This window comes from Microbacterium esteraromaticum (assembly GCF_017303215.1).
Taxonomy (GTDB): domain Bacteria; phylum Actinomycetota; class Actinomycetes; order Actinomycetales; family Microbacteriaceae; genus Microbacterium; species Microbacterium esteraromaticum_C.
Genome location: NZ_JAEMWU010000002.1, coordinates 167,628 through 225,298 on the forward strand (window position 1 = coordinate 167,628; position 57,671 = coordinate 225,298).

The 57,671-nt window shown below is 67.8% G+C and carries 48 protein-coding genes, 2 tRNA genes and 1 other RNA gene (2 of these 51 cut by a window edge); 34 read left to right on the plus strand and 17 right to left on the minus strand.

Going from position 1 to position 57,671, the window contains the following annotated elements:
• Both JF543_RS12050 and JF543_RS12055 read left to right on the plus strand, forming a co-directional pair.
• A protein-coding gene (locus JF543_RS12050) for a carbohydrate ABC transporter permease (RefSeq protein WP_224818701.1) crosses the window boundary here: on the plus strand, window positions 1-1,061 show its 3' portion. The gene continues 79 nt to the left of window position 1, outside the view; 1,061 of the gene's 1,140 nt are visible here — the last part of the coding sequence; its start codon lies off the left edge, out of view; it ends in the stop codon at window positions 1,059-1,061.
• Complete coding sequence (locus JF543_RS12055) at window positions 1,058-2,044, plus strand: carbohydrate ABC transporter permease (RefSeq protein ID WP_425313116.1); 987 nt, start codon at window positions 1,058-1,060, stop codon at window positions 2,042-2,044. Before JF543_RS12050 ends, JF543_RS12055 begins: the two co-directional genes overlap by 4 nt.
• On the opposite strand, the gene JF543_RS12060 is transcribed toward JF543_RS12055, so the two are convergent.
• A complete protein-coding gene (locus tag JF543_RS12060) occupies window positions 2,045-2,377 on the minus strand; it encodes a cupin domain-containing protein (protein WP_206824497.1) in 333 nt (110 codons plus the stop codon).
• A 56-nt stretch (window positions 2,378-2,433) separates the two neighbouring features.
• Here JF543_RS12060 and JF543_RS12065 point away from each other — a divergent pair, with 56 nt between their 5' ends.
• The 4 genes from JF543_RS12065 to JF543_RS12080 all read left to right on the plus strand — a co-directional run bounded on the left by JF543_RS12065 (window position 2,434) and on the right by JF543_RS12080 (window position 4,802).
• Window positions 2,434-3,099: a phosphatase PAP2 family protein gene (locus JF543_RS12065; protein WP_179410114.1), complete on the plus strand. Its 666-nt coding sequence runs from the start codon at window positions 2,434-2,436 to the stop codon at window positions 3,097-3,099.
• A complete protein-coding gene (locus tag JF543_RS12070) occupies window positions 3,074-3,679 on the plus strand; it encodes a GNAT family N-acetyltransferase (RefSeq protein ID WP_206824499.1) in 606 nt (201 codons plus the stop codon). The genes JF543_RS12065 and JF543_RS12070 overlap by 26 nt, the downstream gene beginning before the upstream one ends.
• 54 nt (window positions 3,680-3,733) lie before the next feature.
• Window positions 3,734-3,818, plus strand: a tRNA-Ser gene (locus JF543_RS12075).
• Between the two features lie 84 nt (window positions 3,819-3,902).
• Window positions 3,903-4,802, plus strand: a complete 900-nt coding sequence (locus tag JF543_RS12080; protein WP_206824501.1) for a rhodanese-related sulfurtransferase — start codon at window positions 3,903-3,905, stop codon at window positions 4,800-4,802.
• Here the strand turns inward: JF543_RS12080 and JF543_RS12085 are convergent.
• The 3 genes from JF543_RS12085 to JF543_RS12095 are packed head-to-tail and all read right to left on the minus strand — an operon-like array spanning window position 4,790 to window position 9,240.
• On the minus strand, window positions 4,790-7,051 hold the full coding sequence (locus JF543_RS12085) for a transglutaminaseTgpA domain-containing protein (protein ID WP_206824502.1): 2,262 nt from the start codon (window positions 7,049-7,051) through the stop codon (window positions 4,790-4,792). The two genes, JF543_RS12080 and JF543_RS12085, sit on opposite strands and share 13 nt — an antisense overlap.
• Window positions 7,044-8,213 (minus strand): DUF58 domain-containing protein, encoded by a 1,170-nt coding sequence (locus JF543_RS12090; RefSeq protein ID WP_242519711.1) that lies wholly within the window; start codon window positions 8,211-8,213, stop codon window positions 7,044-7,046. Before JF543_RS12090 ends, JF543_RS12085 begins: the two co-directional genes overlap by 8 nt.
• 46 nt (window positions 8,214-8,259) lie before the next feature.
• Entirely contained in the window at window positions 8,260-9,240 is a 981-nt protein-coding gene (locus tag JF543_RS12095; RefSeq protein ID WP_179410119.1) for an AAA family ATPase, read from the minus strand.
• 112 nt (window positions 9,241-9,352) lie between these two features.
• Here JF543_RS12095 and ffs point away from each other — a divergent pair.
• An RNA gene (ffs, locus tag JF543_RS12100) (signal recognition particle sRNA small type) lies at window positions 9,353-9,449 on the plus strand.
• Window positions 9,450-9,463: 14 nt separating this feature from the next.
• On the opposite strand, the gene JF543_RS12105 is transcribed toward ffs, so the two are convergent.
• Genes JF543_RS12105 through JF543_RS12115 form a run of 3 tightly spaced genes read right to left on the minus strand, consistent with a single transcriptional unit; the run spans window position 9,464 to window position 11,485 of the window.
• Window positions 9,464-9,973, minus strand: coding sequence for a hypothetical protein (locus JF543_RS12105; protein WP_206824506.1), 510 nt, complete (start codon window positions 9,971-9,973; stop codon window positions 9,464-9,466).
• A 2-nt stretch (window positions 9,974-9,975) separates the two neighbouring features.
• On the minus strand, window positions 9,976-10,962 hold the full coding sequence (locus tag JF543_RS12110) for a hypothetical protein (RefSeq protein ID WP_206824508.1): 987 nt from the start codon (window positions 10,960-10,962) through the stop codon (window positions 9,976-9,978).
• The gene (locus JF543_RS12115) at window positions 10,946-11,485 is read right to left on the minus strand and encodes an RNA polymerase sigma factor (RefSeq protein ID WP_206824509.1); all 540 of its coding nucleotides are present in this window, start codon (window positions 11,483-11,485) and stop codon (window positions 10,946-10,948) included. Before JF543_RS12115 ends, JF543_RS12110 begins: the two co-directional genes overlap by 17 nt.
• Window positions 11,486-11,592: 107 nt before the next feature.
• On the opposite strand from JF543_RS12115, the gene JF543_RS12120 reads away from it, so the two are divergent.
• The 15 genes from JF543_RS12120 to JF543_RS12190 all read left to right on the plus strand — a co-directional run bounded on the left by JF543_RS12120 (window position 11,593) and on the right by JF543_RS12190 (window position 31,393).
• Complete coding sequence (locus tag JF543_RS12120) at window positions 11,593-12,192, plus strand: rhomboid family intramembrane serine protease (RefSeq protein ID WP_274367548.1); 600 nt, start codon at window positions 11,593-11,595, stop codon at window positions 12,190-12,192.
• Window positions 12,193-12,253: 61 nt separating this feature from the next.
• Window positions 12,254-12,820, plus strand: a complete 567-nt coding sequence (locus JF543_RS12125) for a hypothetical protein (protein WP_224818713.1) — start codon at window positions 12,254-12,256, stop codon at window positions 12,818-12,820.
• Window positions 12,821-12,829: 9 nt separating this feature from the next.
• Entirely contained in the window at window positions 12,830-14,935 is a 2,106-nt protein-coding gene (gene pta / locus JF543_RS12130; RefSeq protein WP_206821883.1) for a phosphate acetyltransferase, read from the plus strand.
• Window positions 14,932-16,155 (plus strand): acetate/propionate family kinase, encoded by a 1,224-nt coding sequence (locus JF543_RS12135; protein ID WP_206824511.1) that lies wholly within the window; start codon window positions 14,932-14,934, stop codon window positions 16,153-16,155. The genes pta and JF543_RS12135 overlap by 4 nt, the downstream gene beginning before the upstream one ends.
• Window positions 16,156-16,366: 211 nt before the next feature.
• Entirely contained in the window at window positions 16,367-17,134 is a 768-nt protein-coding gene (locus JF543_RS12140) for an HAD family hydrolase (protein ID WP_206824512.1), read from the plus strand.
• Window positions 17,127-19,616 (plus strand): glycoside hydrolase family 65 protein, encoded by a 2,490-nt coding sequence (locus JF543_RS12145; RefSeq protein ID WP_206824513.1) that lies wholly within the window; start codon window positions 17,127-17,129, stop codon window positions 19,614-19,616. The genes JF543_RS12140 and JF543_RS12145 overlap by 8 nt, the downstream gene beginning before the upstream one ends.
• A 173-nt stretch (window positions 19,617-19,789) precedes the next feature.
• Window positions 19,790-22,603, plus strand: a complete 2,814-nt coding sequence (locus JF543_RS12150) for a DNA polymerase III subunit gamma and tau (RefSeq protein WP_206824514.1) — start codon at window positions 19,790-19,792, stop codon at window positions 22,601-22,603.
• Window positions 22,603-23,196 carry a recombination mediator RecR gene (recR, locus tag JF543_RS12155; protein ID WP_179410128.1) on the plus strand — a complete coding sequence of 198 codons (594 nt, stop codon included), beginning with the start codon at window positions 22,603-22,605 and terminating at the stop codon, window positions 23,194-23,196. Before JF543_RS12150 ends, recR begins: the two co-directional genes overlap by 1 nt.
• The gene (locus JF543_RS12160; RefSeq protein ID WP_347401155.1) at window positions 23,193-24,101 is read left to right on the plus strand and encodes a DMT family transporter; all 909 of its coding nucleotides are present in this window, start codon (window positions 23,193-23,195) and stop codon (window positions 24,099-24,101) included. The genes recR and JF543_RS12160 overlap by 4 nt, the downstream gene beginning before the upstream one ends.
• An 89-nt stretch (window positions 24,102-24,190) precedes the next feature.
• Entirely contained in the window at window positions 24,191-25,477 is a 1,287-nt protein-coding gene (locus JF543_RS12165; protein WP_179411785.1) for an aspartate kinase, read from the plus strand.
• Window positions 25,478-25,750: 273 nt separating this feature from the next.
• A complete protein-coding gene (locus JF543_RS12170) occupies window positions 25,751-26,824 on the plus strand; it encodes an aspartate-semialdehyde dehydrogenase (RefSeq protein WP_206824518.1) in 1,074 nt (357 codons plus the stop codon).
• A gap of 171 nt (window positions 26,825-26,995) precedes the next feature.
• Window positions 26,996-28,426: a malate dehydrogenase (quinone) gene (gene mqo / locus JF543_RS12175; RefSeq protein ID WP_241263883.1), complete on the plus strand. Its 1,431-nt coding sequence runs from the start codon at window positions 26,996-26,998 to the stop codon at window positions 28,424-28,426.
• A 10-nt stretch (window positions 28,427-28,436) separates the two neighbouring features.
• Window positions 28,437-29,066 (plus strand): thymidine kinase, encoded by a 630-nt coding sequence (locus tag JF543_RS12180; RefSeq protein WP_179410131.1) that lies wholly within the window; start codon window positions 28,437-28,439, stop codon window positions 29,064-29,066.
• A gap of 301 nt (window positions 29,067-29,367) precedes the next feature.
• Window positions 29,368-30,108 (plus strand): FadR/GntR family transcriptional regulator, encoded by a 741-nt coding sequence (locus tag JF543_RS12185; RefSeq protein WP_179410132.1) that lies wholly within the window; start codon window positions 29,368-29,370, stop codon window positions 30,106-30,108.
• 25 nt (window positions 30,109-30,133) lie between these two features.
• Window positions 30,134-31,393, plus strand: a complete 1,260-nt coding sequence (locus JF543_RS12190; RefSeq protein WP_206824519.1) for an alpha-hydroxy acid oxidase — start codon at window positions 30,134-30,136, stop codon at window positions 31,391-31,393.
• A gap of 176 nt (window positions 31,394-31,569) precedes the next feature.
• Here the strand turns inward: JF543_RS12190 and JF543_RS12195 are convergent, their stop codons facing one another.
• From JF543_RS12195 to JF543_RS12210, 4 genes are all read right to left on the minus strand, one after another.
• Window positions 31,570-32,343, minus strand: coding sequence for an HAD-IIB family hydrolase (locus JF543_RS12195; RefSeq protein WP_206824520.1), 774 nt, complete (start codon window positions 32,341-32,343; stop codon window positions 31,570-31,572).
• A 102-nt stretch (window positions 32,344-32,445) separates the two neighbouring features.
• Window positions 32,446-32,519 (minus strand) — tRNA-Pro (locus tag JF543_RS12200).
• A 75-nt stretch (window positions 32,520-32,594) separates the two neighbouring features.
• On the minus strand, window positions 32,595-33,533 hold the full coding sequence (locus JF543_RS12205; RefSeq protein ID WP_206824521.1) for a metallophosphoesterase: 939 nt from the start codon (window positions 33,531-33,533) through the stop codon (window positions 32,595-32,597).
• Window positions 33,530-36,127 (minus strand): penicillin-binding protein, encoded by a 2,598-nt coding sequence (locus tag JF543_RS12210; RefSeq protein WP_206824522.1) that lies wholly within the window; start codon window positions 36,125-36,127, stop codon window positions 33,530-33,532. The genes JF543_RS12205 and JF543_RS12210 overlap by 4 nt, the downstream gene beginning before the upstream one ends.
• A gap of 83 nt (window positions 36,128-36,210) precedes the next feature.
• Between JF543_RS12210 and JF543_RS12215 the strand changes: the two genes are divergently transcribed.
• Window positions 36,211-36,435 (plus strand): DUF4177 domain-containing protein, encoded by a 225-nt coding sequence (locus tag JF543_RS12215; protein WP_179410137.1) that lies wholly within the window; start codon window positions 36,211-36,213, stop codon window positions 36,433-36,435.
• Window positions 36,432-36,890 (plus strand): RidA family protein, encoded by a 459-nt coding sequence (locus JF543_RS12220; protein WP_206821890.1) that lies wholly within the window; start codon window positions 36,432-36,434, stop codon window positions 36,888-36,890. Before JF543_RS12215 ends, JF543_RS12220 begins: the two co-directional genes overlap by 4 nt.
• Before the next feature lie 108 nt (window positions 36,891-36,998).
• Here JF543_RS12220 and acs read toward each other — a convergent pair whose 3' ends face one another.
• Window positions 36,999-38,966, minus strand: coding sequence for an acetate--CoA ligase (acs, locus tag JF543_RS12225; protein ID WP_206551524.1), 1,968 nt, complete (start codon window positions 38,964-38,966; stop codon window positions 36,999-37,001).
• Window positions 38,967-39,331: 365 nt separating this feature from the next.
• Here acs and JF543_RS12230 point away from each other — a divergent pair, with 365 nt between their 5' ends.
• The 7 genes from JF543_RS12230 to JF543_RS12260 all read left to right on the plus strand — a co-directional run bounded on the left by JF543_RS12230 (window position 39,332) and on the right by JF543_RS12260 (window position 43,871).
• Window positions 39,332-40,345, plus strand: a complete 1,014-nt coding sequence (locus JF543_RS12230; protein ID WP_206824532.1) for a TadA family conjugal transfer-associated ATPase — start codon at window positions 39,332-39,334, stop codon at window positions 40,343-40,345.
• Window positions 40,339-41,268, plus strand: a complete 930-nt coding sequence (locus tag JF543_RS12235; protein WP_347401156.1) for a type II secretion system F family protein — start codon at window positions 40,339-40,341, stop codon at window positions 41,266-41,268. Before JF543_RS12230 ends, JF543_RS12235 begins: the two co-directional genes overlap by 7 nt.
• Window positions 41,269-41,323: 55 nt before the next feature.
• Window positions 41,324-41,527, plus strand: a complete 204-nt coding sequence (locus JF543_RS12240; protein WP_179410141.1) for a DUF4244 domain-containing protein — start codon at window positions 41,324-41,326, stop codon at window positions 41,525-41,527.
• A complete protein-coding gene (locus JF543_RS12245; RefSeq protein ID WP_224818726.1) occupies window positions 41,524-41,895 on the plus strand; it encodes a TadE family type IV pilus minor pilin in 372 nt (123 codons plus the stop codon). Before JF543_RS12240 ends, JF543_RS12245 begins: the two co-directional genes overlap by 4 nt.
• Before the next feature lie 28 nt (window positions 41,896-41,923).
• A complete protein-coding gene (locus JF543_RS12250; protein ID WP_206551526.1) occupies window positions 41,924-42,253 on the plus strand; it encodes an Rv3654c family TadE-like protein in 330 nt (109 codons plus the stop codon).
• A gap of 73 nt (window positions 42,254-42,326) precedes the next feature.
• Complete coding sequence (locus JF543_RS12255) at window positions 42,327-43,082, plus strand: CPBP family intramembrane glutamic endopeptidase (RefSeq protein WP_206551538.1); 756 nt, start codon at window positions 42,327-42,329, stop codon at window positions 43,080-43,082.
• 111 nt (window positions 43,083-43,193) lie between these two features.
• Window positions 43,194-43,871 (plus strand): TIGR00266 family protein, encoded by a 678-nt coding sequence (locus JF543_RS12260; RefSeq protein WP_206824534.1) that lies wholly within the window; start codon window positions 43,194-43,196, stop codon window positions 43,869-43,871.
• Window positions 43,872-44,125: 254 nt separating this feature from the next.
• On the opposite strand, the gene JF543_RS14650 is transcribed toward JF543_RS12260, so the two are convergent.
• Window positions 44,126-45,247, minus strand: a complete 1,122-nt coding sequence (locus JF543_RS14650; protein WP_206824535.1) for a LuxR C-terminal-related transcriptional regulator — start codon at window positions 45,245-45,247, stop codon at window positions 44,126-44,128.
• Window positions 45,248-46,735: 1,488 nt separating this feature from the next.
• Between JF543_RS14650 and JF543_RS12270 the strand changes: the two genes are divergently transcribed.
• Window positions 46,736-49,285: a DUF7507 domain-containing protein gene (locus JF543_RS12270; protein ID WP_206824537.1), complete on the plus strand. Its 2,550-nt coding sequence runs from the start codon at window positions 46,736-46,738 to the stop codon at window positions 49,283-49,285.
• A gap of 293 nt (window positions 49,286-49,578) precedes the next feature.
• Complete coding sequence (locus tag JF543_RS12275) at window positions 49,579-52,041, plus strand: DUF4073 domain-containing protein (RefSeq protein WP_242519712.1); 2,463 nt, start codon at window positions 49,579-49,581, stop codon at window positions 52,039-52,041.
• Window positions 52,042-52,357: 316 nt separating this feature from the next.
• Here the strand turns inward: JF543_RS12275 and phnE are convergent, their stop codons facing one another.
• The 4 genes from phnE to JF543_RS12295 all read right to left on the minus strand — a co-directional run bounded on the left by phnE (window position 52,358) and on the right by JF543_RS12295 (window position 56,805).
• The gene (phnE, locus tag JF543_RS12280) at window positions 52,358-54,067 is read right to left on the minus strand and encodes a phosphonate ABC transporter, permease protein PhnE (RefSeq protein WP_206824539.1); all 1,710 of its coding nucleotides are present in this window, start codon (window positions 54,065-54,067) and stop codon (window positions 52,358-52,360) included.
• A gap of 50 nt (window positions 54,068-54,117) precedes the next feature.
• Entirely contained in the window at window positions 54,118-54,972 is an 855-nt protein-coding gene (gene phnC, locus JF543_RS12285; RefSeq protein ID WP_206551545.1) for a phosphonate ABC transporter ATP-binding protein, read from the minus strand.
• Between the two features lie 111 nt (window positions 54,973-55,083).
• Complete coding sequence (locus JF543_RS12290; protein ID WP_206551546.1) at window positions 55,084-56,013, minus strand: phosphate/phosphite/phosphonate ABC transporter substrate-binding protein; 930 nt, start codon at window positions 56,011-56,013, stop codon at window positions 55,084-55,086.
• A 54-nt stretch (window positions 56,014-56,067) separates the two neighbouring features.
• Window positions 56,068-56,805 carry an HAD-IA family hydrolase gene (locus JF543_RS12295; RefSeq protein ID WP_206821903.1) on the minus strand — a complete coding sequence of 246 codons (738 nt, stop codon included), beginning with the start codon at window positions 56,803-56,805 and terminating at the stop codon, window positions 56,068-56,070.
• Window positions 56,806-56,958: 153 nt separating this feature from the next.
• Between JF543_RS12295 and JF543_RS12300 the strand changes: the two genes are divergently transcribed.
• Window positions 56,959-57,671 carry the 5' portion of a GntR family transcriptional regulator gene (locus JF543_RS12300; RefSeq protein WP_347401157.1) on the plus strand. Its footprint extends 46 nt past the window's final position, so only the first 713 of its 759 coding nucleotides appear in the window; the start codon lies at window positions 56,959-56,961; the stop codon falls past the right edge of the window.

Consider the following 57,671-nt stretch of genomic DNA (forward strand, 5'->3'; position numbering starts at 1 on the left):
CGATCGTCGTGGCCGTCATTCTGTTCCTCGTCGACGTCGCGCCGCGTTCCGGGCCCTGGTACACCGCCGCGCGACTAGCGATGTGCCTGCTCGTCCCCTTCGCCGTGATGTGGTTCTTCCGCTCGTACTACTGGGCGATCGGTGTGGCAGTCGTCGTCGGGGGCGTGTTCTTCCTGCTCGACTATCGATCGCGCGCGGGGAAGGGCTACCTCATCCAACTCGTGGCGTTCATGGCGCCGGCGTTCCTGCTGCTGACGGTGGGCCTCGTGCTCCCGTCGATCCAGACGTTCGTCGCATCGTTCATGAACTCGTCGGGTAAGAGCTTCATCGGCCTCGACAACTATCTGTGGATCTTCGGTCAGCCCGACGGCATCCGCGTCGTGGTCAACACGATCGTGTGGGTGCTGGTCGTCCCGACCGTCTCGACCATCGTGGGGTTGGCGTACGCGGTGTTCATCGACCGCACGCGCGGCGAGAAGGTCTACAAGGTACTGGTCTTCATGCCGATGGCGATCTCGTTCGTCGGCGCCGGCATCATCTGGCGGTTCATGTACGAGTACCGCGGGCCGCAGTACGACCAGATCGGCCTGCTCAACCAGATCCTCGTGTGGTTCGGGGGAGAACCGCAGCAGTTCCTGCTGAACCCGCCGTGGAACACCTTCTTCTTGATCGTCGTCCTCATCTGGGTGCAGACCGGGTTCGCGATGGTCATCCTGTCAGCATCCATCAAGGGCGTGGCGACCGAGCTTCTCGAAGCCGCCGAGCTTGACGGTGCGAACGCCTGGCAGCGATTCCGATCCGTGACCGTCCCTTCCATCCGTCCCGCTCTCATCGTCGTGTTGACGACCATCTCGATCGCCTCGCTGAAGGTGTTCGACATCGTGCGCACGATGACCGCCGGAAACTACGAGACGAGCGTGCTCGCCAACGAGATGTACACCCAGTTCTCGAAATTCGAGGCAGGGCGCAGTGCAGCGCTCGCCGTCATCCTCTTCGTGCTTGTTGTGCCGATCGTCGTCTACAACGCACGTCAGATCCAGAAGCAGCGGGAGATCCGATGAGCAGCGCGATGAACCCAGGGACGGCGGCGACCCCGCAGTCCGACGTAGCGATGAGCACCCGCGCGATCACGACCGGGGGTGGGCTGAACGCCTCGGCAGGACGGGCCCGCAAGCGACTGAGCCGGCCATGGGCCTCGGCGGCATCGATCATCATCGCGGTGCTGTGGACGATCCCCACGCTCGGGTTGTTCATCTCGTCGTTCCGGCCGCGGGATCAGATTCTCACGAGCGGGTGGTGGGAGTTCTTCCTGAACCCCGAGGTCACCGGCGAGAACTACGTGGATGTGCTCTCGTCCGGTACGACGCAGCTGACGATGCTCGAGTCGTTCGTGAACTCGATCGCCATCACCATCCCCGCGACCATCGTGCCGCTGATGATCGCGTCGATGGCGGCGTACGCGTTCGCCTGGATCGACTTCAAGGGGCGCAACTTCCTGTTCATCTTCATCTTCGCGTTGCAGATCGTGCCGATCCAGATGGCGTTGGTGCCGTTGCTGAGCACGTTCTCGAGGGGATTGAACCTGTTCGGCCTGCAGGTGACACTGCCGCTGGGGGCATCCGGCGGTTACGCGCAGGTGTGGTTCGCGCACACGATGTTCGCGCTGCCGCTGGCGATCTACCTGTTGCACAACTTCATGTCCGAGATCCCGAGCGAGATCATCGAGGCGGCGCGTGTGGATGGCGCTTCGCGAGGGCAGATCTTCTTCCGTATCGTTCTGCCGCTGACGATGCCGGCGATCGCCTCGGTCGCCATCTTCCAGTTCCTCTGGGTTTGGAACGACCTGCTCGTCGCCCTCGTCTTCGCCGACGGCGGCGCCGCGCCGATCACCAAGCTGCTGGCCGAGATCACGGGTACCCGTGGAAACGACTGGCACCTGCTCACCGCCGGAGCGTTTGTCTCGATCATCGTTCCGTTGATCGTCTTCTTCGCGCTGCAACGGTACTTCGTCCGCGGCCTGCTCGCCGGCTCTACCAAGGGGTGATCAGCCGAGCAACACCAGCAGCACGTGCGAGGCGTCGACAGCCTCCAGTTCGTGCAGCATGCCGGCGGGGACCTGGATCGCGCCACCCGCGGTGAGATCGTGCTCGGCTCCGCCGACCCGGAACAGGATGCGCCCCGACACGACCTGCACCAGGATCGGCACGGGGGCACGGTGCTCCCGCATGATGGCTCGGGCATCCATGACGAGGGTGCGGATCTTGTATCCGTCCCCGTCGAGGGTGCGGTGTGGCTTTACCCGGCCGGCCTCGACCGGGTGGGCAGCGACGAAGTCGGCGGCCGAAGCCGCGAGCAGGAACGGCTGGTCTGCGCTCATGCCCCGAGGATAGCCCTCGCTCTGGTGCGGATGCCCGAACCGGGCACAATGGGGTGATGACGAGACGGGCGCTACTGATCACCGGAGGGGCGCTGCTCGCCGCAGCGATCGCGTTGGGCATCCTCGTGGTGACGGTGCCCGCCGGGGCGACGAACGCCCTGGACGAGTTCTGGAACGGCGTGGCGGCGCAGCTGCGCGAACCGTGGGTGCTGTGGGGTGCGCTGTTCATGAACCGCGTCGGCGGAGGGTGGATCGCGGTGCTGCTGGTGCCGTTGCTGATCGTGGCGTCGTTGGTCGCGGTACGACGGTGGCGATCGGCGGTGTTCGCGGCCTCGGCGTTCATCGTGAGCGCGGGGCTTACCCAGCTGCTCAAGAACCTGTTCGCGCGTGCGCGCCCTGATGACATGCTGGTCGCATCGGACTTCGGATCGTTCCCCTCGGGGCACACCGCGAATGCGGCGACCATCGCCGTCGTGCTGTGGCTGGTGTTCCCCCGTGTCTGGGTCGCGGTGGTCGGTGTGCTGTGGGTGCTCGTCATGGCGCTGTCGCGCACGATCCTCGCGGTGCACTGGATCACCGACACGATCGGGGGAGCGCTGGTCGGCGCGTCGGCGGCTCTGCTCGTGGCGGGGATGCTGTGGGGCTGGGCCTCGCTAGGCTGGTCGGGTCCGCCAGCCGCATCAGCGAGGAGCCCCCGTGCCGAAGATCCGACCCTACCGTGACGCCGACCGGGACGCCCTCTACGACATCTGCGTGAAGACCGCGGATGCCGGTGGCGATGCGACCGGGATGTTCACCGACGACCGCCTGTGGGGCGACATCTTCGCGGTGCCGTACGCGGTGCGCGACGCGGGCCTGACCTGGGTCGTCGAATCCGACGACGGGCGCACGATCGGCTACGTCGTCGCGACGGATGACACCGAGGCTTTCGAACAGTGGTTCCGCGAGGAGTGGTGGCCGACGCACATGGGCGCGTACCCGCTGTCGGGTGCGGCGGAGCCGACCCGACAGGACGGCATCATCGGCTACGCCAGTCGGCGGGCGCCGGGAACGAACGCGCACGCCGCCGAGTACCCGGCACACCTGCACATCGACCTGCTGCCAGAGACCCAGGGGATGGGGCTGGGGCGACAGCTGATCGAGACGCTGTTCACCGAGCTGAAGCGGCGCGGCGTTCCCGGTCTGCACCTGGGTATGAACGCCACAAACACGGGGGCGGGCGCGTTCTACGATCGCTTGGGCATGCATCGTCTGCAGGCCGATGCCGACACCGTCGTGTACGGGGTGCACCTGGTCGACTGAGCGGGCTGGTCCGAACCCGCCCTCGTCATCGGATAGGATGGACAGGTTGTTTCTGGTGACGTGTCCGAGCGGCCGAAGGAGCACGCTTGGAAAGCGTGTGTTGTGCAAGCAACCGAGGGTTCGAATCCCTCCGTCACCGCCGAAAAGGGCCCCGCATCTGCGGGGCCCTTTCTGCATTCGTCGGCGACGGCGGACTCTGAGCCACGCGACGTAGAATCGGCTGATGCCCACTCCGAAGATCGTGCTGTTCTACGCGTTCGCCCCGTTGGCCGATCCCGATGCGATTCGGCTGTGGCAGCGCGACCTCTGTGCGTCGTTGCAGTTGCGCGGGCGCATCCTGGTCTCGGAGCACGGCATCAATGGCACGCTCGGCGGTGACCTGCCGGCGGTGAAGAAGTGGCTGCGGCGGTTCCGCGACTATCCGGCGTTCAAGGACGCGGACATCAAGTGGAGCGAGGGCACTGGCCTCGACGCCGACGGCTTCAGCACCGATTTCCCGAAGCTCAGCGTCAAGGTGCGTGACGAGATCGTCTCGTTCGGTGCCCCCGGCGAGTTGGCGGTGGATGATCACGGCGTCGTCGGCGGTGGAGCGCGCCTGAGCCCCGAGCAGCTGCACGAGCTGATGGACGAGCGCGGCGATGAGGTGGTGTTCTTCGACGGACGCAATGCGCTGGAGGCCGACATCGGCCGGTTCCGGAACGCCGTGGTGCCCGACACCGACACGACCCGCGATTTCGTGGGGCTGCTCGAATCCGGCGCGTACGACGATCTCAAGGGCAAGCCCATCGTGACGTACTGTACCGGCGGTATTCGCTGCGAAGTGCTGTCGAGTCTGATGATCGCGCGCGGGTTTGGCGAGGTGTATCAGCTTGAGGGCGGCATCGTCCGGTACGGCGAGAAGTACGGCGACGACGGTCTGTGGGAGGGATCGCTGTACGTGTTCGACGGGCGCGGGTCGATCGATTTCTCAGACCATGCCGCGGTGATCGGCGAGTGCATCGGGTGCGGGGGTGCGACCAAGCGCACCGCGAACTGCCCCGACCTCTCGTGCCGGCGCCAGTTCGTCGTCTGCGAGAGCTGCGACGTCGTGCTCTGCGACGAGCACCGCGCTCACGCCTCCTGAACGCGTCCCCGAAGCGAAGCGGCACGGCGCCACAGCGACGCCGGCAGCAATCGTGCCGTCACGCGGCGGTGGCCGTCGACACTGCGTTCGAGTGCCGTGAGCACATCGCGCAGCGGCACGGACAGATCATCATCAGCGGATGGCTTCGGCGCATAGCTGCGGTGTTCGACAGCATCCACCAGTTGCCGCATCGCGTCGGCGTCCGCGCCGCGTTCGGCGACCACATAGCGAGCGCGGACGCGAGCCGTGTCGGCCGCGTGCAACGGTAGACCGAGGTCGGCCATCGTGTCGCGCACTTCCTGCCACGCCGCCATGGCGTCTCCTCGACGGGCCCGGCTGATGCGCAGCATCCGCGTGCCACCACGCACCAGGGCGGGCAGCAGCGCGAGCAGGAGCGCTCCGAGGGCGACCAGCACGACGGGCAGCGGATTGAGCGTCTGCAGCTGCTGATCACCGATGGACTGCTCATCGAGGCGGTCGGGTCCGCCGGTCGGCACGTCGGACGGTGCTGTCGTCGGCGCCGTGGTGGGTGTCGGTGCGTCGGGCCCGTCGCCACTCCCACCCGCGGACGTCTCCGACAGAAAAGCGGTGGGCACACCGAGTGTGGCCGTCGGCTCGAAAGGCACCCATCCGATGCCGTCGAAGTGCACCTCGGGCCACGAATGCAGCTGGTCGCTCGAGACGGAGTAGACGATGTCGTCGTCGCGTCTCTGGTCGGTCGCGGTGCCGGGCAGATATCCGACGACGATGCGCACCGGCATGTCGAGGGCCTGCGCCATGAGCGCGAAAGCGCCCGCGAAGTGCACACAGTACCCGGTGCGCTTGTCGAGGAAGGTGGCGACGGCGTCAGCACCGGTACCGTCGAATCCCTCGTCGACCGGCGCATCGAGTGAGTAGGTGAACTCGCTGCGGAACCAGTCCTGCAGGGCGATCAGACGGTCGTAGTCGGTGTCGGCCTCAGCCGTCACCGAGCGGGCCGTGTCGGCAATGACCGGTGGCAGGTTCACCGTGCGCGGGAGGGCGCGTCCGAGGTCGGATGCCGGTGCCCGGCGGATCTGCTCGAGCGTCGGCGCCGCGGTCGCCGTGCGCACCGTGTAGTCGGCGCCCGCCGCGTTCTCGGTCGCACTGATGACGGTGCGTCCCGCGGGCATCGCCTGCCAGTCGCCGTCGATGCCGGTGACGCGTTCGGGAGCATAAGGAACCGGCAGGCGGTCACTGGACACGTTGAGCACCCGGATCGAGACCCGACGTTCAGCCGTCTCGATCGCTTCGCCCCAGTCGCGCTCGCCGAAGCCCTCGCCGAGCGGTTGCAGATCGGTGCGGTCAGGTCGCCAGATCTCGCCGTCGAACCGTGACAGCGTGGCCAACCTCAGGTACGGGGGAGCGGTGCCCGAGGTGACCAGCGTCAGAGCCTCGACACTTTCGGGGCGGCGAAGATCATCGCCCAGGCGCAGGTCGGCCCGCACCGTCAACGTCGGGCCGGTGCCCGACAGCGCCGCGCCCATCGGTAGCATCGGCGTCACCAGCAGAGTCACGGCGATCGCGGTGGCACCGGCGATCGCGGCGGCCAGCGCCGAGGTGCGTCGCGGCGCGGACGCATCGTGCCGGGCACCGAAGCGCAGCATGATCAGGATCATGACAGCCTGCATCAGGAACCACGCGATGTTCAGCGAGCCGAACGAGACCAGCATCGGCAGCACCCCGATCACCGAGGTGAGCAGCACGGTGAGCAGGATCTGCCGGTGCGCCAGCAGCTGGTCGACGAGGATCGTCACGCCGGCGAAGAGCACCCCGACTGCTGTCGCGAGCCCGGCGGATGCCGCGATCGGGGCGACACCGCCGGCGATCTCATCGATCGCCTGCTGCATCCGCACGGCGATCAGCTGCCCCGAAAGTCGCGTAGGGATCAGCCCGAGAAAGGCGGTATCGCTCGCCAGCAGGGCGGTGCACGCCATGATCGTGATGGTGACCTGCACCGCAAGGGCGAGCAGATCGCGGATGCCCGCGCGCAGCCGCCGGAAGATCACACGCCCGAGCGAACCCGCGCCGCTGGCGACGATGATCGCCAGGAAGGCCACGAACGTCCACGTGCCCGGCATGATCGCCCCGGTGTACGGCCAGAGCGCGACGAGCATCGCCGCTCCCGCGAGGAATCCCGGGACGATGGGGCTGATGGGACGCAGATCGGCGGTTCCCCTGCGCTCCGTGGCGCGGGTGGCCGCGGAGTCCGCCGTCACCGAATCAAACACCGGACACCTGCGCCTGAGGGAGGGCATCCGCCCACGTCTGATCCAGCTCATCGCCGGACGTGACCGCGGCGGTGTTCCAGCCGTGCGCGGCCGCAGCGCTCAGCGCGCCGCGCTCTGCGCCGGCGGCGAACAGCAGGGGTGCTGCCGCCCCCGCGGTGCTCAAGCGGTCAGCATCCGCCACCGAGATCCGCCCCGTGATCACGACGAGCGGTCCCGGGGGAGTGCTGCCGACGATCGCGCGCAGATCGCGCGCCTCACCGCGGGGCGTCACGGTGGCGAGAGCGACCATGAGGTCTTCACGGTCGTCCTCGTGTCCGCGCAGCGCGCCGAGCAGGCCGCCCGCGCTGTCGATGACGTCGACGCTGTAGCCATCCTGCACGAACCGCAGGGCCGCCGACGCGCACAGCGTCACCGCTGTCTCGAACTCCGGACCGGGCCCATCGGCGGGTCGCTCCCAGCGTGCGGCGGAACGGTCGAGCACGACGACGGCGTCGGGACTGGCCTCTTCCTCCTCCTGGCGCACCATGAGCTCGCCGTGATGCGCCGTCGCACGCCAATGGATGCGTCGGCGGGAGTCGCCGGACGCGTACGGCCGAGGAATGAGGTTGTCGGCGCCCTGCCCGAGCCGCGTGGACCGGGTCTGAGCAGCACCGCCCGCGGCGCCCACCTTCGAGGGGAGCGACGGCAGCGCCACGACCTGAGGGACGACCGTGATCGTGCGCGTGTCACCGAACTCCTGTTCGCGCTGCGCGAGACCGAACGGGTCGACGGTGCGCAGCACCAGCGGGCCGAGGGTCGAGATGCCGCGCTGCACGCCCTCAAGCTCATAGCGCAGCAGCGCGGAGTCACCGGGATACTCGCCCTGCGCATCGCCGCGCACGGCATCCGGCAAGGTGTCGCGCCAGATACCACGGGGGACGCCCGGGGCGTACAGATCGAACCGCAGGGCGACGCGCGAGGACTCGCCCACGGTGAGCAGATCGGTCGAGATCTGCCGTGACACGGCGCCGCGGCGCCGCGGCGCGTACGCCACGAGCATCGAGACCAGCGGCAGCAGCACCAACAGCACGCCCAGGTACAGCAGCGGGCGAGCGCCAGCGACGTTGGCCGCGATCGCCAGCAGGATGCCCATGATCAGGCATCCCCATCCGCGGGCGGTCAACCTACGACGTCTCATGGTCTCTGTGGTCGAATCTGGTCTGCGTGGTTCAGACGCGTGCCCCGGCGAACGGCACGGGCACGCGCGAGACGATCTGCTTCAGGGCGCTCTCGACGGGCTGCGCCCCGGCACGGTGCACGCCACGCGCCGCGAGCAACCGGTGAGCAAACACCGGGATCACGAGGTCGGCGAGATCGTCGGGAACGACGAAGTCGCGACCATCGAGCGCGGCCGCGACCTTCGCCGCGCGCACGAGCTGCAGGGTCGCGCGCGGGCTCGCCCCCAGGTGAAGGCTCGGGTCCATGCGGGTCGCCTGTGCGAGCGCGACGGCATACTCCTCCAGCGACTCGGCGACGTGCACGCGCCGTGCCCAGGCGATCAACTGCTCCACGGTCGCCGCGTCGGTCACCGGCACGATCGCCGACAGCGGGTTGGACGTCTCACGCTGGCGCAGCATGAGAGTCTCGGACGCGGCATCCGGGTATCCCATCGAGATCCGCATCATGAACCGGTCGCGCTGGGCCTCCGGCAACGGATACGTGCCCTCCATCTCGAGCGGGTTCTGCGTCGCGACCACCAGGAACGGCTCGGGCAGACGGTGCGTGGCGCCGTCGACAGTCACCTGCTGCTCTTCCATCGCCTCCAGCAGTGCCGACTGCGTCTTGGGGGAGGCCCGGTTGATCTCGTCGGCGATGACGATGTGCGCGAACACAGCGCCGCGCTTGAACTCGAACTCCCGCCCCACCGGGTCGTACACGGCGACACCGGTGACATCGCTCGGCAACAGGTCCGGCGTGAACTGGATGCGCCGCACCGTGGCATCCACACTCGCCGCCAGCGCGCGAGCGAGCATCGTCTTTCCGACGCCCGGCACGTCCTCGATCAGCAGGTGCCCCTCAGCGAGCAGGCAGATCAGCGCGCTGCGCACGGCATCCGGCTTGCCGTCGATCACCGACGTGACCGAGGCCGTGATGCGCGCGGTCTGCTCGGCGAACTGCTCGGCGGTGATCTGCGGAACGTTCTCGTGCATGCGATGCCCTTCGTGCGCGACGGTGCGTGCCTCGATCGTAACCCGGTGTGAAGCGAGGGGTTCCCCGAGATGCCGGCGGTCAGCGCCGCGCGCAGCGTCGGGTAGACTGATCGACGGCTCTCCGCGTGACGACACCCAGGCCAACTCCCCCAGGACGGAAACGTAGCAAGGGTAACCGGGCTCTGTCGGGTGCGCGGAGGGTCTTTTCTTTTGCCGGGGGCGCTCAGCTCACGCAGCGCACGTTCGTCACACTGCCGAACACGTTCGCCGATGCGCCCGCCTTCGCCGTGGCCCGGACCGTCGTGCCGCTGCGGGCCTGGAGGTAGCCGGTCGAGCGCGCGTTGGCGATGGAGCGCACGGTGAACGCGCTGATCGAGAACGTGCCGCACGTCGACCAGCTGAGTCGGCTGCCGCTGAGGTTGCCCCCTGAGAAGGCGCACACCCTGCCGCTGGCGCAGGAACCGACCGAAGCCGTGCCGACGGCGGACGACCCGACCGCGGATGACGAGAGAGTGCGTGTCGAAACACCACTCGCCGAGGTCATCTCCAGCCCGAGCGCCGGCCACGTCGCATGGTGCGCATCCAGCAGCACGCCGCCGGGCACCGCTGCCATCACCGCGGCGATATCAGCGCTCGGCTCCGGCGGGGCATCCGTGGCGAGTGCCGCCGGTCCCGACAGTACGAGGGCGACGGCGGTGGTCAGGGCCGCGAGTATCGTGCTGCTGCGCTTCATGGTCATTGCTCCTCTTGTGAGTCCCACATCCGGTACTCGACAACGGTGCCTGCGGGTACCGTCTCATCCGCCACGGTGCGCATCGTCTCCACTCCGACGATCCGTCCCGAGTCCGACGAGAGCAGCACGGTGTCGGTCAAGCCATCGATGGTCGAAGCGATCTGCACTCCCGCAACGTCCCGGCCGAGGCGATCCACGGACTGCCCCAACGAGGCCGCCCCACCGGTGCTCACGAGCATCTCCAACAGCACTGCATGCTGCGTATCGCTGAGCGTCCAGTAGTCCATCACCGTGACCATCGACTGCACCAGATCTCCCGCGCTCGGGCGTTCGGGCATGCCGTACATCGTCAGCAGCTCTGTCATGCCGGCCACGGTCGCTGGGGGAGCCTCCGGACTCGGCACACCGAACTCACCCGGGGCGAATGTCACTTGCGACACCACGGTGTCGGTGGCGCTGACGCGTCCCGGCCCGCCATCGCTCCCGGGCTGCACACGGCCTTCGACGACGAGCGAGTGGCCCGAGAGATCGGGGTTCCACTCCAGCTCGACGATCTGCGGGGTCACCGCTGCCTGCAACTCCCCGTCATCGATCGAAATCGCCCATGAGATCGTGTGCACCCGCCGAGCCGGGTTCTCGGCTCCGGCGGGTCCGCTCAGAGCATCCGTCGCCTCGGCGACCACCTGCGGCACCGGCGCCGGAGCCGTGAACGACAGCGGAACGGGGCTGACGGCCTCGGCACGCTGACCACCCAACGCCACCGACACCGACACGGTGGCCACCACCACCAGGGATGCGACAGCCAGAGTCCAGCCGAAGCGCCGCGATGCGCGGCGGCGCTCGCGACTGCGGGCCGCGGCCTGTTCGGCGGCGAGGCGGTCGCGCAGTGCGCGCAGAAATGCCGGCGGACCGGCGTCGGATGCCGCCTGGGCCGGATCGATGCGCCGCAGCAGCGAACGCAGTCGTTCATCGTCACGCAGATCGGACATGCTCACCTCCCGCTCGGAGGCCGACCTCGGCGGCGAACAGCAGCGCATGGAGCTTCTGCCGTGCGCGCTGAAGGCGTTTGCGCGCCACGGCCTGGCGAAGCCCCAGCATCTTGGCTGCCGTGGCGACGGTCCAGCCGTCCATGTCGACCAGTTCGATGAGATGGCGCTCCCCAATGGACAGGCCTGAGAACACCCACTCCAGATCGATCCGCAGATCGCCTTCCGGCGACGCGGCAGCGCGCAGCACCTCGCCGAGTAGCGCCGGGGCCTGCCGAACAGGCGCCGGGGTCTGGCCGTCTCCGCTGGAGGTGTCGATGACGCGCAGCAGCCAGCTCAGGTTCACCGACCCGCCATCGCGCACAACGACCCAGGCGCGCTCGAACGCATTCTCGACCGCGTCCTGGGCATCCTCCAACGTCATGAAGACGCGTTGCGCATGACGCAGCGCGGCCGCGCCGAAGCGATCCACCAGCGCATCGAACGTTCGGCGGTTCTCCTCGAGGACGATGCGTCGACGCCTCATCGCCAGACCACCCGCGGAACACCGTCATACTGCATGGCCCGATCCTCCCACAGCGGCGAGGCGTCGACGCCCAGCCTCCTCCCGCTCTGTCCTGCGAAGATCGTCGTGTGACCGCATCCGCTCCCGCCCCGGCCTCTCCCTACTTCACGCGCTTCCTCGCCCCAGTGGGGCTGCTCGCGCTGATGTGGGTGATCCAGCTCGCGGATGCCGTCCTCCCGGGCAGCTTCGTCGGATGGGGCCTGCGGTCGTGGGATCTGGGGAGTCTGCAGGGCGTTGTGCTCGGTCCGCTGTTGCACGCCGGCTGGGCGCACCTGATCGCGAACTCCGTGCCGTTCCTGGTGCTCGGCTGCCTCGTCGCCGTTGAAGGGGCGAAGCGCTTCTGGGCGGTGACCGCCATGGTCGCGCTCATCGGAGGCGCGGGCACCTGGCTGGTGAACGCACCGGGCACCCTCACTGTCGGATCGTCCGTGCTCGTCTTCGGCTACTTCGGGTACGTCGTCGTGCGGGTGCTCGCCCCCGGTCGCCTCGCACACCGGTTCGCGTACGCCGGGATCGCCGTGATCGTCGTGGTGATGTACGGCACGACGATGTTCACCGGCATCTTCGGCGTGCACAGCGGTGTGTCGTGGCAGGCGCATCTGTTCGGGGCCATCGGCGGCGGCCTGACCGTGTTCGTCCGCCGCAGAGAGGTCGGCAGCCGTGAGTGAGCGGCGCACACGCGCCGCGCGGATGCGGCGCCGCGCCCGGCGCCGTCGACAACGACGTCGGATGCTGAAGATCGCCGGCATCACAGCATCCGCCGCCATCGTGATCACGGGCGCGCTCGCCGTGGTCGGGGTGCTGACGGCCACGCGATCCGACGCCTACTGCGTCGATGAGCCGCGGACGTTCCCCGACGCGGGGGTCGACGGGTGGCAGGGCGAGCAGCTCGAGAACGCGGCGATCATCATCCGCACCGCCGACGAGTTCGGCCTCGAAAGGGACGGACAGATCCTCGGTGTGATGGCGGCGATGGGCGAGAGCTCACTGCGCAACATCGACTACGGCGACTGGGAGACCTCGGGCGTCACCAACCCCGATGGCACCCGAACCTCGAGCATCGGGCTGTTCCAACAGCAGGACTGGTGGGGGAGCGTCGAGGACCGGATGGACCCGGCCACCGCCGCTCGTCTGTTCTTCACCCGCCTCGAACGCGTGCCGCAGTGGCAGACGCTCGAACCCTCACACGCCATCCATCGCGTCCAGATCAACAGCGACCGCGACCACTACGCGCGCTTCGAGGACGACGCCACCCGCGTCGTCGTGGCGCTGTCTGCGGAGTGCCCGTCGCCGTAGGCTGGAGCCGTGGCACGCAGCATCTACATCACCTCGGCCGAGGGGCACACGGGCAAGTCGACCATCGCGCTGGGCGTGCTCGACGCACTGATGCGCGTGTCGGAGCGCGTCGGGGTGTTCCGCCCCGTCGCCCGTTCGACCGACGAACGCGACTTCGTCGTCGAGCTGCTGCTCGCCCACGACGGCGTGCACCTCGACTACGACGAGTGCATCGGCGTGAGCTACGACGACGTCCGGCAGGACCCCGAAGGTGCGCTCGGCACGATCGTGGCCCGCTTCAAGGCGGTCGAAGCGCAGTGCGACGCCGTCGTCGTGCTCGGCAGCGACTACACCGATGTCGCCAGCCCCGCAGAGCTCAGCTACAACGCGCGCATCGCCGCGAATCTCGGCGTTCCGGTGTTGCTCGTGCTCTCGGGGCGCGACAGTCAGAACCAGGCCGAGCAGCTCGGCACCACCACGGCCCGCACACCCGATCAGATTCAGCAGATGGCGGCGCTCGCGCGCAGCGAGCTCGCCACCGAGCGGGCCGAACTGTTCGCCATCATCGTCAACCGCGCCGAACCCGACATGCTTGGTGAGATCGTCGAGCGCATCGATGACCTGCGCACCCCGGTGTGGGCCGTGCCCGAGGACCGGGCGCTGGTCGCGCCCTCGATGCGGGGCATCCTGCGGGCGGTCGACGGCACGCTGGTGCGCGGCGAAGACGAGTTGCTCGAACGCGAGGCGTACAACATCGTCATCGCCGGCATGTCGATGGTCAATGTGCTGCCGCGCCTCACCGAGAGTGCCGTCGTCGTGATCGCCGCCGACCGCACCGAGACGTTGCTGGCGACGCTGCTCGCCGCAGCATCGGGGACGTTCCCCGATCTCGCGGGCATCGTGCTCAACGGCCCCTTCCCGCTGCCCGATCCGGTGCTGCAGCTGATCGACGGCATCGAGTTGACCGTGCCGATCGTGACCACCGATCTGGGCACCTACGACACCGCGGTGCGCATCATGAACACCCGTGGCCGCGTCAGCGCCGAGAGCAGCCGCCGCTACGAGAGCGCACTGGCGCTGTTCCAGACCCACGTCGACATCTCCGAGCTGACGATCGAGATGGGGCTGGCCGAATCGACCGTCGTCACGCCGCTGATGTTCGAGTACGGGCTCATCGAACGCGCGCGCAACGACCGCAAGCGCATCGTGTTGCCCGAGGGCGGCGATGACCGCATCCTGCGGGCCGCCGCCGTGCTGCTGGCCCGCCAGGTCGCCGACCTGACGATCCTCGGCGACGAGACCGAGATCCGGGCCCGCGCTGTCGCCCTCGGGCTCGACATCAGCGAGGCGCAGATCCTCAGCCCCACGGATCCGGTCATGGTCGAGCGGTTCGCCGCCGAGTACGCGCGGCTGCGTGCGCACAAGGGCATCACCGTGCAGCAGGCGGCCGACACCGTCACCGATGTGTCGTACTTCGGCACGATGATGGTGCACCTCGGGCTCGCCGACGGCATGGTGTCGGGTGCCGCGCACACCACCGCGCACACCATCCGGCCCTCGTTCGAGATCATCAAGACCAAGCCGGGCGTCGATGTCGTCTCCAGTGTGTTCCTCATGGCACTCTCTGACCGCGTGCTCGTGTACGGCGACTGCGCCGTGATCCCCGACCCCACCAGCACGCAGCTCGCCGACATCGCGCTGTCGTCGGCGGGCACAGCGAGGCAGTTCGGCATCGATCCGCGGGTGGCGATGCTGTCGTACTCCACCGGCGAGTCGGGTAGCGGCGCCGACGTCGACAAGGTGCGTGAGGCAACTGCTCTCGTGCGCGCTCGCGACCCGCAGCTGCCGGTCGAGGGGCCGATCCAGTACGACGCCGCGGCGGATGCGGCCGTCGCGAAGGCCAAGCTGCCGGATTCTGCCGTGGCGGGCCGGGCGACCGTGTTCGTCTTCCCCGACCTGAACACGGGCAACAACACCTACAAGGCGGTGCAGCGCTCGGCCGGCGCCGTGGCGATCGGGCCCGTGCTGCAGGGGCTGAACAAGCCGATCAACGATCTCAGCCGGGGCGCGCTGGTCGACGACATCGTCAACACGGTGGCGATCACGGCCATCCAGGCGCAGGGGACGGACGAATGAGTCACGTACTGGTCATCAACAGCGGGTCGTCGTCGCTGAAGTACAGCCTGCTCGACATGACCCGCGAGGTCGAGCTCGCCGGCGGACTCATCGAGCGCATCGGCCAGCCCATCAGCACCGTCGCGCACACCGTCCACACGGTGGCCTCTCCCGGCGAGCCCACACCGACCATCCTCGAGGCGCGATACGAGGACGACCGCCCCATCGCCGACCACGATGAGGCCTTCGCGGCGATGCTCGCGCTGTTCGCCGAGCACGGCCCCGTCCTGACTGAGCATCGGCCCGTCGCCGTTGGCCACCGCGTGGTGCACGGCGGCGCACGCTTCTACGCACCGACCGTCGTCACGCCCGACGTCGAACGCCAGATCGGCGAGCTCAGCGTGCTCGCCCCGCTGCACAACCCGGCCAACCTCGCCGGCATCGTCGCCGCGAAGGCCGTCTTCGACGACGTGCCCCACGTGGTCGTGTTCGACACGGCGTTCCACCAGACGCTCCCACCGGCCGCCTACACCTACGCCATCGACGCCCAGATCGCCCGTGAACACCGGGTGCGCCGCTACGGGTTCCACGGCACCAGCCACAAGTACGTCAGCGAGCATGCCGCGGAGTTCCTGGGGCGGGCGAACGACAGCATCCGACAGCTCGTCTTCCATCTCGGCAACGGGGCATCCGTCACCGCCGTCGACCGCGGACGCTCGGTGGAGACGTCGATGGGGCTCACCCCGTTGGAGGGCCTGGTCATGGGCACCCGCTCGGGCGACATCGATCCGGCCGCACTGCTGCACCTCTCCCGTCGCGCCGGGCTCGGTATCGACGAACTCGACGATCTGCTGAACAAACGCAGCGGTCTGCTGGGGCTTGCCGGGCACAACGACATGCGCGACATCCTCGCGGGAGCGGATGCCGGTGACGAGGCCTCCCGGCTGGCCTACGACGTCTACATCCACCGGCTGCGTGCGTACGCCGGCGCGTACATCGCGCAGCTCGGCGGCGTCGACGTGATCTCGTTCACCGCCGGGGTCGGCGAGAACGCCGTGAAGGTACGTGCCGATGCGCTCGCGACCCTGGGGTTCGTCGGCGTGCGGATCGATCCCCACCGCAACGCCGAGCGCGCGCCCGGCATCCGACGCATTTCGGCCGACGACTCGGTCGTCGATGTGCTGGTCGTGCCCACTGACGAGGAGCTCGAGATCGCGCGGCAGACGCTCAGTGTGATCTGAGCGTCGGATGCCGGCATCCGACGTTCATCGGTGCGCGACGTTCCCGTCGGAAATCCCAGACGCGCGCGGCGTGTCGCCGCGCAGGGCGACATGACACGCCTCGGTGGGTGGGATGGGTCTGTGATTTCCGGATGCACGATTCGGGCGCGCGCTTCGGAACAGGGCCCCGCGTTCATTAGGCTTGACGCGCACGTCCGATTCCGGAGGTCCCATGGTTCACGAACTTCCCGATCCGCTCCACATCCTCGACCTCAGCAGCGCCCCCGGCGTGCTGTTCGACCTGGATGGGGTGCTCACGCCGACCGCTGAGGTGCACATGCGCGCCTGGCAGAGCGTGTTCGATGATGTCCTCGCCCGATGGGGGGTCGTCGAGCCGTATACGGATGCCGATTACTTCGCCTACGTCGACGGCAAGAAACGGTACGACGGCGTGGCGAGTCTGCTGCGCAGCCGCAACATCGAGATCCCGTGGGGCGAGGTCACCGATCCGCCCGAGGCCGAGACGGTGTGCGGCGTCGGGAACCGCAAGAACGCTGCGTTCGCGGCCGCACTGCGCGCGGGCGGCATCGCCCCGTATCCGGGGTCGCTCGCGGTACTGGTGAGCCTGCGCGACGCCGGTGTGCCGATGGGTGTCGTGTCGAGTTCGAAGAACGCCGAAGAGGTGCTGAGCACAGCGGGCATCCGGGACTTCTTCCGCATCGTCGTCGACGGTGTCGTCGCTGAACGCGACCACCTCGCCTCGAAGCCAGCGCCCGACATGTTCCTCGAAGGGGCGCGGATGCTACAGGTCGACCCGGCCTCGGCGGTCGCCGTCGAGGATGCCGTCGCCGGCGTAGGGTCTGCGGCCGCGGCGGGCTTTGGCGTCGTGGTCGGAGTCGACCGTGGCGCGGGACCCGAGGTGCTGCGCGCTGCCGGCGCGACGGTTGTCGTCGACGACCTTTCCCAGCTGCTGAGCGAGCGGAGCGAGACGAATGATTGACCGCGAACGCCACCCCGTCGACCCGTGGCGGCTCATCGAGAACACCTACGACGCCAGCGGGGTGTCTGAGACCGTCTTCACGGTCGCCAACGGCTACCTCGGCCTGCGCGGAAATCACATCGAAGGGCGCGGTGCCCACGAGCACGGCACGTTCATCAACGGTCTGCACGAGACCTGGCCGATCCGGCACGCCGAACAGGCGTACGGCTTCGCCGAGGTGGGGCAGACGATCGTCAACGCCCCAGACGCCAAGGTGATGCGCGTCTACATCGATGACGAGCCGCTGTCGTTCGACGCGACCGAGATGCACGAGTACTCGCGTGTGCTCGATATGCGCACCGGTGTGCTCTCGCGCGATGTGTTGTGGGTGACCCCGTCGGGCAAACGCGTGCGCATGCGCGATGAGCGCCTGGTGAGTTTCGATGAGCGTCATCTGGCGGTGCTGCGCCTGGAGATCGTCGTCGAGAACGCCGATGCTCCGGTGACGGTGAGCTGTCAGCTGCTGAACAGGCAGGATGGCGCCGGTATCTACGCTGGCGACCCGATGGCCTCCAAGTCCGAGCGCAAGGGATTTGACCCGCGCAAGGCCGAGAAGATCACCGAGCGGGTGCTGCAGCCGGTCGAGTACTGGCAGGACGGGCTGCGCTCGGCGCTGTCGTACCGCGTCACCGATTCGGGGATGACCGTGGCGGTCGTCGCCGACCACGTCGTCGAGACCGAGAACGACTACAGCGCGCGGTCGCTGATCGAACCCGACATCGCGAAGAACGTCTTCCGGGTGCAGGCGAAGGCGGGTGTGCCGATCCGCATCAGCAAGATTGTCAGCTACCACAGCTCACGCGGCGTGCCGCCGCGTGAGCTCGTCGACCGGTGCCGCCGTTCGCTCGACCGGGCGGGTGTCGAGGGGGTGGATGCCCTCTTCCAGGCCCAGTCGCGGTGGTTGAGCGACTTCTGGGAGCGCTCGGATGTGCGCATCGCCGGTCACGACGATCTGCAGCAGGCGACGCGCTGGTGCCTGTTCCAGCTCGCCCAGGCCGCATCGCGCGCCGACGGCAGCGGTGTGCCGGCGAAGGGCCTGACCGGGTCGGGCTACAGCGGGCACTACTTCTGGGACACCGAGGTCTATGTGCTGCCGTTCTTGACGTACACGTCGCCGCAGTGGGCGAAGAACGCCCTGCGCGCACGGGTGCTGATGCTGCCGGCGGCTCGCCGGCGCGCGGCGCAGCTGAACGAGGCGGGCGCACTGTTCCCGTGGCGCACGATCAACGGTGAAGAGGCGTCCGCTTACTATGCGGCCGGCACGGCGCAGTACCACATCAACGCCGACGTGAGCTTCGCGCTCGGCAAGTACGTGCGCGCCACGGGGGATGAGGACTTCCTTCGCAGGGAGGGCGCCGACATCGCGGTCGAGACGGCGCGTCTGTGGGCGACGCTGGGGTTCTGGCGGGGCATCAACGGTGAGAGCTCGTTCCACATCCACGGTGTGACCGGGCCCGATGAGTACACCACGGTCGTCAATGACAATCTGTTCACGAACGTGATGGCGCGGTACAACCTGCGCTTCGCCGCCCGTGTCGTGCGCGAGATGCACGCTGCCGATCCCGCCGCGTATGCAGCCCTGGTCGAGCGGGTCGGTCTCGACTTCGGTGAGGCCGAGGCGTGGGAGCGCGCGGCCGAGGCCATTCACATCCCGTACAGCGAAGGACTGGGCATCCACCCGCAGGACACGTTCTTCTTGGAACGCGAGGTGTGGGATCTGGAGGGCACGCCCGCCGAGAAGCGCCCGCTGCTGCTGCACTATCACCCGCTGGTGATCTACCGCTTCCAGGTGCTCAAGCAGGCCGACGTCGTGCTCGCGCTGTTCCTGCAGGGCAACCACTTCACCGACGACGAGAAGCTCGCCGACTTCGACTACTACGACCCGCTGACGACGGGGGATTCCACGCTTTCGGCGGTCGTGCAGTCGATCATGGCGGCCGAGGTCGGGTATCAGGACCTCGCGCGCGAGTACTTCGAGCACGCCCTGTACGTCGACCTCGCAGATCTGCATCACAATGCCTCGGATGGCGTGCATGTCGCGTCGGCGGGTGGCGTGTGGACGGCGCTGGTGAGCGGCTTCGGCGGAATGCGCGACCACGCCGGAGAACTGAGCTTCGATCCGCGGCTGCCGGCGGACTGGCCCGAGCTGTCGTTCCCCCTGCAATGGCAGGGGTCGGCGCTGCACGTCACCGTGACGCGCGATGCGCTGCGTGTCGAGGTGCGTTCGGGCGACGCGGTGGAGTTCGCGGTGCGCGGCGCCGTGCACCGCGCAGCCGTCGACGAACCGGCCGTCGTGCGGCTGGTCGATCAGGGCCCGGTGCGCCCCGGGCGCCCGACGCTGCGCAAGTTCGAGGATGCCCGTCGCGATGACGGAACGCGCCTGTCGGCGTCGGTGCCCGTCACCACCAGCGCGCTCCCGGTGCTCGACGCATACGACGACTGACCCGGCGCGGTGGTGTTGCGTGCGTCGCGTGTCGTGCGTGTTGCTCGCGTTGCGCGCGCCGCCGACACCCCCACGTGTCGTCGAGACCCCCAGGTGCGGATGCCCGTAGCTGGGGGTCTCGGCAGAAGCTAGGGGTCTCGGCGGACGTCGGTCGCACGCCGTAGGCTGGATGGGTGACGACAGCCCTCTACCGCCGCTACCGGCCCGAGACCTTCGCGGAGATGATCGGGCAGTCCCAGGTGACCGATCCGCTCATGACCGCGCTGCGCGGCGACCGGATCGGGCACGCGTACCTGTTCTCCGGCCCCCGCGGATGTGGAAAGACCACGTCAGCGCGCATTCTCGCGCGTTGCCTCAACTGTGCCGAAGGGCCCACCGACACCCCGTGCGGTGTGTGCCCGAGCTGCATCGAACTGTCGCGCGCCGGCGGCGGCTCGCTCGATGTCGTCGAGATCGACGCGGCCAGCCACAACGGTGTCGACGACGCTCGCGACCTGCGCGAGCGTGCGACCTTCGCACCGAGCCGTGATCGGTTCAAGATCTTCATCCTCGATGAGGCGCACATGGTCACACCGCAGGGCTTCAATGCCCTGCTGAAGCTGGTCGAGGAGCCGCCGGCGCACGTCAAGTTCATCTTCGCGACGACCGAGCCAGAGAAGGTGCTCGGCACGATCCGTTCGCGTACGCACCACTATCCGTTCCGGTTGGTGCCGCCCGCGGCGATGCTCGAGTACGTCGAGAAGCTGTGCGCCGAAGAGGGCGTGCAGGTCGCCGACGGCGTTCTCGCGCTCGTGGTGCGCGCCGGTGGTGGTTCGCCGCGAGACACGCTCTCATTGCTCGACCAGCTGATCGCCGGCTCCGAGGCGGGCAACGTGACTTACGAGCGCGCCGTCGCGCTGCTCGGCTACACCCACGCCGCGCTCCTTGACGAGATCGTCGATGCGCTCGCCGCCGGTGATGCGGCATCCGCCTTCCCCGCGGTCGACCGCATCGTGCAGACCGGGCAAGACCCGCGCCGGTTCGTCGACGACCTGCTCGAGCGGCTGCGCGACCTGATCGTGATCGAGGCGGTGGGCGAGGGGGCATCCGCTGTGCTCCGCGGTCTGCCTGCCGACGAACTGCAGCGCATGCACGCCCAGGCGCGCGCGTTCGGGGCTTTGCGTCTCTCGCGCACCGCAGACCTGGTCAGCCAGGCGCTCGACGATATGACCGGAGCGACCTCGCCGCGGCTCCACCTCGAGCTGATGGTCGCGCGCGTGCTCGCCGGGGCCGCCGCCGACGGCGAGCAGGCTGCGGCTCCCGCGTCGTCCGGTGCCGTTCCGCAGCGCCCCGCGGCTCCGACGGCACCCACCTCGGCAACGAGCGCTGCGGTGGCGCCGAGTGCGGCTGCGCCCGCGGCCGCGTCTGCGGTTCCAGCGATGCCTACGACGTCGGATGCCACGTTGAACGCTCCGGCCTCGGCGCCCGCGCCATCCGCCGAACCTGCCCCGTCCGTTGCCGCTGCTGCGGCGCCGACGGCACCTGCGCCTGCTCCGGCCGCTGAGACGCCGGCCGCTGAGACGCCGACCGCTGAGACGCCGACCGTTGTGCCCTCGGGCCCGGTGACCTTCGAACGGATCCGGGATTCCTGGGCCGGCGTGCTCAAGCGCCTCGAATCGATCAGTCGTTCCTCTTGGCTGATGGTCACGGCGATCCAGCCGCTCGGCTACGACGTCGACAGCGAGGTGCTGACGCTCGGGTTCTCCAGCCCCAGCGACGTGTCGCGGTTCAAGGGCGCGACACCAGGCAAGGGCACCTCCGACCACCTGCGCACGGCCATCGAGCAAGAACTCGGCATCACCGTGAAGTACCGTCCGGCGCCGCTGCCACCGGCAGACGGCGCCTCCACTGGTGTGGGTGGACCTGACGGTTCGGGAGGCCCCGGCGGCTCGACCGGTCCTGCTGGCCCCGGGAGCTCCGGCGGTTCTGGGGGAACCGGCGGAGCTGCACCGTCGAACCCTGCACCGTCGAACTCTGCACAGTCGAACTCTGCATCCGCGGCACAGAACGGCGCCGCGCAGTCACGAACGGCGTCCGCTGTGGCCGGTGCCGGTGCCGGTGCCGGTGCCGGTGCCGGTGACGATGCCCCGGCCGCAGGCTGGGCAAAGCCGACAGATGTGTCCGAGTCCTCAGGGGTGGGCGTCCCGAAGGGGAAGGCGCGTCAGGCGTCCGAGCCTTCCGCGGCGACCGCGCGACCATCGAACGCGGCGGTCACCGAGTGGGCGGTCGCTCCCATCCCGTCCTCGGATGCCCCCGTCGCGCCGGCGCCCGCGGAAGCGCCACCACAAACGCCCGCTGTGCCCGCGCCGGGCATAGCGTCGGGAGCATCCACGACTTCGGCGCCCCCGACGCCCTCGGCGGCATCGGCCGCGACGGTATCCGCGCCCGCGCCGGCAGGTCCGGCCGACGGGGCGTCCACGGCGGCAGCACCTGTGGCGGCGAAGCCCGCGCAGCACTCGGCTCCCCAGCAGCCGAATCCGCAGCAACAAGCGCCGCAACAGCCCTACGACGACCAGCCTCCGTACGACGATCAGCCTCCGTACGACGAGTACCCGCCGTTCGACGACGAACCGCCGTACGACCCGATGTACGACGGTCCGCCGCCACGGGAAACTCCGGGACGCCAGGCATCCGGCCCCGCACGGGCTTCCGCGCCGCAGGCAGCCGCGCCCCGGGCAGTCGCAGCCCCGGCATCCGCAGGGCCGGCGGCTCCCGCGGAGTCCGGCGCCCTTCCAACCGCGCCGACCGCCGCATCCGCCGTCGCTTCAGGGCAGGCGGCCGCCCCACCCGCAGCATCCACCCCCACCGCTTCCCGCGTTACTGCGTCCGCCGCCTCGCGTCCGGCGCACGACGGTGTCGAGCGTCGCGGCGAGGCCGTGATCCGCCAGGTGCTCGGAGCGAAGTTCCTTCGTGAAGAGCCCTTCGAAGCCCCGACGAGGTTCAACTGATGTACGACGGCATCGTTCAGGAGCTGATCGACGAGTTCGGCCGGCTGCCGGGCATCGGCCCCAAGTCCGCGCAGCGGATCGCGTTCCACATCCTGCAGACGCCGTCCTTCGACGTCGCCCGTCTGTCGGAACTGCTCACCGAGGTGCGCACGCGGGTGCGGTTCTGCGACATCTGCGGAAACGTCGCCGAGCAGGAGCGCTGCAGCATCTGCCGTGACCCGCGCCGCAACCCCGAGCTGATCTGCGTCGTCGAGGATGCGAAGGACGTCGCGGCGATCGAGCGCACCCGTGAGTTCCGAGGCCTCTATCACGTGCTCGGTGGAGCGATCAGCCCCATCGCCGGTGTCGGACCCGACGACCTGCGTATCGCCCAGCTGATGAGCAGGCTCGCCGACGGCACTGTGCAAGAGGTCATCCTCGCGACCAACCCCAACCTCGAGGGCGAGGCGACCGCAAGCTATCTGAGCCGCCTGCTGACGAGCATGGACATCGCCGTATCGCGCCTGGCATCGGGACTCCCCGTCGGCGGCGATCTGGAGTACGCCGACGAGGTCACCCTGGGACGCGCCTTCGAGGGCCGTCGCCGGCTGTGAATGCTCAGCATCCGGGATTCACACGCAAGGGCTGGGCGCTGTTCGCCGTCATGGCATTCGTCTGGGGCATCACCTACCTGTTCATCAAAGAGGCTGTCGCGTCGTACTCACCTCCGGCGGTGGTTTCGGCGCGTACCTTGCTCGGCGCCGCTGTACTGCTGCCGTTCGCGATCCGCGCGGGGGCGCTCAAGGCAGCATGGAAGCACTGGCCCTGGGTGCTGGCCTTCGGTCTCATCGAGATGGCCGGTCCGTTCCTGCTGCTCAGCCACGCAGAGACGCAGCTTCCCTCGGGGCTTACCGGACTGCTCGTCGCGACCGTCCCGCTGTTCGCCGTGCTCATCGCGCTCGTGCGGGGTGATCGTTCGGTGCTCGCGCCGATACGTCTCGGCGGGCTGCTGCTCGGCTTCGCCGGTGTCGCGATCGTCGTCGCCGGACCCGGCCTGTTCCCACGCGACGGTGCCAGCGCCTTCGCGATCGGCGAGGTGTTGCTCACCGCGCTGCTGTACGCCATCGCCCCCTTCGTCATTGCCTACAAGCTCAGCGACGTCCCCTCGATCGGAACGATCACGCTCGCGCTGCTTGGCATCGGGCTCGGGTACCTGCCGGCCGCGCTGCTGACCCAGACCGAGGTTCCGACGCTGCGCTCGACGGTCTCGCTGGTGCTGCTGGGCGTGATCTGCACGGCGGTCGCTTTCGTCGCCTTCTTCGCGCTCATCCGTGAGGTCGGGCCGGTGCGCGCGCCGCTGTTCACCTACATCAACCCGATCGTCGCGCTCGTTCTCGGCACAGTGCTCCTGGCCGAGCCCGTCACGCCCGGACTGCTGATCGGACTTCCGATCGTTCTCATCGGATGCTGGTTCGCCGCCACCGGAGGGCGCCTGCGCCCCCGGGTGACCGGAACATAGCATCCGACCCGTCACATGCGTGAAGGCGCATGGATGCCGTCCGTAGAATGTCGCATGGGCGAATCCGCCCGCAGCACCCGGGAGTGATCGTGGCACTGATCGTGCAGAAGTACGGCGGCTCGTCCGTCGCCGACGCAGAGAGCATCAAGCGCGTCGCCAAGCGCATCGTCGACACCCGTCGCGCCGGACACGATGTGGTCGTGGCCGTCAGCGCGATGGGCGACACCACCGACGAACTGCTCGACCTGGCCAACCAGGTCGCCCCGATTCCCGCCCCGCGCGAGCTCGACATGCTGCTCAGCAGCGGTGAGCGCATCTCGATGGCGCTGCTGGCCATGACCATCCACTCGATGGGCTTCGAGGCGCGCTCGTTCACCGGCAGCCAGGCCGGCATGATCACCGACTCCCACCACGGCAAGGCCCGCATCGTCGATGTCACGCCGGTGCGTCTGCGCGAAGCACTCGACGAGGGGGCGATCGTGATCGTCGCCGGCTTCCAGGGCTTCAACCGCGATACGCGCGACATCACCACGCTCGGCCGCGGCGGTTCCGACACCACCGCGGTCGCCCTCGCCGCCGCGCTGAACGCCGACGTGTGCGAGATCTACAGCGACGTCGACGGTATCTACACCGCCGACCCGCGCGTCATCCCGCGCGCCCGCAAGCTCGACACCATCTCGAGCGAAGAGATGCTCGAACTCGCTGCCAACGGCGCGAAGGTGCTCTACATCCGTGCCGTCGAGTACGCCCGCCGTCACGGCGTTCTGATCCACGCCCGCTCGACCTTCTCGTCGGCAGAGGGCACCTACGTTCTCGGCGAGGGCATGCAGGCCCCGCGCGCATCCCAGGGAGAAGCCATGGAAGAACCCATCGTCGCCGGCGTCGCCACCGACCTGAGCCAGGCGAAGATCACCGTCGCCGGTGTGCCCGACGTTCCGGGCAAGGCCGCCGAGATCTTCAAGATCGTCTCCAAGGCGGGCGCCAACGTCGACATGATCGTGCAGAACGTCTCGGCGGCCTCGACGGGGCGCACGGACATCTCGTTCACGCTGCCCAAGGCCGACGCGCCGGCAACCATCAAGGCGCTCGCGGCCGAGCAGGGTGAGGTCGGGTTCGAGAACCTGCTGCACGACGACCAGATCGGCAAGCTCTCGGTGGTCGGCGCGGGTATGCGCACGCACTCCGGTGTGTCCGAGATCCTGTTCGAGGCTCTCAGTGCCGGCGGGATCAACATCGAGATGATCTCCACGTCCGAGATCCGCATCTCGGTCGTGCTGCGTGGTTCGGACCTCGCCGAGGCCGCTCGCACCGTGCACACCGCCTATGGGCTCGACAGCGAGATCGAGGCTGTCGTCCACGCCGGCACCGGCCGCTGACGCGAGGCCCCAGCCCTCCAGCATCCGCTCTTCGCGCCCACTCCCGCTGAGAAACCACCTCCCGTTCGAGAAACCACGCCGCAGGCGGTTTCTCAGACGGGAGGTGGTTTCTCAATGAGGCCGCCCCGCGCGGGAGCGCGGGCGTCACGCGCGGGTCGGCCGCAGAGGCGACGGGGTAGACTCGCCGCAACCCTGACATCGGCGCCAGGCGCAGCATCCGCACCCTGGAGCTGAGCCTGGCGTAACCGTCTCCACGCCAAGGACTCCATTCCCATGACTCGTATCTCCGATTCCGGATTCTCGATCGCGATCGTCGGCGCCACCGGCCAGGTCGGCACTGTGATGCGCGACATCCTCGCCGAGCGGGCCTTCCCGATCCGCGAGCTGCGCCTGTTCTCGTCGGCCCGCTCCGCGGGCACGGCGATCGAGTACGGCGGCGAGACGGTGATCGTCGAGGACGTTGAGAAGGCGGATGCCTCGGGCATCGACATCGCGCTGTTCTCGGCGGGTGCGACCGCGAGCCGCGCCTACGCGCCGAAGTTCGCCGCTGCGGGCGCCGTCGTCGTCGACAACTCCAGCGCCTGGCGCATGGACCCGGAGGTTCCGCTGGTCGTCAGCGAGGTGAACCCGGATGCCATGGATGACCGTCCCAAGGGCATCATCGCCAACCCGAACTGCACCACGATGGCGGCCATGCCGGTGCTCAAGGCGCTGCACGCCGAGGCCGGCCTCGAGCGCCTGATCGTATCGACGTACCAGGCCGTCTCGGGCTCGGGGCTGGCAGGGGCGCAGGAGCTGCTCGGGCAGGTCGAGGGCGTGCTCGCCCAGGGCGACACCCTGCGTCTGGTGCACGACGGCTCGGCCGTCGACTTCCCGCAGCCCGAGAAGTACGTCGCTCCCATCGCGTTCGATGTCATCCCGATGGCCGGATCCGTCGTCGACGATGGTGACAACGAGACCGACGAAGAGAAGAAGCTGCGCAACGAGAGCCGCAAGATCCTCGGTCTTCCCGACCTGCGGGTCGCCGGCACGTGCGTGCGCGTTCCGGTGTTCACCGGGCATTCGCTGTCGATCAACGCCGAGTTCGCGTCGGACATCACGCCGGCACGGGCGTATGAGGTACTGGCATCCGCTCCCGGCGTCATCGTCGATGAGGTGCCCACGCCTCTGCAGGCCGCCGGCAAGGACCCGAGTTTCGTCGGGCGCATTCGCGCCGACCAGTCGGCTCCTGAGGGCAAGGGTCTGGTGCTGTTCATCAGCAATGACAACCTGCGCAAGGGCGCGGCGCTGAACGCCGTGCAGATCGCCGAGGAGCTCACCCGCCGCTTGGTCCCCGCGCCCCGCTGACGCACGCGCCCCTCCGTCTATCTGTCACAAACCCGCGCTATTCAGACCGAGTAGCGCGGGTTTGTGACAGATAGACGGGGGGAGTGGGGCGGCGAAATGAGGGTGGATGCTGACGGCTAGACTGGTCGGGTGACCGAAACCGTCGATGTCGTTCTGATCGGTGGGGGCATCATGTCCGCCACACTGGGTACCCTGCTGCGCGAACTGCAGCCGGACTGGAAGATCGTCGCCTACGAGCGACTCAGCGACGTCGGCCAGGAGAGCTCCAACCCCTGGAACAACGCCGGTACCGGACACGCGGCACTGTGCGAGCTGAACTACATGCCCCAGGGCAAGGACGGCTCGCTCGACCCCGCCAAGGCGATCTCGATCAACGAGCAGTTCCAGCAGAGCCGGCAGTTCTGGTCGACACTCGTCGACCGCGGCGTGCTCGATGGGCCGTCGACGTTCATCAACTCGACCCCGCACATGACGTTCGTGCGCGGTGAGAAGGATGTTGCGTTCCTGAAGGCGCGCTACGAGGTGCTCAAGGAGCAGCCGCTGTTCGCCGGCATCGAGTACAGCGAGGACTCCCGGGTCATCAACTCGTGGGCGCCGCTGCTGATGCAGAAGCGCCGCAAGGGTGAGCCCTTCGCCGCCACGCGCGTGCCCTCGGGCACCGACGTCGACTTCGGTGCACTCACGCACCAGCTCTTCGATCACCTCTCTGACGCCGGCGTCCAGGTGCGCACCGACCACGAGGTCCGCAGCCTCAAGCGCCAGTCCGACGGCACGTGGCTGGTCAAGTACCGGCACGTGATCGGTCGCACGCCCGGCCAGGTCAAGGCGCGCTTCGTGTTCGTCGGGGCGGGCGGTTGGGCCCTCAAGCTGCTGCAGCGTTCGGGCATCCCCGAGATCAAGGGCTACGGTGTCTTCCCGATCGGCGGTCAGTTCCTGAAGACGTCCGACCCGAAGATCGTCGCCCAGCACCAGGCGAAGGTGTACTCGCAGGCATCCGTCGGCGCACCGCCGATGTCGGTGCCGCACCTCGACACGCGAGTTGTCGACGGCGAGGCGTCGCTGATGTTCGGTCCGTTCGCGACGTTCAGCCCGAAGTTCCTCAAGCAGGGGTCGATGTTCGACATCGTCTCGCAGGTGCGGCCGCACAACCTCTGGCCGATGCTGCGCGTCGCGTTCGCGAACCCCGATCTGATCACGTACCTGGTCGGCGAACTGATGAAGAACCACCGCAAGAAGGTCGACAGCCTGCGCACGTTCATGCCGACGGCGCAGGACGGCGACTGGACGCTGATCCAGGCCGGCCAGCGCGCCCAGGTCATGAAGAAGGACCCCGAGAAGGGCGGCATTCTGCAGTTCGGCACTGAGGTCGTCGCCGCCGAAGACGGCACGATCGCCGGTCTGCTCGGTGCCTCGCCGGGTGCATCGACGGCGGTACCGATCATGCTCGGCCTGCTGAAGCGGTGCTTCCCCGAGCAGTACGCCGGCTGGGAGCCGACGCTGCGCGAGCTGATCCCGACGGTCGGCGAGACGCTCAACGACGACGCGGCCGCCGCCGAGAAGTCGATGGATGCCACCGCATCCACGCTCTCGCTCACGGCCTGAGTAGCCGACCGTGGCGAAGCTGTACTTCCGCTACGGCGCGATGAACTCCGGCAAGTCGACGGCCCTCCTACAGGCCGCGTACAACTACGAGGAACGCGGGCAGCGCGTACTGCTGGCCAAACCCGAGATCGACACCAAGGGTGCCTCGCAGATCGAGAGTCGGTTGGGCGTCACGCGTGAGGTCGACTTCCTGATCGGAGAGGGCGCGGATGCCCGGGCGCTGTTCTACGCGGAGCGCGAGCGGGTGCGCAATGAGGTGGCTGATGAGCTGCTGCCCTCGGACCCCGAAGATGTCGCATGCCTGCTGATCGACGAGGCGCAGTTCCTCTCTGCGGAGCAGGTGGATGACCTGTTCCGCATCGCGGTGCTCGATGGTATTCCGGTGATGGCATATGGCATCCGAAACGACTTCCGTACTCACGCCTTCCCGGGGTCGGCGCGCCTGCTGGCGATCGCGCACGCGCTGGAGGAGCTCAAGACGATCTGCCGTTGCGGACGCAAGGCCGTCTTCAACGGGCGTCGCGCCGGTGGGCGCTTTGTGTTCGACGGCGACCAGGTGGCCATCGACGGCGTCGCGGTGACATACGAATCGCTGTGCGGCAACTGCTACCTGGAGGAGTCCGGCGGCATCCTCGGCTGACCCAGCCGCACGTCGCGTAGCCCTCTCGCCTCGCACCTCGCGTGGGCTTCGCGCCCCGCGCCCCGCGCCCTTCGCGCCCGCATCTGCCCGACGAGGGGTCAATATTCGTCGTGTTCGCGCCCGCCGACCCGACATTTACTGACCCCTCGTGGTGGGGTGCTGGCGCGACGGAGTGGGCGGAAGTGCGCGCGGGACTGGCGAAAGCGCGCGAGGGCGTGCGCGGGAGCGCGCGGGGGAGAACGTGGCGTGTTGCGTGGTCTGACCACACCGGTTACGCTGTGGTCAGACCACAGGAGGACGGATGCCGGAGACCCCCGCCACCCAGCGCGCTTGGCGCACCGTGCTCGAGCGCATCGAGAGTGATCTGCTCGTGGGCGTGCTCGGTCCGGGCGACCGATTGCCCTCGGAGCGCGACCTCGCCGCCGATCTCGGTGTGGGGCGTTCCAGCGTGCGCGAGGCGCTCCGTGTCCTTGAGGTGATGGGGCTCATCCGCACCGCGACCGGGTCCGGGCCCCAGGCGGGGGCGATCGTGATCGCCACGCCTTCCGGGGGGATGTCCGCGCTGCTGCGGTTGCAAGTGGCCGCGCAGGGCTTTCCCCTGGCCGATGTCGTGCAGACCCGCCTCGTGCTGGAGGATGCCGTTGTCTCGGCGCTCGCAACGGCCCCTGAACGTGCACTGGAGGCCGCCCACGCGCTTCTCGACGCGATGGACGACGAGCACCTCTCGGCGCCGGAGTTCCTCGCCCTTGATGCCCAGCTGCATTACGCGCTGGCCGAGGCCTCGGGCAACACGGTGATCACGGCGATGATGGCCGGCCTGCGCACCTCGATCGAGTCGTACGTGCTCGAAGGCTCGGCCCGCATCGAGGACTGGGACGCGATGGTCGCGCATCTGCGCCGAGAGCATCGTGAGATCGTCGCCGCCATCGAGGCAGGCGAGGCGGATGCTGCCCGCGCGCGCGTTCGCGACCACATCACCGGCTACTACACCGCGGCCGGCCTCGTGCCCGACAATCGTCCCGTTCTGACTGAGAACGACTGACATCCCCACCCGGAAAGGAGCGCCCATGGTCACGCGCCAGGTGCCGAACCCCGTTGAGCTTCTCGAGCTGATGAAGTTCAAGAAGCCCGAGCTCAACGGCAAGAAGCGCAGGCTCGACTCCGCGCTCACGATCTACGACCTGCGCGACATCGCCAAGCGGCGCACGCCGAAGGCCGCCTTCGACTACACCGACGGCGCTGCAGAGGGCGAGCTGTCGCTGTCTCGGGCACGTCAGGCCTTTGAGGACGTCGAGTTCCACCCCGGCATCCTCAAGCCCGCGCCGACTGTCGACACGTCGGTCGAGATCCTTGGCGGTCCTTCGGCGCTGCCGTTCGGTATCGCGCCGACCGGCTTCACCCGTCTGATGCAGACGGAGGGTGAGACGGCCGGGGCCGGTGCCGCCGCCGCGGCGGGTATTCCGTTCACGCTGTCGACACTGGGCACCACCTCGATCGAGGGCGTCAAGGCTGCCAACCCCGACGGGCGCAACTGGTTCCAGCTGTACGTCATGCGCGACCGTGAGATCTCGTACGAGCTCACGCGTCGCGCCGCGGCGGCCGGCTTCGACACGCTGCAGTTCACCGTTGACACCCCGGTGGCCGGTGCCCGGTTGCGTGACAAGCGCAACGGTTTCAGCATCCCCCCGCAGCTCACGCTCGGCACGATCATCAACGCCATCCCGCGCCCCTGGTGGTGGTTCGACTTTCTGACCACGCCCAAGCTCGAGTTCGCATCGCTGAGCACCACCGGCGGCACGGTTGGCGAGCTGCTCGATGCCGCCATGGACCCGACCATCAGCTACGACGATCTGGCCGTGATCCGCGACCTGTGGCCCGGCAAGATCGTGATCAAGGGCGTGCAGAACGTCGAGGACTCCGTGCGGTTGCGCGATGCGGGCGTCGACGGCATCGTGCTGTCGAACCATGGCGGCCGTCAGCTCGACCGCGCGCCGATTCCCTTCCGTCTGCTGCCGCACGTGCGCAAGGCGGTCGGCGATGACTTCACCGTCATGGTCGACACGGGCATCATGAACGGCGCCGACATCGTGGCATCCGTCGCGCTGGGTGCGGACTTCACCCTCATCGGACGCGCGTACCTGTACGGACTGATGGCCGGCGGACGTCAGGGCGTTGATCGCACGATCGAGATCCTACGCACCGAGATCGAGCGCACGATGCGCCTGCTGGGGGTCTCGACGCTCGCAGAACTCGAACCCAAGCACGTCACGCAGCTGGCACGTTTCGTCCCGGTCGCCGCGGGCGCCGCGGGGGCGCTGGCGCGCTGAGCAGGGCTCCGCGCGCGGCCGAGACGGCGCCGCGCGGCCCCGGGCTCGTGCGTGGTCACCGAGAACAGGACGAATACCGAGAACAGGACGGATGCTGCACATCCGTCCTGTTCTCGTGTTTCAGCCTGTTCTCCTGCGCGGTGCGAGAGGCGCCGTCACGCAGCGGCGGATGCTCGTCAGCGTGCGGCGGGAACGGGAAGCGTCTGCAGCAGTGCGTCGAGCTCGTCGGCGGTGTGCTCCCAGCCGTCCACAGCGATGGAGCGCACACCGAGCGCCAGTACGGGGTAGTCGTTGCCGCCCTTGTCCAAGCGGTCGCCGTAGAAGAGCATGTCGGTCAGCGCGATGCCGGTGAGCTCGGCGAGCTTCTGCATGCCGTAGGCCTTGTCGATGCCCGCCCGGGTGATGTCGATCGACGTCGAGCCGCCTGAGCGCACTTCGAGGCCGGGGAGCCGCGGTGCGACGGCATCCCGCAGGGCGGCGCGCTTCGTGCCCGCGGGATCCCAGGTGTGCTTCGCATCGCGCGGCGCCTGCTGGCCGAGCGCCGAGAACGTGATCTGCGATCCGCGGTCTTCGAGGATCTCGCCCCAGGGCGTCGCTTCCCAGAGGCCGAGACGTTCGGCCTCTTCACGCAGCGCCGTGAGTGCCGAGGTCTTCTCGGCCTCGGAAAGGTCGTGCGCGTACACGGCGGTGTATGCGGTGCCGTCGTGTCGCAGGTAGCGGGTCCCGCACGTCGGCAGAAGGTGCAGTCGCTGGTGCGCGGCGGCGTCGAGGTCGTCGAGTCGTGCGATTACCTGGGAGCGGAACTGGTCCTCGTTGCCACCCGAGATGATGGCGACCTCGACCCGCTGCAACAGGGAGCGCAGCAGGTCTGCGATCCGGTCGTCGATCTGGCCCTTGGACGGAGCGAGCGTGTCGTCGAGGTCGAACGCGACCAGGCGAAGGGTGTTCATGATGACTCCAGTGTAGGAGAACGGGCTGGGAGCAATCGATGACACAGCCAGCGGGATATGCGAAAAGGGACTCGCTCCAGGCGAGTCCCTTTTCGTGTGCTGTCGGGGTGACAGGATTTGAACCTGCGGCCTCTTCGTCCCGAACGAAGCGCGCTACCAAGCTGCGCCACACCCCGTGATTGCAACCGTTCAAGTCTACATGCCGAGCGCGCGAGTACCGAATCGGGTGAGCCCCCGGGCGCGCCCGCCTGTCATTTCGAGCGTGCCGTCAACGTCAGCAACGTGGCTTCGGGGCGGCACGCGAATCGCACCGGTGCGTAGATCGAGTGGCCGCAACCGGCGCTGACATTCAGGGGAACAGTGCGGCCGTCGTGCGACCAGGTGCTGAGCCCCTTGGCCTGCTTCAGCGGGATATCGCAGTTGGCGACGAGTGTGCCGTAGCCGGGCAGGCACACCTGCCCGCCGTGCGTGTGGCCCGCGAAGAGGGCATCCGCCCCGAGGCCGACGAAGTCGTTCAGCACGCGCTGGTACGGCGCGTGCGTCACTCCGATTCGCGATGCGCCCGCCGGGGCGGCGCCCAGCGAATCGAGCGCTCCGGGGATGACATCGAGCTTGTCCCACTCGCGGTGCGCGTCGTCGACGCCGAAGAAGTCGATGGTGTTTCCCGCGACGACCTGGCGCATCGCCGTGTTGTTCAGATCGTGCCAGCCGAGCTCGTCAGTGAAGAACGCGTCAAGAGCTGCGGTGTCGAGGAGCTTCGGCTCGGATGCCGTCTTCGACGGTCCCGTGAAGTACTTCAGCGGGTTGCGCGGCGCGGGTGCCTGCACATCGTTCGAACCGTGCACGAACACGCCGGGGATGCCGGCGAAGGGCGCGAAGGCGCTTCGGATGCCCGCAAGACCGTCTCGGTGGCCCAGGTTGTCGCCGGTGTTCACGATGAGGTCCGGCTCAAGCGCCACCAGCGAGGCGAGCCAGTCCTGCTTGCGGTGCTGCCACGGCGCCATGTGCGCATCGGACACGTGCAATACGCGGATCGGTGCGCTGCCGGGCGCTAGCGCTGGGGCGGTCGCCTCGCGAACGGTGAAGAGATACCGTTCGATGCCGATGCCCCAGATCGCCGCACCGAGGCCAACGGCCCCCACCGCGCCGAGCGCGGTGAGGGCCGGATGCGCTGTGAAACGCGAGGTCATTCCTCGTCTTCCTCCTCGCTCAGACAACTGAGCGTGATGGTCGATCCAGGAGCCGCGTTCGACCCGGCGCCAGGATCCTGTGCGACCACGGTCGCTCCGCCGTTGCAGCCGTCCTCGTTCACCGAGAAGCCGGCATCCTCCAGCGCCTTCTTGGCCTGACCGAACTTCGATCCGACGACGTTCGGGATCGCCGACTCGGGCGGTGTGCCCGAGCTGGGGCTGATCGTGACCGTGGTGCCGCCGGGCGCCGAACCGGCACCGGGATCCTGCTCGGCGACGAGGCCCTTCTCAACCGTGCTGTCGACGGGGTCACCGACGCGGACGGTGAAGCCTGCCTTCTCGAGTGTCTGCGTTGCTTCGTCAACCGACAGACCGATGACGCTGGGCAGATCCTTCACGACGCGGCGCGTGAGGTTGGCGTCCGGTGCGGGGAAGCGGTCACCGCCGTACACGGCGTTCGCTGCTCGCTGGATCTCCTTGGCGAGCGGGTAGCGGATGTCGACCAGGCGGGTCCCGTGGGCATAGAAGCGGCGCAGATCTTCGCGTCCTGTGACGTTTCCCACCCACACAGCGGTCGTGACGTTCGTGCTCGACTCGACAAGCATGGTGTGCGAGGTCTCGGCGGTACCGGTCTTACCGATCACCTGAACGCCGTCGTAGGGGTTCGCTCCTGCACCGGTGCCACCCTCCATCACGCCGCGCAGAGCGAACGCGGCAGTGGCGGCGACCTCGGGAGAGATCACCTGGGTGCACGAGGCCTTCGGCGGCGCGATCTCCTCGCCGTCCTGCCCGATCACCTTGTCGATCACCCGGGGCTCGCAGAACTTGCCCTTGTTCGCGACGGTCGCGTATGCGCCGGCCATCTGAATCGGCGCTACTGACTTCGATCCCAGAACTGTGGGGAAGGGATCATTGGGCGCGGTTCCATCCTTAGTGACATCACCCATATCGCCGTAGTGGACGCCCAGGCGCTTGGCCATCTTGTTGATGTCACACAGATCGAGCTGCTGCGCCATCGCCAGGAAGCCGGTGTTCAGCGAGACAGCTGTGAAGCGACTGACTGTGCTGACGGATCCTCGTCCCTGTCCGAAGTTTCCGACGTCTTCGACCTGGGTGTATGTCCCACCGCACTGCGGGAAGTTGCCGAAGATGCGCGACCGTCCGTCGAGCACCTCGTTGACCGAGCGGCCCTGTTCGAGCCACTCCAGCAGGGTGAAGAGCTTCCACGTCGATCCGGTCTCGAAACCACCCGATGACCCGTTGTGCGCGCTGTCGGCGGCGAACACCTGTGCCGACTCGCCGTTGGCCAGGCTGGCATCGGCTGCTTCACTGAACCGCGTGTTCTGGGCGATCGCCAGGATGCGACCAGTGCTCGCCTCGATCGAGACTCCAGCGCCGCCGACGTTGATGCCATCCATCGCCGCGGGCACGCGGTCGTGCACGGCCTGCACGGCAGGGGCCTGCACCCGCAGGTCGAGCGAGGTATAGATCTTCATGCCGCCGCGGCGCATGTTCTCCAGGCGCTCCTCGGCGGTGGCGCCGAAGGCCTCGTCGTTCTCGACGACGGCCTTTGCGTACTGGCAGAAGTAGGCGTTGTCTCCGGCAGCGCCGCACCCCTGCGCGGTCTCCTGGATGTTCGGCTCGACCGGGGCGGCGACAGCGGCCTCGTACTCCTCTTGCGTGATCTGACCGTTCTCGTGCATCTCGAAGAGCACGTAGTCGCGGCGCTCCTTGGTCGTCGCGTAGCCGTCCTCGGCCGTGTTGTGCGCGACACCCTCCTTGTCGGTCCACGTGCCTGCGGTCGGCCGGTCGATGCGCAACAGATTGGGTTCCTGCACCATGCCGGCGAGCGTGGCCGCTTGCGCCAGGTTGAGCTTCGCGGCCGTGGTGCCGAAGTAGCGGTTCGCGGCGGCCTCGACGCCGTAGGTCGTTCCGCCGAAGTTCGACACGTTAAGGTAACCGAGCAGGATCTCGTTCTTCGAGTAGTCCTTCTCGATCTGCACCGCGTACCGCATCTCCTGCAGCTTGCGCTCGATGCCCTCAGCACCCTTCGCCTGCGCGGCGTCGATGAAGCACTGCTGCATCTTGGTGTCGTACTCGGGATCGTTGGGTGGCACGCCCTGTTCGCACTGTTGGATGAGCGCGTTCTTGACGTACTGCTGCGTGATCGTCGAGGCACCGCGCGATGAGGCGCCAGTGAGGTTCTCGACGGCGGCCTTCGCCGTCTGCAGCAGGTTCACGCCGCCGTGCGAGTAGAAGTTCTTATCCTCACTCGAGAGCACGGCGTCATAGAGCAGCGGCGAAACCTGATCGAAGGTGACCGGCACGCGGTTCTGCTCGTAGAAGGTCGCCATCTCGAACGGCTTGCCGTCGCGGTCATTGCCGTAGATCGTCGTCGGTGCCATCGGCGCCGTCGGCTTCAGATAGCTCGGCAGATTGTCGAACAGGGTCAGCGCCTGGGAGCCGCTGACCCCGGCGACGGCGATGGCGGGGGTGACAGCGGCCGTGGCCAGCACTCCGGCGACGACACTGAGGCCGACCAGGCCCAGCAGTCCGCCGAGCACACCCTTCACCGTGCGTTTCGTTTGAGGCATACGCTTGATGGTAGGGGAGTTCCCTGAATAGAAGCCTCGACGCCGGCATCCGTTGCCGGAGGTCGCCGACGCGCAGGAGTGCCATGACCACGTGGGAGTATCTGACCACACCGCTGCTGATCCACAACACAGCGGCGATCCTCAACAACTGGGGCAAGCAGGGCTGGGAGCTCGTGCAGGTCATCCAGGGCCCTGAGGGCGGCCTGGTCGCCTACTTCAAGCGTCCCGTGACGCAGGACGCGACGGCCAACTCCGGCCTCGCGGCTGCGGCCGAGGCATCCCGTCAGTTCGAAGGAGATCATCGATGAACCTCACCGCCCGCCTAGAAGAGCTCGGCATCGAGCTGCCCGCGGTCGTCGCTCCGGTTGCGGCCTACGTGCCCGCCGTCGTGCACGGCGGCCTCGTCTACACCTCGGGCCAGCTGCCGATCGCCGGCGGTGGACTGCTCGCGACCGGCAAGGTCGGAGCGGAAGTGGATGCTGACGACGCGAAGTCCTACGCGCGCACCTGCGCGCTGAACGCCCTGGCCGCGGCGGCTGCCGCCGCAGGCGGCGTCGACCGGATTGCCGGCGTGCTGCGGGTGGGCGGATTCGTCGCATCCGACCCCGCGTTCAGCGGTCAGCCCGGCGTCATCAACGGTGCCAGCGAAGTGCTCGGCGAGATCTTCGGCGAGGCGGGCGCCCATGCGCGCGCCGCCGTTGGCGTGGCGGTGCTGCCGCTCGACGCACCCGTCGAGGTCGAGGTGACGTTCACGCTCGCGTGACCGTGTCGGCGCTACCCGCCGATACCCCGCTTTATCGCCGAGACCCCCAGTTGCAGATGACTGCAACTGGGGGTCTCGGCGATTACTGGGGGTCTCGGCGCGAACGCGTTACTTGACCTGGCTCGAGATCGTGCTCATCACCATGGTGTCGGCGAGCGTCGTGACGTCGCCGACCTCGCGACCCTCGGCCACATCGCGCAGCAGGCGTCGCATGATCTTGCCCGAGCGCGTCTTGGGCAGCTCCGGCACGATGTACACGTCGCGCGGGCGCGCGATCGGGCCGATCTGCTCGCCCACCCAGGCGCGAATCAGAGCGGTCAGGCCCTCGGGGGAGTGCGACTCGAGGTAGCTCTGCTTGATGATCACGAACGCCACGACGGCCTGACCGGTGGTCTCGTCAGCTGCACCGACGACGGCGGCCTCGGCCGTGGCCTCGTGCGCGACGATCGACGACTCGATCTCGGTGGTCGACAGCCGGTGACCCGACACGTTCATCACGTCGTCGACGCGGCCGAGCAGCCACAGGTCGCCGTCCTCGTCGAGGCGGGCGCCGTCGCCGGCGAAGTAGTAGCCCTGCTTCTCGAACTTCTCCCAGTACGTCTCCTTGAAACGCTCGGGGTCGCCCCAGATGCCGCGCAGCATGCTCGGCCACGGCTCGGTGATCACCAGCAGGCCGCCGTTGCCGTTGCCGACCTCCTGGCCGTCATCGTCGGTCACATCGATCGAGATGCCCGGAATCGGCACCTGAGCCGACCCCGGCTTCGTCGCCGTGATGCCCGGCAGCGGCGAGACCATGATCGCGCCGGTCTCGGTCTGCCACCACGTGTCGACGATGGGAGCCTTGTCGGCACCGATCACCTCGCGGTACCACATCCACGCCTCGGGGTTGATGGGCTCACCCACCGAACCGAGCAGACGCAGGCTCGACAGATCGAACTGCTGCGGGATCTGGCGTCCGAGCTTCATGAACGAGCGGATGGCGGTGGGCGCCGTGTAGAGGGTCGTCACGCCGTACTTCTGCACCAGCTCCCACCAGCGTCCGGGGTGCGGCGAGTCCGGCGTGCCCTCGAAGAGCACCTGGGTCGCACCGTTGGCGAGGGGGCCGTAGGCCACGTAGCTGTGCCCAGTGATCCAGCCGATGTCGGCCGTGCACCAGAACACATCGGTCTCGGCGTGCAGGTCGAAGACGTACTTGTGCGTGTACGACGCCTGCACCAGGTAGCCGCCCGAGGTGTGCAGGATGCCCTTCGGCTTTCCGGTCGTGCCCGAGGTGTAGAGGATGAACAGCGGGTTCTCGGCGGGGAAGGCCTGCGCCTCGTGCTCGGCCGACGCCGCCGGCACGACGTCGTGCCACCAGATGTCGCGCTCGTTCCAGTCCACGTCGTTGCCGCCGCGCTTGACGACGAGCACGTGCTCGACGGTCTGCTGCTCGCCTTCGCCGTTGCGGTCGCTCAGCGCCTGGTCGACAGCGGGCTTGAGCGCCGAGACCTTGCCCTTGCGGAAACCGCCGTCGGCGGTGATGACCACCTTCGCGCCGGCATCGTCGATGCGCGAGCGCAGGCTGTCGGCGCTGAAGCCGCCGAAGACGACCGAGTGGATGGCGCCGAGGCGGGCCACGGCGAGCATCGAGACGATCGCCTCGGGGATCATCGGCAGGTAGATCGCCACGCGGTCGCCCTGACCGATGCCGAGGTCGGCGAGCACGTTCGCGGCACGCTTGACCTCTGCGGTCAGCTCGGCGTAAGTGATGCGGCGCTCGTCGCCGGGCTCGCCCTCCCACAGGATCGCGACACGGTCACCCAGCCCGGCTTCGACGTGACGGTCGAGGCAGTTGTAGGCGACGTTGAGCTCGCCGTCGTCGAACCACTTCGCGAACGGCGGATTCGACCAGTCGAGCACCTGCGTGAACGGCTTGTGCCAGTGCACGTTCTCGCGGGCCTGCTCACCCCAGAAGGCTTCGCGGTCGGCGGCGGCACGCTCGTACAGCGCGGGGTCATCGATGGACTGGGCGGCGAACTCCGCCGAGGGCGGGAAGCTCCGAGATTCGTCGAGGAGATGATCGATCTGACTGCTCATGGGCACTCGCTCCTTTGCGCGGGGTAGAAGGGTCGTGTCGGGCGCGACCGTGATCCGGCGAATCTACTCGAGCCGACGCGCGGAAGCCTACTGCCGAAAGTCGGTACTGGCATGGCAGTTGGCAAGCGCACTCCCGCACGCATACACTGACCTCAGCCGATTTCGACATCTGGCTTCAGCGCGCCCGATACCCCCTTATGCGGGCCTGCGCTCAGGCGGCACCTCATTCCCCCCGTGAGGTGCCGCCTCACACTTTTCTGAGCGGGTGTGCCGCGTTCTGCACAGGACGGCACGGCTCGCCTCTTATGCACAGCCCATGGGTTTCGGACGGGGGCAGGCATCGGCGCGCTTCTAGCGTCGTTGCCATGACCGATCCCTTCGTGCTCCGTCCACGCACACACACCCGTACGACGGCGTCGACGGAACCCGCCGATATCGATCGGCCGATTCTCGACCCGGCGTTCGGCGCGCTCGCCGAGCATGTGCACGACCCCCAGGTCACCGACCTCTTCGTCAACGGTGCACACGGCCTCTTCGTCGACCGGGGTGAGGGAGCCGAACCAGTGCCTCAGTGGCGGGCATCCGAACGCGAGGTGCGCGACCTCGCCGTCACACTCGTCGCGGCGGGAGGTCGTCACCTCGACGACCAGTCGCCGTGTGTGGACGTGCGGCTCGACTCGGGCATCCGAGTGCACGCCGTGCTCGCGCCGGTCTCGACGGCGGGCACGGCACTGTCGATCCGTGTGCCGAGAGTGCTCGGAGCCGGCCTTGACGCGCTCGCCGCGTCGGGCACCTTCACCCCCGCACAACGCACCTGGTTGGCGGGGCTCGTCGCGCAGCGCGCGAATGTGCTCATCACGGGTGGAACAGGCACGGGCAAGACCACTCTGCTGTCGGCCCTGCTGTCGGAGGTCGGCCCTGCCGAGCGCATCGTCACGATCGAGGACGTCGCCGAGTTGCGCCCCCGCCACCCCCACCACGTGTCGTTGGAGTCGCGGCAGGCGAACCTGGAGGGCGCGGGACGGATCAGCCTGGCCATGCTCGTGCGGGAATCGCTGCGGATGCGACCCGATCGCCTCGTCGTCGGTGAGTGCCGCGGTGAGGAGGTGCGGGAACTGCTCACGGCGTTGAACACCGGTCACGACGGCGGCGCCGGCACCCTGCACGCCAGCGGCCTCCCCGATGTGCCGGCGCGCATGGAGGCGCTCGGTGCTCTCGCGGGGATGGACGCCATCGCGTTGGCGCGGCAGGTGGTCAGCGCCTTCACAGTCGTGCTGCACCTGCAACGCGACGCCGCCGGGCGGCGTCATATCGCGCAGGCGGGGCGCTTCGCGCTCACCGGAGACCGCCTCGGAATCGAGGAGGTCACACCGTGGTGAGAGGTGTCGGAGCCCGCATCCGGGGTGGCACGCGGGGGACAGCAGCGGATGCCGGAGACGAGGCGGGTCGCGCGGCGACCGCCGTGCGCACACTCGCCGTGCTGCTGCAGGCTGGCGCGCGTCCGATGACGGCGTGGCGGCACCTGGCAGACTCTGGGCATCCCGTCGCGGAACGTGTCGTGGGCCGCTGCGGTGGGGGAGCCGAACTCGTCGGCGCGATTGATGCCGAGGGCGGCGCCTGGTCGGACGTCGCCGCGGCATGGGAGATCGCGACGACCGTCGGGGCCCCGCTCGCCGACGTGCTGCGGGCGCTCGCCGAGTCGCTGCAGGACGCTGCGTCAGCCGCGGACGATGTGCGCATCGCCCTGGCCGAGCCCACCGGAACGGCACGGCTGCTGCTCTGGTTGCCGTTCGCCGGGCTGCTGCTGGGTCTCGCGCTCGGGTTCGACACCATCGGTGTGCTGTTCACCAACCCGTTCGGGGTGGCGTGCGTCGTGCTCGGCCTCGGACTGGTGCTGCTGGCGCGGTGGTGGACGGCCCGCATGGTGCGCGCTGCTCGGCCCGCCCCCGGCACCCCGGGGATGCACGCCGAACTCGTCGCGGTCGCGCTCGCAGGAGGCGTTGGCATTCCGCGGGCGCTGCGCCTGGTCGAGCACAGCACGGCAGACCTGCGCGCTGGTCGCGGCGCGACGGATGCGGTGCTCGAGCTGTCGCGTGCCGCGGGCGTTCCCGCGGCAGAACTGCTGCGCGCCTCAGCCGCGCAGCAACGTCACGATGCTCGCGTGCAGGGTCGCGTGCGGGCCTCACGGCTCGCATCGAAGCTGCTGCTGCCGTTGGGCGCGTGCACCCTGCCGGCATTTCTGCTGCTGGGGGTCGCACCGCTGATGCTCAGCGTGCTCGGCTCGACGCCACTACCGATCTGACACGACGTTGACCTGCAGGGCGACACGCGCTCTGCACAAAGAGAAGGAGAAGAGAATGAATGACGAGAAACTGCCCCCACTGACCCGGCGACGTGCTGCCGAGTTGTTCGCCGACGAGACGGGCGCCGCGACGGCCGAGTACGCGATTACCACGATGGCGGCGGTGGCCTTTGCGGGCTTGTTGGTGGTGATCATGCGGTCGGATGAGGTGCGTGGCATCCTCACTGATCTGGTGCGGCGGGCGTTGACGGTGTCGTGATCGGTCGCCGAGATCGGGCATCGGTGCGTGACGGGTTGCGCGGTGAGCGCGGTTCGGTCGCGGCCGAACTCGCTGTGGCGCTTCCTGCGGCGCTGTTGGCTGTGCTGTTCGGCGTGGGTGCGCTGAACGCTGCCGCGACGCAGGTGGCGTTGCAGGATGCTGCGGCGGACGCGGCCAGGCTGCTCGGGCGGGGCGAGAGCGCCGCCCGAGCAGCGGGTGTCGTCTCGGCGGCAGTCAGCGGGGCGCGTTCGTCGTCGCAGGGTGCGGGTGATCTGGTCTGCGTCACGGCCTCGGCCGACCTTCGGGTGGGCCGGATCATCTCGGTACCGCTTCGTGCATCGAGCTGCGCTCTCGCGGGCGGACTGTGAGCGAGCGGCGGACGGAAAGGACGAGACGATGGCAGGAACGGCTCTTGCGGCCGGCGTGCTGACGGTGGCTGCGACGCTGTCGCTCGGTCTGGCGGCCGTGGGCGGTGCCGCGGTCACCGCCCAGCGTGTGGCGGGGGCAGCGGATGCTGCCGCGCTGGCCGCCGCGGATGCCGCATCGGGGGCGGTCATGACCGGTGAGGATCCGTGTGCGCTCGCCGCACGCGTGGCGGCGGCATCCGGTGCCCGTTTGTCGGCCTGCAAGATCGACGCGCTCACCGCCACCGTCGAGGTGCGGGCGGGGTATGCCGGACTGGTCGCGCTCTCACGGGCGCGCGCGGGGCCGCCGGCGGGCGGGTGAGGGCATCTAGCGCAAGCCGCCCGTCAATCACTAGCCTCATGGGCACCAGTACCCTTCGACTGAGGGAGTGTCCATGCGTGTTCAGCCCAAGCCGTGGATCGGCATTGTCGTCTATCTCAGCTACCTGGTCGTCTTCTATGGCGTGTGGATAGCACTGGGCATCGACTACCTGCATATCGGTGACTCCGCGGAGACTTTGCTCAAGTGGTACGTCGCCCCGCTTGCTGCCGGTGCAATCGTGCTCGTCGTCGCGACTTCAGTACTCGGGTGGTGGAAACCGGCACTGTTCGACAAACAGCCCGGCGCGCGCTGGGCGATCATTCCCGGTGCTCTGCTCGCTGTGGTCGCCATCGCAGTGCTCTTCGTCAAAGACACGAGTGGACTCGCACCGATCGTGTGGATTCTGGCGATCGTCGGCAGCATCGGCGTCGGGTTCGGTGAGGAGATGGCCACCCGTGGTGTTCTCGTTGTGGGGCTACGCGCCCGCTTTACCGAGCCCCTCGTCTGGCTCATCTCGACGGCGCTGTTCATGGCCCTTCATATCCCCAACGGATTCTTCGGGGCGGGGCTCGGTGTACTCATCCAGCTTCCGCTCACCTTCGGGGCCGGCACGATCCTCTACCTCGCCCGACGCTCAACGGGAACGCTGCTCGTGCCGATGCTCATTCACGGACTGTGGGACTTCTCCACGTTCATCGGGGTGCACACCACGGCGTCGTCGAGCATCGGCGTCTACTTGAACATCCTGCTGGGGATCTTCGCGCTCATCGTCGTGCTCATCACTCTGCGTAAGGAGCGCGGCACGAAGATGGCGCAGTTCGGAGCCTGATCCGCACCTCCCGACAAGTACGAGACATCCGCCCTGTAGCCGGCGCGGCTCCGGAGCATTCCGCAGGCCAGACAGACAGCCAGGCCAGACAGACAGAACGAAAGGACCACCATGGATGTAGACATCACCGCAGGCCCGGCCTTCGCGATGGGCGTTGTCGCCCTCCCCGCGGGAGGGTCCGTGCGAGTCGAGGCAGGCGCGATGGCGATGACTCGCGGCGACATCGAGATCGCCACCTCAGCGAGCGGTGGCTTCTTCAAAGGGTTCAAACGCGCGCTCGGCGGCGAGAGCTTCTTCGTCAACGACTTCACCTCCGAGAGCGGTGGTCAAGTCGGAGTCGCGGCGACGCTCCCCGGCGACATGACGAAGGTGACGCTCGACGCCGGGACGGCGCTACTCGTGCAGTCCGGCTCGTGGATCGCCTCCGATGCGACCGTCGACGTCGACTCGAAATGGGGTGGCGGCAAGACCTTCTTCAGCGGTGAGGGGCTCGTGCTGCTGCGCTGCACCGGCGCGGGGGACCTGCTCATCTCCTCGTACGGTGCAATCCTCCCTTCCGAACTCGCGCCCGGCGAGAGACTGACCCTCGACACCGGACACGTCGTCGCCTTTGACGAGACGGTGGAGTACTCGGTTCGCAAGGCGGGCAACTGGAAGTCCACGATCCTCGGCGGTGAGGGGCTCGTCACCGACTTCATCGGTCCCGGCCGAGTGTGGTTGCAGACTCGCTCGAGCGCGAGTCTCATCGACTGGATCAAGCGGGTCAATCCCCAGCGCGATTCGCGCTAGCCGGTGCTGAGGGCACTCGTCGTGCACCAAGTGTCGCGGTGTTCCGTAGGAATACGACGATCAGGAAGTTCCGCGACGCGTTGCTTCCGCGGATCAACTTGAGGCTGACCACGATCGTGATGGCGCCGTCGAGCCATGCGAGGACGGCGACCAGAGTGACGCCACCGTCGAAGGGTGAGCGGGTGCGTCGGACTCGTAGCGCCCTCACGGGCACGCGCTGGGCTAGTGCCGACGGATGGACCGCTACGCCTTCGCTATGAGGCGTTGCGTGTGTCTTCTGGGTGATGCCAGCGGATCAGCCCTTGTTGATCCGCGGCGGCAAGGGCCTCGGCGCGGCTGGAGACGCCGAGCTTCTTGTAGATCCGCTTGATGTGCGTCTTGATGGTGTTCGGTGAGTTGAAAGCCTCTACGGCGATCTCCGTGGCGCTGAGGCCATCCGCCAGGCGCTGAAGAATCGCCCGCTCTCGTCTCGTGAGAGAGATGATCTCGATCGATCGTCGCTCGGGGCACGGATGCTGCGCCGCGTAGTCAATGCCGGCCAGAGCGTGGATGTCTGCGATGTCTTGAGCATGCTGGCGAGAGAACAAAGAGGGGAGTGAGACGGCATCGCCCGATGTGGCGATGGTGAAGGAACGCAGCGCTGACTCTGCATCACCCAGGCGCATGCGCGCGACTGCATGAATGAGGCTGGCTTCACGCATGTCTCGCAGCGGCATTCGGATCCTTCTCAACGCGCGCGCGGAGACTTGCGCGGCGGCGCGATGGTCGCCCGCGAGCTGATGAGTTCGCGCGACGGGGATCAGGGAGCGGAGCGGCTCGCCTGCGCCCTCGGCAAGTCGCAGCACCAGGCCTCCTTCAGCGACGTCGATGAGCGTGTCGAGGTAAGCGCGGAACACGAGGTGATTCGCGATGGGAACGCTCGTTACGTCGATTCCGCGTTCGAAGCCGATGCGTTTGAGGCGCTCAAAGGCGACTACGGGTTCATGCCGGGCGAGGTCATACTGCGTGAGGGCGTATACCTGGAAGGGCCACAGCTCGAACTGGTCGCCGGCGTCGGAGAGACGATCGGCGTAGACGCGCGCCGTACCGAGATCGCGGGCGTCGGTCGCCATGACCGTCGAGGCGATCGTGGCACCGATGGTCAATAGGTCGCGACACCAGGTCGGGAGCTCGGCTGTGTCTCCGACGCGCGCGAGCCAGGTGGTTGCCGCATCGGCATGACCTTCGACGGCCGCCAGCATCGCGGCATTGGCAGCGGCGCTGACGCCGGCGAAGTGGCGGAACGGCGGGTTCCCGCTCTCGTGATAGGCCTGGGAGAACAGACTCATCGCTCTCTCGGAGTCCGCCGCCAAGATCTCGGTGATGCCCTGCTGCACAGTGGCATGACCGGGTCGGTCGATCGTGAGACTGTCACTGGCGGAGATGACTAGTGCTCGTAGATCATCGTCTACGGCCGTGGGGTCGTGTCGAAGCGCTGAGATCCGATCTGAGAGCTGCTGCGCCGCGTTGAAGTCCCCGCGCCAGCGCGCAGCGATCATCAAGGGCACGAGCAGCTCAACGGTCACCGGCTGCTGCGCGGCGACCTTCCGCGCGTGTGCCGCCGAAGCGACGCGGGCGAAGCGTTCGAGCATCTCCGCGCGATCGCCGCTCGCACCCGCCTCCGCGTCGGCCACGATACTACGGGCGATCACAGCGCTCGCGAGCAGGCGTGGACGATCCAAGAGCTCCTGATCCGACAACGTCGCGACGACAGCCAGCACGGCCTCGGCATCCGACTGGTCGAGGTCGTACCAGCGTTCGATCAGCACGGCCTCCACGTCATCCGTCGAAGCGCTCGGTGCAACCGCAGACCGGGTATCACTCGTCACGCGACCCATACGTACCTCCTTGCCGGCTTTCGGAGCCCGCCCACGCAGCACCTGCCTGGACCGCGCGTCGGCTTCCGGTGCTGGGCTGACCGGCGAGCGCGGTGCACCCCAGCCGCTACCGCCGGTGGCGGTTCTCCGGCTCAGCCGGGTACGGTCCCTAGGGTTGGGGACTGCAGCCGGCAGGGCCGGAGAACCGGGTGTCGGCACTCGATCTGGGGGTCGAGAGCCTGTTCCACTGGGTAGGAACGGGATGAGGGGCCATCCGCGATCAGTGTCCTCCTGAACTGTGTGGCTGACGCTGCCTAAGCGCAAAAATCACCCTCGACGTACCACTTCTGTGCGTCGTCATCCGAGTGGTCGATGCTCGGTGGCGAACCGTAGACCCGAGCGCCCGGCAACCGTACCTGGTGATCGGGGTACTTCCGGGGTTAACTCGGGGGATTCCACCGATCCTCGCCCAGCTCTCATAGTTGGATGAGAGTCGCGGTGGGGGCTGCGACACGTGAGGTCAACGGTCAGGGTCCCACTCCTGAAACCGCATGTCCCCGCTGTCCTGGGATCGGGATGGGGTTCCCGATCCTTGCGGAGTCCTGCGCGCTCGAGAGCCTGCGGGGCCGCCGGCGCTGCCGCTGGGGCAGTGCTGCTCCCAAAGTGAAAGTAGGCACGACTGTGCGAATGAGATCTGGTCGAATCGACCTCTTACGGGGGAGGAAGGGGAGGTCCGTTCGGGTTACGCCTCCGCCCCGTGCGTTGTCCCTGGTTCTGTCCGGTGTGTTGGTCGCGGGCTTGGCGTTGGTCGCGGCGGTGCTGGGGTCAGCGGCCGCAACGGCAGCGGAGAATCCGACGGGGAGTGCCAGCAAAGGTGGGAATACCTACTACGCGTACGTCCAGGATGGCGAATCACTGGATGTGGCGTTCACGAAGTTCCTGAATCGCACGGCGACTGTCCAGTTCAAGGTCACTGATCCCTCAGGGGGCGTGCACATGGACTGCCAGATGACGGTTGCAGAGGCCGCCGGCGCGACGTGCTCGGCGCTGGGCTTGACGGGGCCGGCGGGCGTGTGGGTCATTGAGGAGATCCCGGTCGTGGGAATCGATCCGGTGTACCTCAAGCCTGCGTCGTACTCACAATTCGACTTCGACATCACGGTTCGCGACCGCGCGAATGCAGAGATCACGGGACGCGTGTGGTCTGACACATACATGGGCTACGACAAAACGCAGTGGAGCTACAACGTTGACTTCTGGGTGGTCACCGAGTTCGGTGCGGTGTACTCGCTTGAACTCGGTCGTTTCGTCGGTGGCGGGTGGAACATCCAGGCAGATGCGTTCGGCATTGTTGACGGAGACACCTGCACCTCGCTTTATCACTCCACGGTGATGACGGTGAATACCGCTGTCTACAACGACGCGGATATCTCCTGCGGTGACAAGTACTGGCTCTTCTTCGAAGAGCCCTCAGCCGACCTCCCTCAGACGGCGCCCTCGGCGCTCGGCGACCTGTGGGTGATGCCCGACGTGGTGACACCCGAGGTGCAGAACCTCATGTTCACGCAGGACGGCGATTCCGCGCTGGCGGGGGCCTTCACCTATGACCTGATCAATTTCACCGGCAGCTACACGCTGCAGATCGACGCCGACGGCGACGGAAGCTACGACGGCCCGCTCGACCGGAAGATCGCCCTGGGTGGCTCTGGTGATGAAACCTACGTGTGGGATGGCCTCGACGGCGCAGACAACCCGATCGATCCGTTCAGCACAGTCGTCAATGCCCGTGTCCAAATCGACCGCACCGATGAGTTCCACATCGTCCTGGCTGACGTCGAGGGCGTGAACGACGGCATGGTTTTCACCCAGATCCGCGGTAACGCACCCGGGAACGCGATGCTCTACTGGGACGACACCCAGGTCGACGCAGCGACGAAGACCTCGCTCACCTCGCCCATCGACGGCACAGCTGGCGTAGACAGTTCCACCGGTGCTCACGGGTGGTCCAGCAATGGAGGGTCGAACCCCTGGGGCAACATGGTCGCGGTCGACAACTGGACGTACAGCCCAGTTGACATCAACCAGACCATCACCTTGAGCCAGCCCCGCCTCGAACTCGTCAAGTCGAGCGATGCGAGTGCGGAGACGCGAGTGGGTGACGAGGTCACGTACACGGTGACGGCGACGAATACCGGAAGCGCCGACTACACGGGTGCGAAGCCGGCGGTGGTGTTCGACGATCTGTCGGGTGTACTCGATGATGCGGAGTACAACGCGGATGCTGTCGCGGACCGGTCGGGTGCGGTGTCGTATGCCGAGCCGTTGCTGTCCTGGGCGGGAGCCCTTGCAGTCGGGGAGAGCGTGGAGCTCACCTACACCGTGACCGTGATGGCCGGTGGTGATGGTGCCGTGAGGAACGTCGCGTGGCAGCCCGATGATCCTCAGGACGCGGTGACGCCTGCGTGCAAGGAGAACCCGGATGCGACCTCGGACGAGGTATGCGCGGTCGAGGAGTGGGATCTGCCGAAGTTGACGGTCCAGAAGACCGCTGATCGCACGGAGCTTCCGGGCATTGGTGAGCGCGTCGAGTATGAGGTCGTGGTCACGAACGCCGGCCCTGGGGATTACACGGCGGCGAACCCGGCGACGTTTGTCGATGACCTGACCGAGGTTCTCGACGACGCGACGTTCGATAGCGGAACCGTCGTGGTGTCCGCGGGCACTGTGTCGTTCCGCGCTCCGGAGTTGTCGTGGGCGGGTGCGCTCGCATCGGGTGAGTCGGCGACGGTGACCTATGCGGTGACCTACACCGGCGAGGGGGATGCCGTGTTGGAGAATACGGTCTGCGTACCCGCATCCGAGACTCTCGCCGGGGCGGATGCATGTGATCTCGTGACGGTCCCGGGTGCGGTGCTGACGCAGTGGAAGAGCGTGGAGTCGTCGGATTCGCCCGCCGTGGCCGGCAGTGTGCTGACCTATGCGCTGCATTTCCACAACGCCGGGTCTGCGGCCGCGGCGGTGGACTCGATCGACGCTCTGGCGCACGTGCTCGACGACGCAGAGGTGACCGCGGAGCCAGTGGCTTCTGCGGGCCTGACGGCGGCGCGCACAGGTGAGACGATCGCGATCACCGGCACGGTGGCGTCTGGCGAGGTGGCGACTGTGACCTATCAGGTCACGGTCAAGGCTGACGGACAGCGCGGTGATGACATCGCCGCGAACTTCCTGATGACCGACGACCCGTCAGCGCCCCCTGTGGCGCCGGCCACTCCCGAGTGCACACCGGCCGATACTGATCAGCCGAACTGCACCGTCACGCCCATCGAGAGCACACCCGTTCCCGGGGAACCGACTCCCGCACCCGAGGAGCCTGAAGAGCCGATTTCCCCCGCTCCCGGCGACCCCGGAGACAGCCTCGCCACGACCGGTGGTGCGCTGAACCCGTGGATGCTCTCTGCGCTCGTTCTCGTTCCTCTAGGAGCGGGACTGCTGCTGATCGCTGCGGCGCGGCGCAGGCGCGCGGAGCGCGCGGAAGACACGGCAGCTCACACGGTCTGAGGGCGCCAGCGCCGCTCACCCCTCGCTCGCGCAGCGAATGCCGAGGGGAGGCGGAGGGCATGACGAAGAGGCCCCGGGGAGCACGAGCTCCCCGGGGCCTCTTCTGCGCTGGCGAGAGGTCACGTCATCTGGGCCAGACGCCTGCGTGGACAGGTTTGCACAGATGTCTGTGGCCACGGCCCGGTTGGGGCGGGTGTGTCATGAAGCGTTCACCCAGCTGCCAGCCCATGTTCGCCTGTGCTGAGGACGCTTCCGAGTGGCCCGATCGAGTGGGCACCTCAGAAAGGAACTTCATGACATCGTCCTCTTCCGCGTTCTCGCGTCGGACCTGTGCCGTCGCGGGCGTGCTGCTCTCTGCGGCCCTCGTGCTGCCGCCAACTGCTGCGGCGTCCGCCACCGCCACGGAAGTGGCTCTACCGCCGACTTCTCCAGCGATCACTGAGACCGACGACTCGGCGCGTTCGTCCAACACGCCCGCGGAATCCGCGAGCGGGGCACCCAGCGCCGACGCGGCCGCCGACGCCGCGGAGGGTTCCACGATCTCGCTCTCCACCAGCGACGCGATCGCAGGCGCGCCACTTGTGGTCACCTACGCGACCGATCAGCCGGACGCACAGAACTGGATCGGCATCTACCGCGAGAACGTGACCCCCGGGGATTCGCCCTCGGTGATCTGGAAGTACACGCCGAACGCCAGCGGCGAGGCGGCCTTCACCTTGGAACTTGAGCCCGGCGCATACGAGGTGTGGTTCCTCGCAGATGGCGGCTACACCCCGCTCTCTGAGCCTCTGCCGCTCACCGTCACGGCTGATCCAAACGCGCCGGAACCGCTTGAGCCGGGCGACCCGGAGGCCCCCGTGAACATCGACCCGGTCGCAACAGATGTCAGTACGGACGGTGTGCTGCTGCGGGCCGGCTTCACGGACGGTTCCTTGCCGGAGGGGTGGTCGACGACGTTCGAAGCGTCCGTCACGGGCGACGACCGGTACGCCGGTTGGCAACCCACAACGCGCGCCGCCTGGTCTGCAACGAGTGACCGGATGCGGGACCGCTTCGGACGCACTGACCGCGGATTCCTGGTCGCCGACGCCGCGCAGTTCGGCGGGGCTCCGTTCACCGCCGCGCTTGCCAGCGCGCCGGTCGGCGTCGCTGAGCTCGATGCGGTGCGTCTCACTTTCGACAGCCACTACCGCGGGGCGCCCGGGCAGAGCGGCGTCGTCCTGGCCAGCTTCGACGGGGCGGCCCCGATCGAGGTGCTGCGGCTCGATTCGACGAGCGTGACAGACGGCTACGACGGCATGCAGTTGAACGCTGCCCAGGACGTCACCATTGACACCCCGGCGCGAGCGAAGTCCGTGGTGTTCTCGTGGGAGTTCACCGGTGGCGCCGAGGCGCAGTACTGGGGAATCGACTCCATCACGGTGCATCAGGCACAGGCCGCGACCGATACGGAGCCGACGCAGGCCTGGGTCGTTTCGGACATCCAGGGGCATCCCAAGGACCTCGCTCACGGAATCGAGGATTTCGCGCGGCTCTCTCCCGATGCTGACGGGCTGCTGATGGTGGGGGACATCGTGGCGTCCGGCACAACCCGTGAATGGCAGGAGGTAGCCGACGTAATGGAGGCCTCTGCAGCTATCCGCCCCCCGAAGACCGTAGCGGGCATGGGCAATCACGAGCGGTACGCCAACGGCGGTTTCGACGCCAACTTCCAGCGGTTCCTGACGTTCGCTGACAGGGATCGCGCGTGGGACGAGTACGTGCTCGAAGGGCCGGCGGGCGACCTCCCCGTGATCGTGCTCGGGCAGGAGATGGCAGGACCGTCTGATGTGCCGATGACGGACGCGCAGGTCGAGTTCCTCGAAGACCGGCTCGCACACTGGACGGCTCAGAACGCGCAGGTCATTGTCATGACGCACTTCCCGCTCGGGAACACCGTCTCCGCCTCGTGGCTGCCGTGGTACAGCGCCCACCACCAGCACAATCAGCGCCTCACGAGCATTCTCGGCAACTACCCCAACGCGGTGGTGCTGAGCGGCCACACGCACTACCCCGCCGAGCTCGGCGACTGGGCGATGCAGCGCCGCACCGCGGATGGCCACGCGGACGGGTTCTGGGCTGTGAACACGCTCGCGATGCACATCGAATGGGATGCGCGGGGCGAGAACACCGCTGGAGCGACCGAGGTGACCACGCGGGACGTCAATCGCGGGCTCACGCTGGACTCCTATGGGGACCGCATCGTGATCACCGCGCACGACTTCGCCACCGACACGCAGCTGCGGCAGATCACAATTCCGAACCCGCTTGTTGAGTTCGCTGCACAGCTCGCGCCGGACAGCGAGCGGGACGCGGACTACTCGGCTGTGGACACTGCTCTCGGCACCGTACCCGCCGAACTTGAGGGGTACACCCCGGAGTCTGCCGCTGTCGTTGCCGCAGCCGTTGCCGCCGTCGAGCGCGGTCTTGGTGCCGACCGCCAGGCCGAGGTTGCCGCGATGGCCGACGCGATCGTCGCCGCCGTCGCGGGGCTCGTGCCCGTCAGCACGGAGCCGGGTACGAGCACGCCGGAGCCCACTCCTGACACGGCGAAGCCGGGTGAGGCAGCATCCGGATCTGACGCATCCGCGCTTGCGACGACCGGTTCGGGCAGCGCCGTAGGGCTCTGGGCTGGTGCCCTTGCGCTGCTCTCGGCAGGCGCGGCACTCGTGCTCGCGCGCCGTGGGCGCAGAACACGGGAACACGTCACCGAGTAACCCGAGAAAAGCCGCACTCCTCGTGCTGAGGTCTCAACCTCAGCACGAGGAGTGCTTATCTATTCACAGATGTTTGGATGCTGAAGGACATGACGGGCGCAGTAACCACGCGGCTGTCCCTCCGCGATTATGCGGGGGATCGTGAGCGCCAACCGCCTCGCGAGTTATCCGTACGGTCGGTCTCCAGCAGCAGAAGCCGGACTCAGAGCCCAGCGGTGACGCTCACCGACAGAGGAAGACGGTGGCTTCCCCTAGGAGAAGCCACCGTCTTCAGTGAGCGATGTCGCGTGACATCGCGAAGTTCGATGCTCGCGGCCTACGCGAGAAGGCGGCGCAGCCAGGAGGAGAGACCCTCCACCAGAAAGACGATCACGAGAACGCTCAGAAGCAGGAACAGCATCTCATGCTGGTTGATTCGTGCCGCACTCGCGAGCATGTAGCCGATGCCCCCACCGCCGACGATGCCGAGGACCGTAGCCGAACGAATGTTGGTGTCGAGGAGGTACAACGTGTGCCCCACGAACGCCGGCACCGCCTGCGGGAACGTCGCCCCCGCGAAGACCTGCATTCGGGTTGCACCCACCGCGGTGAGTGCACGTTCCGGGCCTGGCTTCACCTCCTCGAGCGAGTCCGCGACAAGTTTGCCGAGCAGCCCGACGCCCCCGATCCCTAGTGCGAGCACCGCGGCACCGGGGCCGAGCCCTGTCAGGATGATGAAGAACAAAGCGAGAAGCAGCTCGGGCAGGCCGCGAATCGCGATCAGCGTGAGCCGAGCACCGGCGCGCATGATCGGGTTCGGAGCCACGTTGCGCGCGGCAAGTGCGCCGATCAGCAGAGAGAACACCACGGCGAACAGAGTCGCGGCGAAGGCGATCTGCACTGTCTCGAGGAGCGCGAGTGCCACATCGCCCCACTTCGCGTGCGCGAGCGACGGTGGCCACAGCCGTGCGGATGCGATCCCGAGGTTCTTCCAGAAGTATGCGAAGCTGCTGCCCTGCGTCGCGGCGATGACCACGGACACGCAGAGGATGAGGGCGGCTCCCCAGAAGAGGCCCGCCTGGCGTCGCCGATCCGGTGTCCAGGGAATGCGCCCCTCCCGCCCCTTCCGCAGCTCGGCATCCTGGCTGGCAGCGATACGTGCCGCGGCGTTCTTCGAAGCTGGCGCCGAGGTGAAACGTCGCACCAGTCGGTGAGCGATGCTGCGGCCCGCGGGCTGTGTTCCGAGCAGGGAACGCCGGATCAGTGCCGAGACGACCTCGAAGACGACGCACAGTACGAAGATGATGATCGCGTAGGGGATGGCCTCGCGGTAGTTCAGCGTTTGCATGGCGTGGCTGAGCTGCTGACCGAGACCTGCCACACCGACGAAGCCGAGAATCACCGAGACGCGGAGATTGATATCGGCTCGGTGCAACACGATTGCGATGTACGCGGGCAGCACTTGCGGCCAGACGCCGCCCCAGAACTGCTGCGCCCGGCTCGCCCCCGCTGCGCGCAGCGCGCGGACAGGGCCCTCATCGATCTGCTCGATCGCGTCGGCGGTGAGCTTGCTGATCATGCCAACGGAATGGATGCCGAGAGCGAGTACCCCGGCGAGTGCACCCTGCCCGATCACAAGGGCGAAGATCATCGCCATGATCGCATCTGGTGCCGCTCGTGTGGTGACGCCGAGAAAGCGCCCGAGTACCCCGCTACCGCGGCCCGGGGTCGTGTTGCGGGCGGCGAGATACGCAACCGGAATCGAGAGCGCGGCCGCGAGTGCGGTCCCGCAGAACACAATGGCAAGCGTCAGCGCACTGAGCCAGACCGTCTCTCCCACCGTGGGCCAGACGAACGGTACGGTGCGACCGAGAAACTGCCCTGTGTACTCGGTTCCCCTCAGCAGTTGATCCCAGGAGAGCCCGACGCCACGGAACGACCACAGGCCTGCGGCGAGCAGTGCGAGCAGCAGAGTGGTCGCGATGATCGCGTTGCGACTCGGTGGCGGGAGCGTGGCGCGATTGCGCCCCGATCGCGGGGATGGCACCGGCGGCCCCGACGGCGCCTGTCGCGTGACCGGTTCTGTCGTCACGCCGCTCACGCGAGCACCTCGCTCAGCTCGCGCGCGTCGTGGGATGCGGGGGTACCCGCGAGAACGACGGGCGGACCCGGCTGGTCGAGTGCCGCCGAGTCAGCATCCACGGAGACCTGTCGGTACACCTGCATCACGGTCTGCGCGTCGAGCCCGCCGGCGGGAAGGTCGAGTACCACTCCGCCATGCCGCAAACCGACGATACGATCGGCCCAGGCGAGAGCCAGATCTACCTGATGGAGGCTGCACACGACCGTGAGGCCGCGCCGTTCGGCGATCTCGCGGATCAGCGTCATCACCTGCTGTGAGGACTCGGGGTCGAGGGAGGCTACGGGCTCATCCGCGAGAAGGATCTCGGGCTCCTGCATCAACGCCCGTGCGATCGCGACGCGCTGTTGCTGGCCGCCCGAGAGCGTGTCAGCGCGCTGGAACGCGACGTGCTCGAGTCCTACCTCCGCGAGCAACTCGAGTGCGCGGATCCGCAGTCTGCGCGGGTAGCTGAGGAGCCCGAGTCGCGGGCCGCGGAGCGTGGCCAGTGCGCCGGTCAGCACATTCTCGAGCACTGAGATTGGGCCTACGAGTTCGAACTGCTGAAAGATGAAGCCGAGACGGCTGCGGATTGCTCGCAGCAGTCTGCCCCGTGCGTCTCCGACGGGAGATCCGAAGACCCGTACCTCGCCGGAACTCGCCATCTCCAGTCCGTTGAGATGCCGCAACAAGGTGGACTTGCCGGATCCGGAGAGCCCCAGGAGGACCACGATCTCGCCGGTGGCCACGCTGAGCGATACCCCGTCGAGGGCCCGTGTGGAACCGTACTGCTTCGAGACGTCGGTGAGCTGGATAGCTGGTGTGTCAGACATGGGGCGGTGCTCCTCAGGTCGGGATGGATGTCGTGGTGCGGGGCGCCCCGCGGACGGTTCCGGAGGCCCGAGCCGGCGTGCGGCGTCGGGCCTCCGGGGCTTATCCGTGGGCTACGGCTGGCACTGCGCGGCGCCGGTCTCTTCGCAGACCTTGCGCACGCTGTCGTAGTAGGAGTCCTCGACGGGGACGAGCTCAGTGAAGAAGGCTCTGAATGCGTCGGTGATCTCGATCCCTTCAGCAGCGATCTGGTCGATCGTGATGTTCTGGAGCGAGTCCTTGAGGGACTGCTGCACGTCATCCGGAAGGTTCGTGGAAACTACGAGAGGCGCACCCGGCACAGTGACCCGGTTGATCACCTCCAGGTCGCCTTCGGCGAAGAGCCCGTCTGCGATCCCCGTCACCTCCACGACGGCGTCCTCTACGAAGCCCGCATCGCACTCGACGCCCTGAGCCGTCTTCTGCGCGGACGCGTCGTGACCGCCCGCGAAGACCGGCGTCACGTCAGTCTCGGGATCGATCCCCGCGCCGAGCAGTTCCGCGCTCGGGTAGAGGTAGCCGGAGGTGGAGCCAGGATCGACGAAGCAGACCTTCTTTCCCTTGAGATCTTCGATCTTCGTGATGTCGGAACCGGCGGGCACGACCGTGAGCGACTCGTAGCCGGGCTCGGCGCCCTCACTCGTGACGGTCACGCCGATCGGCGTCAGCGGCGCGCCACCGTTCGTGGCGGCTACATAGGTGAAGCCCGAGAAGTTGCCGATGTCGATCCGGCCGGCGATCGAGGCCTCGACGAGCGCGGCGTAGTCGGTGGACTGCACCAGCTCGACCTCTTTGCCCGTCTTCGCGGCGATGTAGTCGACGAGAGGCTGGAAGTTGCTCTCGACCGACTGCTGATCAGGGACCATGCCCATGACCAGGGTGTTCTCGTCCTTGGCAAAGCCATCGGTGTCTGCGGACTCAGCGGGCGCAGAGCAGGCGACGAGCGTGCCGACGAGGGAGAGGCCAGCGACGAGCGCGAGGCCGCGGCGGAGTGGTGAATTCACGGGGATACCTTTCAGTGGTGGGTGCGGAACAAATGACGTGAGTGAAGTCGGAGATCAGGGTGTGGAGGCATGCGTGTTCCGTTGGGCGACCGCGCGGACCCAGGCCGCGTCAGCACCGCGCAAGTCCGGCACGGACTCGTGCGCGTCCGCTGTCCAGCTCGCGCTGTCCGCGCGGACGAGCACGCTCGTGCATCCGGCCGCGAGGGCAGCCTGCAGACCGACAGCGGAGTCCTCGAACACGACGCACTCCGACGGCGCGCGACCGAGTAGCTCGGCCGCCCGAAGATACGGCTCGGGGTGTGGCTTCGCCAGGGCCACGTCGTCGGCGCTGATCGTGTGGGTGAAGAGCGAGAAGTCGACCTGGCTGGCAACGGCATCGACCCAGCGCCGCGTGGAACTCGTCACCAGCACGAGCGGAACGCCCGCATCGTGCAACGACCGTAGGAGCTCTTCCGCTCCCGGGCGCCACCGGATGTTGCCTTCCATGGCGGTGAGCGAGCGCGTCTCGAGCTGCGCCGCGACCGCGGAGGGCTTGGCAACCTCTTCGCCGATCAAGGCGGCGATTCGGGTGCTCGCCTGCTCGGTTGTGGCTCCTTCGAGGCTTGCTACTGCATCCTCAGCGGGGGTCACGCCGAACGCGTAGAACACCGCGCGCACCGTGTCGAGCCATGTCGCCTCGGTGTCGAGCAGTGTGCCGTCCATGTCGCACAGCACGGCCAGGCGCGAGGAGAGGACTCCGGGCGCGGGGCGTTGAGGGGTATCCGCGATCAGTGAGGCGGGAGCGATGTTCACCCGAACATTCCGGCGGCCGCGGATGAGCACGGCCGAACGAATCCATGAACGTCTGGTGAACCCTCTGGAGGGTTGTGGCGGATAGGGCGGACAACTGCGAACGGCTGTCCGCCCTCGGCACGGGGGAGGTCACCGGCCCCGTACGCTGGCCCGGTGACTCCTCCATCCACCTCCTCGTATCGACACGTTCTGCGTGACCTACTCGCGCGGATCGTGGACGCCGAGTTTGCCGCTGGCACCGCGCTCCCGTCCGAGACGAAGCTCGCGGAACATTACGGCGTAGCGCGTGGAACGGTACGAAACGCGCTCTCCGGTCTCGCGGATCGCGGCATGGTGATGCCCGTGCAGGGGACGGGGTGGATTGTGCAGTCCACGCTGCATACCCAGAGCTTCGTCGAGCTGCGCTCCTTCGCGCAGTGGGCGCGGAGCAAAGGCGTAACTCCCGGCGGGCTCGTCCACGCAACGGATGCTGGTCAGGCAAGCGCTCTGGAAGCCCGCAAACTACGAGTCGCCTTGCGCAGCCCGGTGGTGCGGGTCACGCGCACCCGCACCTTGGACGGGCGCATCGTGATGCTGGAGCGCACGACCTACCCGGAGTGGATGACGAACCATATCGTCGCGATCCCCGCCGATGAGGCATCGGTGGTGGACGCAATGCAGCGGCGGTTCGGGATCACAACCGCGCACGCGGACTACGCCATCGATACCGTGCCCGCCTCGAGCGCGGACGCTGTGTTTCTCGACGTCCGCAGATCCAGCCCGCTGTTGCGCGTGCGGCGCACAAGCTTCACGAGCGGCGGTCGTCCCATCGAGTTCGGGGAAGACCGGTATCTGCCCGACACGGTCACATTTCAGGTGCAGGCGTC

Excerpts from the sequence above, each read along its gene's own strand:
- JF543_RS12220 (WP_206821890.1), top strand. The coding sequence starts at position 36,432 with ATGAACCTCACCGCCCGCCTAGAAGAGCTCGGCATCGAGCTGCCCGCG.
- recR (WP_179410128.1), top strand. The coding sequence starts at position 22,603 with ATGTACGACGGCATCGTTCAGGAGCTGATCGACGAGTTCGGCCGGCTG.
- JF543_RS12110 (WP_206824508.1), bottom strand. The coding sequence starts at position 10,962 with ATGTCCGATCTGCGTGACGATGAACGACTGCGTTCGCTGCTGCGGCGC.
- JF543_RS12065 (WP_179410114.1), top strand. The coding sequence starts at position 2,434 with ATGACGAGACGGGCGCTACTGATCACCGGAGGGGCGCTGCTCGCCGCA.
- JF543_RS12135 (WP_206824511.1), top strand. The coding sequence starts at position 14,932 with ATGAGTCACGTACTGGTCATCAACAGCGGGTCGTCGTCGCTGAAGTAC.
- JF543_RS12060 (WP_206824497.1), bottom strand. The coding sequence starts at position 2,377 with ATGAGCGCAGACCAGCCGTTCCTGCTCGCGGCTTCGGCCGCCGACTTC.
- JF543_RS12230 (WP_206824532.1), top strand. The coding sequence starts at position 39,332 with ATGACCGATCCCTTCGTGCTCCGTCCACGCACACACACCCGTACGACG.
- JF543_RS12205 (WP_206824521.1), bottom strand. The coding sequence starts at position 33,533 with ATGACCTCGCGTTTCACAGCGCATCCGGCCCTCACCGCGCTCGGCGCG.
- phnC (WP_206551545.1), bottom strand. The coding sequence starts at position 54,972 with ATGTCTGACACACCAGCTATCCAGCTCACCGACGTCTCGAAGCAGTAC.
- JF543_RS12215 (WP_179410137.1), top strand. The coding sequence starts at position 36,211 with ATGACCACGTGGGAGTATCTGACCACACCGCTGCTGATCCACAACACA.
- acs (WP_206551524.1), bottom strand. The coding sequence starts at position 38,966 with ATGAGCAGTCAGATCGATCATCTCCTCGACGAATCTCGGAGCTTCCCG.
- JF543_RS12170 (WP_206824518.1), top strand. The coding sequence starts at position 25,751 with ATGACTCGTATCTCCGATTCCGGATTCTCGATCGCGATCGTCGGCGCC.
- JF543_RS12260 (WP_206824534.1), top strand. The coding sequence starts at position 43,194 with ATGGATGTAGACATCACCGCAGGCCCGGCCTTCGCGATGGGCGTTGTC.
- JF543_RS12190 (WP_206824519.1), top strand. The coding sequence starts at position 30,134 with ATGGTCACGCGCCAGGTGCCGAACCCCGTTGAGCTTCTCGAGCTGATG.
- JF543_RS12140 (WP_206824512.1), top strand. The coding sequence starts at position 16,367 with ATGGTTCACGAACTTCCCGATCCGCTCCACATCCTCGACCTCAGCAGC.
- JF543_RS12080 (WP_206824501.1), top strand. The coding sequence starts at position 3,903 with ATGCCCACTCCGAAGATCGTGCTGTTCTACGCGTTCGCCCCGTTGGCC.
- JF543_RS12275 (WP_242519712.1), top strand. The coding sequence starts at position 49,579 with ATGACATCGTCCTCTTCCGCGTTCTCGCGTCGGACCTGTGCCGTCGCG.
- JF543_RS12125 (WP_224818713.1), top strand. The coding sequence starts at position 12,254 with ATGCTGAAGATCGCCGGCATCACAGCATCCGCCGCCATCGTGATCACG.
- JF543_RS12270 (WP_206824537.1), top strand. The coding sequence starts at position 46,736 with ATGACGGTTGCAGAGGCCGCCGGCGCGACGTGCTCGGCGCTGGGCTTG.
- JF543_RS12105 (WP_206824506.1), bottom strand. The coding sequence starts at position 9,973 with ATGAAGCGCAGCAGCACGATACTCGCGGCCCTGACCACCGCCGTCGCC.
- JF543_RS12195 (WP_206824520.1), bottom strand. The coding sequence starts at position 32,343 with ATGAACACCCTTCGCCTGGTCGCGTTCGACCTCGACGACACGCTCGCT.
- JF543_RS12055 (WP_425313116.1), top strand. The coding sequence starts at position 1,058 with ATGAGCAGCGCGATGAACCCAGGGACGGCGGCGACCCCGCAGTCCGAC.
- mqo (WP_241263883.1), top strand. The coding sequence starts at position 26,996 with ATGTCCGCCACACTGGGTACCCTGCTGCGCGAACTGCAGCCGGACTGG.
- JF543_RS12240 (WP_179410141.1), top strand. The coding sequence starts at position 41,324 with ATGAATGACGAGAAACTGCCCCCACTGACCCGGCGACGTGCTGCCGAG.
- JF543_RS12255 (WP_206551538.1), top strand. The coding sequence starts at position 42,327 with ATGCGTGTTCAGCCCAAGCCGTGGATCGGCATTGTCGTCTATCTCAGC.
- JF543_RS12185 (WP_179410132.1), top strand. The coding sequence starts at position 29,368 with ATGCCGGAGACCCCCGCCACCCAGCGCGCTTGGCGCACCGTGCTCGAG.
- JF543_RS12115 (WP_206824509.1), bottom strand. The coding sequence starts at position 11,485 with ATGAGGCGTCGACGCATCGTCCTCGAGGAGAACCGCCGAACGTTCGAT.
- JF543_RS12250 (WP_206551526.1), top strand. The coding sequence starts at position 41,924 with ATGGCAGGAACGGCTCTTGCGGCCGGCGTGCTGACGGTGGCTGCGACG.
- JF543_RS12145 (WP_206824513.1), top strand. The coding sequence starts at position 17,127 with ATGATTGACCGCGAACGCCACCCCGTCGACCCGTGGCGGCTCATCGAG.
- JF543_RS12210 (WP_206824522.1), bottom strand. The coding sequence starts at position 36,127 with ATGCCTCAAACGAAACGCACGGTGAAGGGTGTGCTCGGCGGACTGCTG.
- JF543_RS12095 (WP_179410119.1), bottom strand. The coding sequence starts at position 9,240 with ATGCACGAGAACGTTCCGCAGATCACCGCCGAGCAGTTCGCCGAGCAG.